This window comes from Cytobacillus eiseniae (assembly GCF_017874625.1).
Lineage (GTDB): Bacteria > Bacillota > Bacilli > Bacillales > Cytobacillaceae > Cytobacillus > Cytobacillus eiseniae.
Map to the genome: position 1 here is coordinate 288,357 of NZ_JAGIKZ010000002.1, position 57,671 is coordinate 346,027.

Annotated in this window: 51 protein-coding genes (2 of these 51 cut by a window edge); 45 read left to right on the forward strand and 6 right to left on the reverse strand. The window is 37.1% G+C overall.

Going from position 1 to position 57,671, the window contains the following annotated elements:
* From J2Z40_RS03595 to J2Z40_RS03755, 33 genes are all read left to right on the forward strand, one after another.
* Nucleotides 1-276, forward strand: partial view of a M16 family metallopeptidase gene (locus tag J2Z40_RS03595; RefSeq protein WP_066393693.1) — the 3' end only. Its footprint begins 960 nt before the window's first position; 276 of the gene's 1,236 nt are visible here — the last part of the coding sequence; the start codon falls outside the window, past its left edge; it ends in the stop codon at nt 274-276.
* Nucleotides 277-379: 103 nt separating this feature from the next.
* On the forward strand, nt 380-622 hold the full coding sequence (locus tag J2Z40_RS03600; protein WP_066393695.1) for a YlmC/YmxH family sporulation protein: 243 nt from the start codon (nt 380-382) through the stop codon (nt 620-622).
* A gap of 190 nt (nt 623-812) precedes the next feature.
* A complete protein-coding gene (gene dpaA, locus J2Z40_RS03605; RefSeq protein ID WP_066393697.1) occupies nt 813-1,709 on the forward strand; it encodes a dipicolinic acid synthetase subunit A in 897 nt (298 codons plus the stop codon).
* Between the two features lie 4 nt (nt 1,710-1,713).
* Complete coding sequence (gene dpaB / locus J2Z40_RS03610) at nt 1,714-2,313, forward strand: dipicolinate synthase subunit B (protein WP_066393700.1); 600 nt, start codon at nt 1,714-1,716, stop codon at nt 2,311-2,313.
* A 145-nt stretch (nt 2,314-2,458) separates the two neighbouring features.
* Complete coding sequence (gene asd / locus J2Z40_RS03615; RefSeq protein ID WP_083953878.1) at nt 2,459-3,505, forward strand: aspartate-semialdehyde dehydrogenase; 1,047 nt, start codon at nt 2,459-2,461, stop codon at nt 3,503-3,505.
* Nucleotides 3,506-3,671: 166 nt separating this feature from the next.
* Nucleotides 3,672-4,919, forward strand: a complete 1,248-nt coding sequence (dapG, locus tag J2Z40_RS03620; protein ID WP_066393702.1) for an aspartate kinase — start codon at nt 3,672-3,674, stop codon at nt 4,917-4,919.
* Nucleotides 4,920-4,945: 26 nt separating this feature from the next.
* Complete coding sequence (gene dapA / locus J2Z40_RS03625; protein WP_066393705.1) at nt 4,946-5,827, forward strand: 4-hydroxy-tetrahydrodipicolinate synthase; 882 nt, start codon at nt 4,946-4,948, stop codon at nt 5,825-5,827.
* Nucleotides 5,828-6,287: 460 nt separating this feature from the next.
* A complete protein-coding gene (locus tag J2Z40_RS03630; RefSeq protein ID WP_066393711.1) occupies nt 6,288-7,955 on the forward strand; it encodes a ribonuclease J in 1,668 nt (555 codons plus the stop codon).
* A gap of 83 nt (nt 7,956-8,038) precedes the next feature.
* Nucleotides 8,039-8,791 carry a ClpP family protease gene (locus J2Z40_RS03635; protein ID WP_066393713.1) on the forward strand — a complete coding sequence of 251 codons (753 nt, stop codon included), beginning with the start codon at nt 8,039-8,041 and terminating at the stop codon, nt 8,789-8,791.
* Nucleotides 8,788-9,000, forward strand: a complete 213-nt coding sequence (locus J2Z40_RS03640; protein WP_066393715.1) for a YlzJ-like family protein — start codon at nt 8,788-8,790, stop codon at nt 8,998-9,000. Before J2Z40_RS03635 ends, J2Z40_RS03640 begins: the two co-directional genes overlap by 4 nt.
* 147 nt (nt 9,001-9,147) lie before the next feature.
* On the forward strand, nt 9,148-11,478 hold the full coding sequence (locus J2Z40_RS03645) for a DNA translocase FtsK (protein ID WP_066393717.1): 2,331 nt from the start codon (nt 9,148-9,150) through the stop codon (nt 11,476-11,478).
* A 694-nt stretch (nt 11,479-12,172) separates the two neighbouring features.
* Nucleotides 12,173-12,904 carry a GntR family transcriptional regulator gene (locus tag J2Z40_RS03650; RefSeq protein WP_066393719.1) on the forward strand — a complete coding sequence of 244 codons (732 nt, stop codon included), beginning with the start codon at nt 12,173-12,175 and terminating at the stop codon, nt 12,902-12,904.
* A gap of 73 nt (nt 12,905-12,977) precedes the next feature.
* Nucleotides 12,978-14,084, forward strand: a complete 1,107-nt coding sequence (locus tag J2Z40_RS03655; protein WP_066393726.1) for a BMP family lipoprotein — start codon at nt 12,978-12,980, stop codon at nt 14,082-14,084.
* A gap of 288 nt (nt 14,085-14,372) precedes the next feature.
* On the forward strand, nt 14,373-15,896 hold the full coding sequence (locus tag J2Z40_RS03660) for an ABC transporter ATP-binding protein (RefSeq protein WP_066393727.1): 1,524 nt from the start codon (nt 14,373-14,375) through the stop codon (nt 15,894-15,896).
* A gap of 4 nt (nt 15,897-15,900) precedes the next feature.
* A complete protein-coding gene (locus J2Z40_RS03665) occupies nt 15,901-16,947 on the forward strand; it encodes an ABC transporter permease (RefSeq protein WP_066393729.1) in 1,047 nt (348 codons plus the stop codon).
* Nucleotides 16,948-17,907, forward strand: a complete 960-nt coding sequence (locus J2Z40_RS03670) for an ABC transporter permease subunit (protein ID WP_066393738.1) — start codon at nt 16,948-16,950, stop codon at nt 17,905-17,907.
* 260 nt (nt 17,908-18,167) lie between these two features.
* Nucleotides 18,168-19,445, forward strand: a complete 1,278-nt coding sequence (gene yfmF / locus J2Z40_RS03675; RefSeq protein WP_066393740.1) for an EF-P 5-aminopentanol modification-associated protein YfmF — start codon at nt 18,168-18,170, stop codon at nt 19,443-19,445.
* Nucleotide 19,446: 1 nt separating this feature from the next.
* Nucleotides 19,447-20,727, forward strand: coding sequence for an EF-P 5-aminopentanol modification-associated protein YfmH (gene yfmH, locus J2Z40_RS03680; protein WP_066393742.1), 1,281 nt, complete (start codon nt 19,447-19,449; stop codon nt 20,725-20,727).
* A gap of 124 nt (nt 20,728-20,851) precedes the next feature.
* The gene (ymfI, locus tag J2Z40_RS03685) at nt 20,852-21,574 is read left to right on the forward strand and encodes an elongation factor P 5-aminopentanone reductase (RefSeq protein ID WP_066393743.1); all 723 of its coding nucleotides are present in this window, start codon (nt 20,852-20,854) and stop codon (nt 21,572-21,574) included.
* Nucleotides 21,575-21,677: 103 nt separating this feature from the next.
* Nucleotides 21,678-21,938, forward strand: a complete 261-nt coding sequence (locus J2Z40_RS03690; protein ID WP_066393744.1) for a DUF3243 domain-containing protein — start codon at nt 21,678-21,680, stop codon at nt 21,936-21,938.
* 448 nt (nt 21,939-22,386) lie between these two features.
* Complete coding sequence (locus J2Z40_RS03695) at nt 22,387-23,178, forward strand: DUF3388 domain-containing protein (protein ID WP_066393746.1); 792 nt, start codon at nt 22,387-22,389, stop codon at nt 23,176-23,178.
* Between the two features lie 22 nt (nt 23,179-23,200).
* A complete protein-coding gene (locus tag J2Z40_RS03700; protein WP_066393748.1) occupies nt 23,201-24,103 on the forward strand; it encodes a helix-turn-helix domain-containing protein in 903 nt (300 codons plus the stop codon).
* Nucleotides 24,104-24,153: 50 nt separating this feature from the next.
* On the forward strand, nt 24,154-24,732 hold the full coding sequence (gene pgsA / locus J2Z40_RS03705) for a CDP-diacylglycerol--glycerol-3-phosphate 3-phosphatidyltransferase (protein WP_066393750.1): 579 nt from the start codon (nt 24,154-24,156) through the stop codon (nt 24,730-24,732).
* Nucleotides 24,733-24,840: 108 nt separating this feature from the next.
* The gene (locus tag J2Z40_RS03710; protein ID WP_066393752.1) at nt 24,841-26,094 is read left to right on the forward strand and encodes a competence/damage-inducible protein A; all 1,254 of its coding nucleotides are present in this window, start codon (nt 24,841-24,843) and stop codon (nt 26,092-26,094) included.
* Between the two features lie 222 nt (nt 26,095-26,316).
* Nucleotides 26,317-27,357 (forward strand): recombinase RecA, encoded by a 1,041-nt coding sequence (recA, locus tag J2Z40_RS03715; RefSeq protein WP_066393754.1) that lies wholly within the window; start codon nt 26,317-26,319, stop codon nt 27,355-27,357.
* 426 nt (nt 27,358-27,783) lie between these two features.
* Nucleotides 27,784-29,349 carry a ribonuclease Y gene (rny, locus tag J2Z40_RS03720; protein WP_066393755.1) on the forward strand — a complete coding sequence of 522 codons (1,566 nt, stop codon included), beginning with the start codon at nt 27,784-27,786 and terminating at the stop codon, nt 29,347-29,349.
* A 454-nt stretch (nt 29,350-29,803) separates the two neighbouring features.
* Nucleotides 29,804-30,601, forward strand: coding sequence for a TIGR00282 family metallophosphoesterase (locus tag J2Z40_RS03725; protein WP_066393758.1), 798 nt, complete (start codon nt 29,804-29,806; stop codon nt 30,599-30,601).
* Between the two features lie 495 nt (nt 30,602-31,096).
* The gene (gene spoVS / locus J2Z40_RS03730; RefSeq protein WP_009791522.1) at nt 31,097-31,357 is read left to right on the forward strand and encodes a stage V sporulation protein SpoVS; all 261 of its coding nucleotides are present in this window, start codon (nt 31,097-31,099) and stop codon (nt 31,355-31,357) included.
* A 269-nt stretch (nt 31,358-31,626) separates the two neighbouring features.
* Nucleotides 31,627-32,559, forward strand: a complete 933-nt coding sequence (locus tag J2Z40_RS03735; RefSeq protein WP_066393760.1) for a dipeptidase — start codon at nt 31,627-31,629, stop codon at nt 32,557-32,559.
* Between the two features lie 269 nt (nt 32,560-32,828).
* A complete protein-coding gene (locus J2Z40_RS03740; protein ID WP_066393761.1) occupies nt 32,829-34,565 on the forward strand; it encodes a 2-oxoacid:acceptor oxidoreductase subunit alpha in 1,737 nt (578 codons plus the stop codon).
* A complete protein-coding gene (locus J2Z40_RS03745; protein WP_066393762.1) occupies nt 34,566-35,432 on the forward strand; it encodes a 2-oxoacid:ferredoxin oxidoreductase subunit beta in 867 nt (288 codons plus the stop codon). It begins immediately after the preceding gene.
* A gap of 523 nt (nt 35,433-35,955) precedes the next feature.
* On the forward strand, nt 35,956-37,500 hold the full coding sequence (gene miaB / locus J2Z40_RS03750) for a tRNA (N6-isopentenyl adenosine(37)-C2)-methylthiotransferase MiaB (protein ID WP_066393763.1): 1,545 nt from the start codon (nt 35,956-35,958) through the stop codon (nt 37,498-37,500).
* Nucleotide 37,501: 1 nt separating this feature from the next.
* A complete protein-coding gene (locus J2Z40_RS03755) occupies nt 37,502-37,936 on the forward strand; it encodes a YlbF/YmcA family competence regulator (RefSeq protein WP_066393765.1) in 435 nt (144 codons plus the stop codon).
* A gap of 105 nt (nt 37,937-38,041) precedes the next feature.
* Here J2Z40_RS03755 and J2Z40_RS03760 read toward each other — a convergent pair whose 3' ends face one another.
* The 3 genes from J2Z40_RS03760 to J2Z40_RS03770 are packed head-to-tail and all read right to left on the reverse strand — an operon-like array spanning nt 38,042 to nt 39,175.
* The gene (locus J2Z40_RS03760; protein ID WP_066393766.1) at nt 38,042-38,386 is read right to left on the reverse strand and encodes a hypothetical protein; all 345 of its coding nucleotides are present in this window, start codon (nt 38,384-38,386) and stop codon (nt 38,042-38,044) included.
* 59 nt (nt 38,387-38,445) lie between these two features.
* Nucleotides 38,446-38,745, reverse strand: a complete 300-nt coding sequence (locus J2Z40_RS03765) for a hypothetical protein (protein ID WP_066393769.1) — start codon at nt 38,743-38,745, stop codon at nt 38,446-38,448.
* A 34-nt stretch (nt 38,746-38,779) separates the two neighbouring features.
* Nucleotides 38,780-39,175, reverse strand: coding sequence for a hypothetical protein (locus tag J2Z40_RS03770; protein ID WP_066393772.1), 396 nt, complete (start codon nt 39,173-39,175; stop codon nt 38,780-38,782).
* Nucleotides 39,176-39,441: 266 nt separating this feature from the next.
* On the opposite strand from J2Z40_RS03770, the gene J2Z40_RS03775 reads away from it, so the two are divergent.
* The 4 genes from J2Z40_RS03775 (at nt 39,442) to mutL (ending at nt 45,562) form a co-directional block, all read left to right on the forward strand.
* Complete coding sequence (locus J2Z40_RS03775; protein ID WP_066393775.1) at nt 39,442-39,984, forward strand: outer spore coat protein CotE; 543 nt, start codon at nt 39,442-39,444, stop codon at nt 39,982-39,984.
* Nucleotides 39,985-40,253: 269 nt separating this feature from the next.
* Entirely contained in the window at nt 40,254-40,880 is a 627-nt protein-coding gene (locus tag J2Z40_RS03780) for a LysE family translocator (protein WP_066393777.1), read from the forward strand.
* Between the two features lie 180 nt (nt 40,881-41,060).
* Nucleotides 41,061-43,658 (forward strand): DNA mismatch repair protein MutS, encoded by a 2,598-nt coding sequence (gene mutS / locus J2Z40_RS03785; RefSeq protein WP_066393783.1) that lies wholly within the window; start codon nt 41,061-41,063, stop codon nt 43,656-43,658.
* A 29-nt stretch (nt 43,659-43,687) separates the two neighbouring features.
* On the forward strand, nt 43,688-45,562 hold the full coding sequence (mutL, locus tag J2Z40_RS03790) for a DNA mismatch repair endonuclease MutL (RefSeq protein WP_066393785.1): 1,875 nt from the start codon (nt 43,688-43,690) through the stop codon (nt 45,560-45,562).
* A gap of 181 nt (nt 45,563-45,743) precedes the next feature.
* On the opposite strand, the gene J2Z40_RS03795 is transcribed toward mutL, so the two are convergent.
* Nucleotides 45,744-45,974, reverse strand: a complete 231-nt coding sequence (locus J2Z40_RS03795; protein ID WP_066393787.1) for a hypothetical protein — start codon at nt 45,972-45,974, stop codon at nt 45,744-45,746.
* 1,091 nt (nt 45,975-47,065) lie between these two features.
* A complete protein-coding gene (gene mreBH / locus J2Z40_RS03800; protein WP_066399242.1) occupies nt 47,066-48,073 on the reverse strand; it encodes a rod-share determining protein MreBH in 1,008 nt (335 codons plus the stop codon).
* 362 nt (nt 48,074-48,435) lie between these two features.
* Here mreBH and miaA point away from each other — a divergent pair, with 362 nt between their 5' ends.
* The 4 genes from miaA to spoVK all read left to right on the forward strand — a co-directional run bounded on the left by miaA (nt 48,436) and on the right by spoVK (nt 52,699).
* Nucleotides 48,436-49,398, forward strand: a complete 963-nt coding sequence (miaA, locus tag J2Z40_RS03805; protein WP_066393792.1) for a tRNA (adenosine(37)-N6)-dimethylallyltransferase MiaA — start codon at nt 48,436-48,438, stop codon at nt 49,396-49,398.
* A 29-nt stretch (nt 49,399-49,427) separates the two neighbouring features.
* Nucleotides 49,428-49,658, forward strand: coding sequence for an RNA chaperone Hfq (gene hfq, locus J2Z40_RS03810; RefSeq protein WP_053475754.1), 231 nt, complete (start codon nt 49,428-49,430; stop codon nt 49,656-49,658).
* A 349-nt stretch (nt 49,659-50,007) separates the two neighbouring features.
* Nucleotides 50,008-51,270, forward strand: a complete 1,263-nt coding sequence (locus J2Z40_RS03815) for a CPBP family intramembrane glutamic endopeptidase (RefSeq protein WP_066393796.1) — start codon at nt 50,008-50,010, stop codon at nt 51,268-51,270.
* A gap of 481 nt (nt 51,271-51,751) precedes the next feature.
* Nucleotides 51,752-52,699, forward strand: coding sequence for a stage V sporulation protein K (spoVK, locus tag J2Z40_RS03820; protein WP_066393799.1), 948 nt, complete (start codon nt 51,752-51,754; stop codon nt 52,697-52,699).
* Between the two features lie 231 nt (nt 52,700-52,930).
* Here spoVK and J2Z40_RS03825 read toward each other — a convergent pair whose 3' ends face one another.
* A complete protein-coding gene (locus J2Z40_RS03825; RefSeq protein ID WP_066393803.1) occupies nt 52,931-53,533 on the reverse strand; it encodes a trimeric intracellular cation channel family protein in 603 nt (200 codons plus the stop codon).
* A 222-nt stretch (nt 53,534-53,755) separates the two neighbouring features.
* Here J2Z40_RS03825 and hflX point away from each other — a divergent pair, with 222 nt between their 5' ends.
* From hflX to glnA, 4 genes are all read left to right on the forward strand, one after another.
* Nucleotides 53,756-55,012: a GTPase HflX gene (gene hflX / locus J2Z40_RS03830; RefSeq protein ID WP_066393807.1), complete on the forward strand. Its 1,257-nt coding sequence runs from the start codon at nt 53,756-53,758 to the stop codon at nt 55,010-55,012.
* Between the two features lie 13 nt (nt 55,013-55,025).
* On the forward strand, nt 55,026-56,297 hold the full coding sequence (locus J2Z40_RS03835; RefSeq protein WP_066393809.1) for a methionine gamma-lyase family protein: 1,272 nt from the start codon (nt 55,026-55,028) through the stop codon (nt 56,295-56,297).
* A 660-nt stretch (nt 56,298-56,957) separates the two neighbouring features.
* Nucleotides 56,958-57,353, forward strand: coding sequence for a MerR family transcriptional regulator (locus J2Z40_RS03840; RefSeq protein ID WP_066393811.1), 396 nt, complete (start codon nt 56,958-56,960; stop codon nt 57,351-57,353).
* A 29-nt stretch (nt 57,354-57,382) separates the two neighbouring features.
* Nucleotides 57,383-57,671: the start of a type I glutamate--ammonia ligase gene (glnA, locus tag J2Z40_RS03845; RefSeq protein ID WP_066393812.1), read on the forward strand. It continues 1,046 nt past the right edge of the window; 289 of the gene's 1,335 nt are visible here — the first part of the coding sequence; its start codon is at nt 57,383-57,385; the stop codon falls past the right edge of the window.

Consider the following 57,671-nt stretch of genomic DNA (forward strand, 5'->3'; position numbering starts at 1 on the left):
TTGAAACAAGAAGGAATTACTTCGAAAGAATTAACGAATTGCAAAGAACAGCTTAAAGGAAGCCTTATGTTAAGCTTAGAAAGTACAAATAGTAGAATGAGCCGCAATGGCAAAAATGAATTATTGCTTGGTCGCCATCGATCATTAGATGAAATTATTGAGCAAATTGATGCTGTAACGAAGAATGGTGTCGATGAAATGGCAAACACCATATTTACTGATGATTATTCGGTTGCATTAATTAGCCCAAGTGGTGAATTACCAAAAAATATATAAACCTTAAAAAACAGTCTGTTCATTGAACAGACTGTTTTTTAGTAGTCTAAACTGGCATCTTGTTCGATAAGTTAATAAAGAGAAGAATGAAGGGGGGAGTAAAATGAGGTTAAGTGAGCTAAGTGGAAAAGAAATAGTAGATGTCAAAAAAGCAGAAAGATTAGGGGTGCTTGGTCAAACTGATCTCGAAATTGATGAAAAAAATGGACAAATAAAAGCGTTGGTTATCCCATCACTGAAATGGTTTGGCTTGAAAAGACAAGGGGATGAAATACGTGTTCCATGGACGCATATAAAAAAGATTGGGAATGATATGATTATTTTAGATATAACGGAAGAGGAGTAGCAATAATCAATCCAACTCCGAACTTTGAAGAGCAGATCAGCATAGCTGGTTTGCTTTTTTTAATTGATTCCTCTATTTTCTTTTATTCTTTGATGGAAAACTCACAGATTTTTGTTTGCATACATAAGATGTTGAAGTAGTTCAAAATAGATCATTCCTGTACGAATCTTTAGAAGAAGGTGAGGGTTTCATGCTAACAGGGATACAGATTGCAGTAATTGGCGGAGATGCAAGGCAACTTGAAATCATTCGCAAATTAACAGACCTTGATGCAAAACTTTCTTTGATTGGCTTTGAACAATTAGACCATGCTTTTACAGGAGCCGTCAAAGAAAAAATAGATGAAGTAGATTTTTCAAGTAAAGATGCCATTATATTACCAGTACCTGGAACAGGTCCAGATGGTCAAATTGAAACAATTTTTTCAAATGAAAAGGTGTATTTACGAAAGGAAATGCTAATTGAAACACCAGCACATTGTACAGTTTATTCAGGAATTAGCAATGCGTATCTAGACAATATTACCAAACTGGCAAATCGCCGTCTTGTACAATTATTTTCAAGGGATGATGTAGCTATTTATAATTCTATTCCAACGGTTGAAGGAACCATTATGATGGCCATACAGCATACTGATTTTACAATCCATGGGGCAAATATTGCGGTTCTAGGACTAGGAAGAGTAGGGATGAGTGTTGCTAGAACATTCCAAGCACTTGGAGCAAAAGTAAAGGTCGGTGCGAGAAAGAGTGAGCATATTGCCAGAATTACGGAGATGGGACTTACTCCCTTTTATTTAAATGACTTAGAAAATGAAGTGAAGGATACGGATATTTGTATTAATACAATTCCTCATTTAATTGTAACAGCATCAGTCATTTCGAAAATGCCAGTCCACACATTGATCATTGATCTAGCTTCAAAACCTGGTGGCACGGATTTTAGGTATGCAGAAAAAAGAGGGGTTAAAGCTTTGCTGGCACCTGGTCTTCCAGGGATTGTTGCACCAAAAACAGCAGGGCAAATCTTGGCGAATGTTCTAACACAATTAATTAAGGATGATATGAATAGCGAAGGAGGAATTTGATCAAATGAGTTTAAAAGGGAAGCGTATCGGTTTTGGTCTGACAGGTTCACATTGTACGTATGATGCAGTATTTCCTGAAATCGAGAAACTAGTACACGCAGGAGCAGAAGTACTGCCAGTCGTTACTTTTACAGTGAAAAATACGGAAACTAGATTTGGCAAGGGTGAAGATTGGATTCAAAGGATTGAGGACTTAACAGGAAATAAAGTAATTGATTCAATTGTAAAGGCAGAGCCACTAGGCCCAAAAATCCCTTTGGATTGTATGGTTATCGCGCCATTAACAGGTAGTTCAATGAGTAAGTTTGCGAATGCGATGACAGACTCACCTGTATTAATGGCAGCCAAAGCCACTTTACGTAACCAAAAGCCTGTTGTGTTAGGAATATCAACAAATGATGCACTAGGGCTTAATGGAGTTAATTTAATGAGGCTAATGGCAACGAAGAATATTTATTTTATTCCATATGGTCAGGATGACCCAGAGAAAAAGCCAAATTCAATGGTTGCAAGAATGAGCCAATTATCTGAAACGATTGAAATGGCGATTGAAGGAAAACAATTGCAGCCGGTTATTGTGGAAAGGTATAAGGACGGAAATTAGCCCCTGTTTATTCTAGCAAAAAGTTTATTACTTTAAAGAGCGAATATGTTAAAATGAATGTTATTATAAGAAAATTCTTTCATCATATTTCCAGCTATCTTTTTGCTAGAAAACGAGAATTCATTGTGGAAAAGGGGAGCTTAAATTGCAGAAAAAAGGATACCATATAGCCGTACTTGGAGCAACTGGTGCAGTTGGGCAGCAAATGCTAAAAACACTCGAAATAAAGGACTTTCCAATTTCAAAACTAACCTTATTATCTTCGGCACGATCAGCAGGAAAGAAGGTACAATTTAAGGGGATTGAGCATACGGTAGAAGAGGTTAATCCTGAAAGCTTTGCTGGTGTTGATATTGCGTTGTTCAGTGCTGGGGGTAGTGTTTCTAAAGAATATGCAGAGCACGCCAAAAGACATGGAGCAATTGTTGTTGATAACACGAGTGCTTTTCGTATGGATAAAAATGTTCCACTTGTCGTTCCTGAGGTAAATGAGCAAGATCTTTTTAATCATCAAGGGATAATCGCGAATCCGAATTGTTCAACAATCCAGATGGTCGTTGCACTCGAACCTATTAGACAAACTTACGGTCTAAGTAAGGTCATTGTTTCAACGTATCAAGCTGTTTCTGGATCAGGTACTGCAGCTGTTGAAGAACTATATGAACAAACTAAAGCGATCATTCATAATGAAGAATATACCCCAGAAATTTTACCTGTGAAAGGGGATAAGAAGCATTATCAAATTGCCTTTAACGCGATCCCACAAATCGATCTGTTTATGGAGAACGGTTATACGTTTGAAGAAATGAAAATGATCAATGAAACAAAGAAGATTATGAATCTGCCTAATCTGCATGTGGCAGCTACATGTGTCCGTTTGCCAGTACCGACTGGTCATTCAGAATCCATCTATTTTGAAGTGGATAAGGCAGATATAACACCGCAAAATATAAAAGATTTATTGGCAGATGCACCTGGGGTTGAATTGCAAGATGACCCTCTGAATCAAGTGTATCCAATGCCAGCTAATTGTGTGGACAAAAGTGAAGTTTTTATTGGCAGAATTCGTAAAGACCTAGACGAGGTGAGAGGATTTCATATGTGGGTTGTCTCAGATAATCTCCTTAAGGGTGCAGCATGGAATTCTGTTCAAATTGCAGAAAGCCTCATTAAATTAGGTATTGTCAAGTGAAAATGACGAACCATCATAAATGAATATAAAGTAAACAATCAGCCTAAGCTTTGTTGTTATGTTACAAATTGCCTCTATTCTTCGTTCTAATTCATTGTACTTGCTAAGTTAGGCTTCCTTTTAGAGCCAGTGACTTTTACAAAAGAGACATCTCAGAGGTGTAACAATGAAAATAATTGTCCAAAAGTTTGGAGGCACATCTGTACGTACGCAAGAAAGCCGTGCATATGCTTTAAAACATATAAAAAAGGCATTAGCCGACGGATATAAGCTCGTTATTGTTGTTTCTGCTATGGGAAGAACAGGAGATCCATATGCAACGGATACATTGCTATCACTCGTAAATACAGATAATATGTTAATTAATAAAAGAGAAAATGATCTTCTATTATCTTGTGGTGAAATCATTTCTAGTATTGTGTTTACAAATATGTTAGTAGAGAATGGGATTAAAGCAACTGCATTAACAGGAGCGCAAGCAGGATTTAGAACGAATAATGATCATACAAATGCAAAAATAATTGATATGAAGTGTGATAGACTACTTAAAGAATTAGAAGATAGAGATTGTGTTGTGGTTGCTGGTTTTCAAGGTGCTGCAAAAAATGGGGATATAACAACAATTGGCAGAGGCGGAAGTGATACTTCTGCTGCTGCATTAGGTGTTGCGCTAAATGCGGAATGGATCGACATATTCACAGATGTTGATGGAATAATGACTGCTGATCCGCGTATTGCAGAAAATGCCCGTCCTCTTTCAGTTGTCACATATACAGAGGTATGTAATATGGCCTATCAGGGAGCGAAGGTCATCCATCCAAGAGCAGTTGAAATGGCTATGCAAGCTAAGGTGCCAATGCGAATCCGATCTAATTATTCAGATAGTCTAGGAACTCTAGTGACAGCCTTAACAAAGGAAAAGCATGGGATTGACATTAAGGAGCGGTTAGTAACTGGAATTGCGCATCTTTCACATGTTACTCAAATTAAGGTAGTTGCGAAAAAGAATCAATATAATTTACAAGCTGAAGTTTTTCAGGCGATGGCAAATGAAAGCATTAGTGTAGATTTTATTAATATTTATCCAAATGGAGTGAATTACACAGTAACAAAAGAGATGACTGATAAGGCACTTTCCATTCTTAAACAGCTCGGCCATCATCCAATGGTGGAAGTTGAATGTGCGAAAGTATCAATTGTTGGTGCTGGAATGCAAGGTGTACCAGGAGTGGCATCTAAAATAGTCACTGCTCTATCTGAACAAGGGATTCGAATTTTACAATCAGCAGATAGTCATACGACGATATGGGTGCTTGTTAAGCAGGACGATTTAGTTAAAGCCGTTAATGCACTGCATGATGCTTTTGAGCTTGATAAAGAAATTGGTTTTGAAAGTAAGTTAAAAAGAACATGATTTTTGTTGTATAAGGGAGTGTAAGAATGATATTTTTTGGGCGAGTTTCAACAGCAATGGTTACACCATTTGATATAAAAGGACATATTGATTTTCCAAAAACAACGCAGCTTATTAATCATCTAATTGATAATGGAACAGAGTCCATCGTTGTAGCGGGAACGACTGGTGAATCACCAACATTATCTAAGGAAGAAAAGCTTGCATTATTTCAGCATGTGATAAAGGTTGTGAACAAGCGAGTACCTGTCATCGCTGGTACAGGCAGCAATGATACGTATGCATCGATTGAACTTACGAAAAAGGCAGAACAACTTGGTGTAGATGCCATTATGGTTGTTGCTCCTTATTATAGTAAACCGAATCAAGAAGGACTATATCAGCATTTTAAAGCAATTGCGGAAAATACAAAGCTTCCTGTCATGGTTTATAATATTCCAGGCAGAGCAGCAATCAACATTGCACCTGAAACGATTATCCGTCTTTCTAAAATTGAAAACATTGTTGCTGTTAAAGAAGCAAGTGGTGATCTAAATGCGATGGCAAAAATTATTGCAGGAACAGATCCTGAATTCTTACTTTATAGTGGGGATGATGGATTAACGGTACCTGTCTTGGCAATTGGAGGAGATGGAGTCGTCTCGGTGGCTTCTCACGTAATAGGGAATGAAATGCAAACGATGATTCAAGCATTTCTAAATGGAGAAAATAAAAAGGCGGCAGCACTTCACCGACAGCTTCTTCCATTAATGGAAGGGCTCTTTAAGGCACCAAGCCCAGTTCCTGTTAAAACAGCACTTCAATTAAAAGGGCTTAATGTAGGATCGGTTCGACTGCCATTAGTGCCATTAACGGAAAAGGAAAGAAATGACTTGATTGCCTTATTTAAGACAAACGCTCTTTCCTAAAAGATTGTTGTTTTTAAATCAATTGTTAGAATGAATGGTTTACTAATAGGTTGGTTGATTGGAACGGAAGGTGCGAGACTCCTGCGGGATGCGTAGGACAGCTGAGACCCCGCAGGAGCGTGAGCGACGAGGAGGCTCAGCGCCTACCCCGCGGAAAGGGAGCAACCTGGAGTGGAAATCAACCTTTACCAAAATTATGTGTAAAATAGCAACAATGTTTTCGAAACAGTAAAACAAAATCAATAAAATGCTTCAAGCTGATCAGGTGCATGCTTCTGATCAGCTTTTTACATTTAGAAAGAAGTTGTTTGGCGACGAATTAGCTTATTAACGCATAGCAGGTTTGTTACTCAACAGGTTTATACCATTCACTTTTGTTATTTTATTTGTTTCCTCCTTCAAGTATAATATTGGTAACTGATCTAAGGTCGGACTAAGAAATTGTGGGAGGAAGTTTACATTGAACAGACAAAAGAATCAGAGCATCAAGATTATGGTGTTAGGTGGAGTAAATGAATTCGGAAAAAATATGTATCTAGTTGAGATAGATGAAGATATTTTTGTATTAGACGCGGGATTGATGCTTCCAGAAAATGAAATGCTCGGAATTGATATTGTCATACCTGATATTACTTATCTCATTCACAATAAGGAGAGGGTCCAAGGGATCTTTTTGACTCATGGACATGAAGATCATATTGGAGCACTCTCATATATTGTAAGAGAACTTAATGTGCCTATTTACGGAACGAGACTAACAATTGCAATAGCAAAAGCAAAGGTAAAGCAGCAGGGATATAAAGGAAAGCCGAATTTTATAGAAATTTCTACTGATTCCTTTTTGGAATTTCAGTCAGCACAGGTTTCGTTTTATCATACGACACATAGCATTCCTGATAGTGTCGGCATTTGTATCCATACAACGGAAGGAAATATTGTGTACACAGGTGATTTTAAATTTGATCAGGCAGCAACAAACTTTTATCGGACGGACATTCAAAAAATAGCTCAGATTGGTGGAGAAGGCGTTCTCTGTCTTTTATCAGATAGCACAGAGGCGGAGAAACCGGGCTATACTCAATCTGAATCAAAGGTAGTCAAACAAGTGATCGATTCATTTGTTCATGCACCTGGTAGAATAATTGCCGCTTCCTTTGCATCAGACCTAATAAGAATTCAACATATTTTCGATGCTGCAAAGGAGAGTCAGCGAAAAGTAGCCATCATTGGCAATTTCACACAAACAGCTGTTGATATTGCCATTCAGTATGAGTATTTACATATTGCTGATGATATATTAATTCCGTTTGGAGACATTCATACATATCCTGATGATGAAATTGTCTTATTGACAACAGGTATTCAAGGAGAGCCAATTGAAGTACTCCAGAAAATGGCGAAACAAACACATAAGCAAGTAACAATAAAAAAAGGGGACACAGTCCTTTTAGCGGCATCGCCACTTCGAGGAAGTGAAGTAATCATTTCAAGAACAATTGATATGCTCTACCGTGCAGGGGCAAATGTAATTTCTGGAAAAGGTACCTTTAACACATCAAGCCATGGAAGCCAAGAAGAGTTAAAGTTTATGATTAATTTAATGAAGCCATCTTTCTTTATTCCAGTGCATGGTGAATACAGGATGCTAAAGGCGCATGCTAAAATTGCGAAAGAATGTGGGTTAAAAGATAATCAAATCGTTATCCCTGAAAAAGGAGATGTGCTGGAGATTGCGGAAGGAAGCATTCGTCCAGCCGGAAGAATCCCTTCTGGCAATGTATTAATAGATGGCAGTGGGGTGGGAGATGTAGGAAATATCGTCTTAAGAGATAGAAAGCTTCTTTCACAGGATGGGATTCTCTTAGTCGTTGTGACGCTGAATAAAAAGGAAAAAAAGATTTCTGCGGGACCAGAAATTATTTCTAGAGGGTTTGTTTATGTGAGAGAATCTGAGGAACTGCTAGTAGAGGCGACGAACAGAGTCCGAGAAATAGTAGTGAAAAGCATTTCTAAAGATTCGTTTGATTGGAATGGGATTAAACAAGAAATGAGAGATGAATTGAATCAATATTTTTATGAGAAAACAAAACGCAGACCAATGATTTTACCTATTATTATGGAAGTTTAATCTTTCCTGAGAATTAAATGCCCTTCAACGACCATACTAAAATTATATGGCTTCTATTTATTAGTTTGAAGGGAGAAGATAGAATGGGAAAAAATGAAAAAAGGCAAAATGAATCACAAAATGATGGACAAGATCAACCAAAAGAAGAACAATCTTCAAGTTTAATTGATAAAATTCAACAGCTAGGACAAACGAATGTTCCACAGTTGTCTCAAGATTCCAAGATTCACTGTTTGACGATTGTAGGTCAAATTGAGGGGCATATGCAGCTTCCGCCACAAAATAAAACGACGAAATATGAGCATCTTATTCCGCAAATTGTAGCTATTGAGCAAAATCCAAAAATAGAAGGATTATTAGTCATTTTGAATACAGTTGGTGGCGATGTTGAGGCAGGATTAGCCATTTCTGAAATGCTTTCTTCATTATCAAAACCGACTGTTTCAATTGTACTTGGTGGAGGTCATTCAATTGGTGTGCCAATTGCCGTTTCCTGTGATTATTCCTTTATAGCAGAAACAGCGACAATGACGATCCATCCAATCAGACTAACAGGGCTTGTAATCGGTGTTCCTGCTACATTTGAATATTTAGATAAAATGCAGGAACGAGTCATTAATTTTGTGACAAAGCATTCAAATGTATCAGAAGAACAATTTAAAGAGCTTATGTTTGCGAAAGGGAATTTAACAAGGGATATTGGAACAAACGTAGTTGGTCCAGATGCAGTTGAATATGGGTTAATTGATGGAGTCGGAGGCATTGGACCAGCAATTAAAAAGCTGAATGAATTGATTGATATAAATAAAGAAAGTGAAGAGGGGATTGTGCAATGATTTTGTATACATCGATGCCCCACGAGCTTATTTTTCCAACAGAAATGAATGAATATGATAAGCAAAAAGTTGTTTCTTATGAAGGCACCTCTCTTCTAGTAGAAATGACTGAAGGAAATAATTGTACAGTTTTGCGGGTAATGAGCAGTGATCCAGCCGATTTCATGAATGAAAAATTTTCTCCAGGTGCAAAAATAACTTTAACATAACAGAGTCTAGGTGCGTTATGGTATAATAGAGAGTAACTTCAGAGCAGCCAAAATTGGCTGCTTTCTTCTTTCGTTTATCAAAAAATGCATGATTCTTATGATTTTTGTTTAATATGGAAATAAGTAGAAAATAAATTAGGTGATTAGATGGCCAAGAAAAAAAGAAGGCAAACACGGAAAAAAGAAAATTTAAAGAAAACGATTCAATATGAGCTCGTTGCATTAGTTCTTATTGCATTAGCCGCCATTGCAATCGCAAAACTAGGAGCAGTTGGAAAAGCGACGGTCCTGTTTTTCCGTTTCTTTATGGGGGAATGGTATATTATCAGTCTATTGGGGCTGGTCCTATTTGCTGGTTATCTAATGTGGAAGCGAGTGATCCCTTATTTATTACATACGAAATTAGTCGGGGTCTATCTAATTCTATGTTCGATGCTATTACTTAGTCACGTGAAATTATTTCAATTATTATTAAATGGGGGGAAGTTTCAGGATCCTAGTGTGATAGCGAATACATGGGAATTGTTTTGGATGGAAGTGAATGGGGAAACGAGTACGACCGATTTAGGTGGTGGAATGGTTGGAGCCATTCTTTTTGCGCTTTTCTATTTTTTATTTGATGAACCAGGTACAAAGATCGTTGCGTTCATGCTAATTATTATTGGAATTATTTTACTTACTGGTAAAACATTAGGCGATGGACTAAGAAAAACGGGGACCGTTCTTTGGAACTTTATCGTAAAACAGTGGGAAGCTTTTCTTGTTGATATGAAAAACTGGAATGATTCACGTAAGGACAGAAAAGTGGAGAGACAAGCCCAAACTGTAGATAAAAAGAAGGTTGAAAAGGCAGAGCCTGAGCCAACGATTACGATAAACAGTGCAAAAGAAAGGGAAGAGGAAATTTCCCCAGAGCCAATTATTTCTAGCTTTACTCAAAATGCTGATAGGATGAGTGTAAAGGAAGAACGATCCATAAGTGATACAGAAAATGAACAGGAAGAACCGATGGAACTTTCTCCTCCGATCACTTTTACAGAAATTGAAAACAAGGATTATGAACTGCCGCCATTTAGGCTGTTAAAGCTGCCAAAACAAACAGATCAAAGTGGGGAATATGAATTGATTCATGCGAATGCAGCTAAGCTCGAAAGAACGTTTCAGAGCTTTGGTGTGAAGGCTAGAGTCACACAAGTACATTTAGGACCTGCTGTTACAAAGTATGAGGTTCACCCAGATGTAGGGGTAAAGGTGAGCAAGATTGTCAGCCTTCATGATGATTTAGCATTGGCTTTAGCAGCGAAGGATATCCGAATTGAAGCACCAATTCCAGGGAAATCAGCAATTGGGATTGAAGTGCCAAACTCAGAAGTGGCTGTAGTTTCGCTGAGAGAAGTCATTGAATCAAAGCAACATGATAAACCCGATGCAAAGTTACTAATAGGACTTGGTCGTGATATTACAGGAGAATCTGTTTTAGCAGAGCTAAATAAAATGCCACATCTACTAGTTGCTGGTGCGACTGGAAGTGGAAAGAGTGTATGTATAAACGGTATCATTACTAGTATTCTTATGAGAGCTAAACCGCATGAAGTGAAAATGATGATGATTGATCCAAAAATGGTTGAGTTAAATGTATACAATGGTATTCCACATCTACTTGCACCTGTTGTAACAGACGCTAAGAAAGCATCACAAGCATTAAAAAAAGTAGTGAGTGAAATGGAGAGAAGATACGAATTATTCTCCCATACTGGTACAAGAAATATTGAAGGGTACAATGAATTTGTTAGAAGGCAAAATATGGAGGAGGAAGCAACCCAGCCTCTATTGCCCTATATCGTCGTCATTGTGGACGAGCTTGCTGATTTAATGATGGTTGCCTCATCAGATGTGGAGGATGCAATTACAAGACTTGCCCAAATGGCAAGGGCAGCAGGCATTCATTTGATTATTGCCACACAGCGACCATCAGTAGACGTTATTACTGGAGTAATTAAAGCAAATATTCCATCAAGAATTGCTTTTGCCGTTTCATCAGCAACCGATTCACGAACGATTTTAGACATGGGAGGAGCCGATAAATTATTAGGTAGAGGGGACATGCTCTTTTTACCTGTCGGTGCATCAAAGCCTGTTCGTGTTCAAGGTGCTTTTCTATCAGATGATGAAGTTGAAGAGGTCGTCAATTTTGTAATTGAACAGCAAAAAGCGCAATACCAAGAAGAAATGATCCCTGATGATATCCCAGAAACGACAGCGGAAGTAGAGGATGATTTATATGGTGAGGCTGTAGAGCTTATATTAGAGATGCAAACGGCCTCCGTATCCATGCTGCAGCGAAGATTTCGAATTGGGTATACACGAGCAGCTAGGCTGATTGATGAAATGGAAGCAAGAGGAATTGTTGGCCCGTATGAGGGAAGTAAGCCACGTGCAGTCTTGCAAGGTAAGCCTTCAGATGAAGCTAGCTCATGAATGAATTGGTGATTAGTGAATCAGTGGGGATATTCGTTCCCACTGATTTTTTTGATTTTATAGGAAATTATATATTAAAATATTGTGGATAACTTTGCAACATGTTCGGCGTCCAGCTCCAGCGCCTACCCCCTCGAGGTCACAAGCCAATCCTCTAAAGATCGGTAAAAGACACCTTTCCGAGCGGCTCGTCTTGTGCTATGCCTGAGGGTGGTCAAGGCGCTTGCGCATTTGTTCTTATTTTCATATGTGCTGAGACGAATAGGAAACATGACCAATATAGAAGTCTGTAGGTAGATTCAGCAGATAGCTTTGATTAAGGGCTACGAAAAAATGCCTATTCGTATCTGTTATTCTTATCGGTCACTCTTTAGGTTATACTATTTACTTGCTAGAAATTGGTATGTGAAAAAAATTATAGACCCTTGTGAAAGGGCATACTATTTTTTAAGGAAAAGAATGTTTCTCAACAATCATTTGCTGCTGCAGATAGGTTGACAACGTTTTCAACCATTCCATTATTTTAAGCATGTTGGTGAAATTTGCCAGCATGAAATAAGTAAGTTTTTTCGTGTGATTTTAAAAATACTATTTCATTCTTGGGTAAAAAGTGTTATAGTATTTTCGATTAGTAGGAATGATTGAACATCAGAGGTCTGATGTCTGCTTTAGAAAATTGGTTGGAGGAACTTGCATGTCTATTAAGTCAGATAACCGGCATTTATATTTACAAGTAATTGACCATTTAAAGCAAGATATCGAAAAAGGAAATTACAAAGAAAGAGAGAAGCTTCCTTCTGAATTTGATCTTGCTAAACAGCTTGGGGTAAGCCGAGCTACACTCCGAGAAGCTCTTCGTATTCTTGAAGAAGAAAACGTTATCATTCGTCGTCATGGAGTGGGTACCTTTGTAAATGCAAAGCCGCTGTTTACTTCAGGAATTGAACAGCTGAGCAGTGTTACTGATATGATATTACAAGCAGGAATGAAACCCGGGACTATTTTCATGAGCTCATCAACAACAGGACCAACAGAAGAGGATATTCGCCGTTTCTCATGTTCCATGGATGAAGAGATTGTCGTAATTGAAAGAGTAAGGACGGCAAATGGGGAGCCTGTCGTATATTGTATTGACAAAGTACCTGATAGAATCCTTGCAGATACGTTTTCACATGAGCAAGAATCAATTTTTAATATTTTAGAAATTGAAGCGAGCCGTAAGATTACGTATGCTGTTACGACTATTGAGCCAATTGGCTATCATGACAAAGTTTCTCCTATTCTGGAATGCGATCCAGAAACAGCTTTGCTTGTTTTAAAGCAAATGCATTTCGATGAAATGGATGAACCGATTCTGTATTCAGTCAATTACTTTAGAGCCGATAAATTTAGCTTCCAGGTTCTTAGAAAGAGAATTAATTTCTAAGGCAAGGATCAAAAAAATTCGGAACTATAAGTTTTCTACTTTCAGAATTAAAAACTATTAGGGGGTACATATTTTGAAAAAACGTAAATTTGGTTTAGTTTTGTCCCTAGCACTAGCTGCTGGAACAATTCTAGGTGCTTGCGGAAATAATGATGATAAAGAAGAAGGCACTGCAACTGAGGGAGAAAAAGAAAGCGCATTCTCAGTAGCAATGGTTACAGATGTTGGTGGAGTTGATGATAAATCATTCAACCAATCAGCATGGGAAGGGATTAAAGCATTCGGTGCTGATAATGGACTTGATCAAGGTAAAGGCGGATATGACTACCTTCAGTCTAAATCAGATGCAGATTATGCAACAAACCTTAACAAGCTTGCTCGTGAAGATTTCTCACTAATTTTTGGAATTGGCTTTAAATTAAAAGCAGATGTTGAAACAATTTCAAAACAACAAACAGATGTTCATTTTGGGATCATTGATGACGTTGTTGAGCAACCAAACGTTGTAAGCGTATTATTTAAAGAGCAAGAAGCTGCATTCCTTGCTGGAGTAGCTGCTGCTAAAACAACAAAAACAAATCATATTGGCTTTATCGGTGGAATGGAAAGCCCAGTTATCGAGCGTTTCGAAGCAGGCTTCCTTGCAGGTATCCAAGCTGTAAATCCTGATATCAAAGTAGATGTACATTATACTGGCGCATTTGACAAAGCGGACCTTGGTAAAGCAACTGCTGCACAAATGTACTCTTCAGGCGCAGATGTAATTTTCCATGCTGCTGGTGGTACTGGTAATGGCTTATTTACAGAAGCAAAAGACCTTAAGAAAAAAGATCCAGCTAGAGAAATTTGGGCAATCGGTGTTGACTCTGATCAATCTGCAGAAGGTATTGTTGAAATTGACGGCAAAGAACATAATGTAATCATTACATCTGCAATGAAAGGTGTTTCTCACGCTGTTCAAGATATTTCTAAAAAGTCAATGGATGGAAACTTCCCTGGCGGAGAAACAATTGTTTATGGTTTAGCTGAAGACGGTGTGAGCTTAGCACCAATTAACGATGAAGTAACTACAAAAGCTGACATCGAAACGGCTGTAAAAGAATGGACAGAAAAAATCAAGAATGGTGACATTACTGTTCCTGGTACAATCGATGAGTTAGCTAATTTCAAAGCAGAATAATCAAATTTGAAATAAAAATGAAAATGGAATAAGCGGGTTGCAGGATGGACCCCTTATTCCTTTTTTAAACAAATATCAAAGTGACAACATAATAAGAGTCTGTTAATCTATCAGCCTTGATAACTTAATTGAAGTGTTGAAATTATTCAACCTTTCACTTAGGTTTTATCAAATACAGACCTGTATATGTTAAAAATATTATAGAGTTCATCTATAACTTATTTTTTGAAAATTAAAAGTCTGACCTCTTACTACTAAAAATGTCCTTACGATTAAAGGAGTGAAAAAATGGAATATGTAATTGAGATGCTAGGTATCCGTAAAGAATTCCCTGGCATTGTAGCGAATGATAATATTACATTACAGTTGGAAAAAGGGGAAATCCATGCTTTGCTCGGTGAAAATGGGGCAGGTAAATCGACACTTATGAACGTCCTTTTCGGATTATATCAGCCAGAAAAGGGTGAGATCCGTGTAAAAGGGAAGTCTGTGAAAATCACAAACCCGAATATTGCAAATGACCTTGGAATTGGAATGGTACATCAGCATTTTATGCTTGTTGATCCATTTACTGTAACAGAAAACATCATTTTAGGGAATGAAGTGACAAAAGGCGGGAAGATCGATTTAAAGACAGCTGAGAAAAAGGTAGCGGAAATATCCGAAAAATATGGACTGGCTGTTGATCCAAAAGCGAAAATTCAAGATATTTCTGTTGGGATGCAGCAGCGTGTTGAGATTTTAAAAACGCTTTATCGAGGAGCAGAGATTTTAATCTTCGATGAACCAACAGCTGTTCTCACTCCGCAGGAAATTCATGAGTTGATTCAAATTATGAAGACACTGATAAAAGAAGGAAAATCCATTATATTAATTACCCATAAGTTAAAGGAAATTATGGAAGTGTGTGATCGTGTAACCGTTATCCGCAAAGGTGTTGGGATTGGAACGGTTAATGTTAGTGAAACGAATCCAAATGAGTTAGCTAGCTTAATGGTCGGTCGTGAAGTTACTTTTAAAACGGAAAAAATAGGTGCTAATCCGAAACAGGATGTTTTGGAAATTAATGACCTAAAAGTGAAAGATTCTCGTGGGCTGCCAGCTATTAATGGGTTAAACCTTACAGTTAAAGCTGGAGAAATCGTTGGTATTGCAGGGGTTGACGGCAACGGACAAACCGAGTTAATAGAGGCGATTACAGGCTTGAGAAAGACTGAGAGCGGTTCAATTCAATTAAATGGAAAGGAAATCCGTAATTTTTCGCCACGTAAAGTGACAGAATCTGGTGTCAGTCATATTCCGCAGGATCGTCATAAGCATGGACTTGTTCTAGACTTTCCTATTGGTGAAAATATGGTTCTTCAGACCTATTACCAAAAGCCTTTTTCAAAAGGTGGAATTTTGAATTATAAAGAAATTTACAAAAAGGCAAAAGGCTTAATTGCTGAATATGATGTGCGGACTCCTAGCGAATTTACACCTGCGAGAGCTTTATCAGGTGGGAATCAGCAGAAGGCAATTATCGGTCGTGAAGTGGATCGTAATCCAGATTTACTAATTGCAGCACAGCCTACACGCGGACTTGATGTAGGGGCAATCGAATTTATTCATAAACGCTTAATTGAGCAGCGAGATAATGGAAAAGCGGTTCTACTATTATCATTTGAACTTGATGAAATTATGAATGTTAGTGATCGTATTGCAGTTATTTATGAGGGGCAAATCGTTGCTATCGTTGATCCGAAAGAGACGACTGAACAGGAATTAGGATTATTAATGGCCGGTTCTACACGGAAGGAAGCAGGTGAGTAAGTAGATGTCTAGTCGAATGAAAAATATTATTGTGCCGGTTTTAGCCGTTCTATTGGGAATCATTGTTGGTACGATCATCATGTTAGTAACAGGCTATGATGCCGGTGCAGCATTTATTGCACTTTGGGATGGTGCATTTGGTGATATTTATTACACTGGGGAAACAATTCGTCAAATTACACCATATATTCTTGCAGGTCTTGCAGTTGGATTTGCCTTTAAAACGGGGCTTTTCAATATTGGGGTAGAAGGCCAATTACTTGTTGGCTGGCTTGCCGCTGTATGGGTAGGGGTTGCATTTGAACTACCTAAAGTGATTCATTTGCCATTAGCTGTTTTAGCAGCTGCTGTAGCAGGTGCGCTTTGGGCATTTATCCCTGGCTTATTAAAAGCAAAATTTCGTGTTCATGAAGTAATTGTTACAATTATGATGAACTATGTTGCACTTCATGTAGTGAACCATGTGATCCGTACAGTACTTTCTAATAAGAGTGATAGGACTGCTGATATATATGCATCAGCTTCACTCCGCTCGCCATTTCTTGAAGGACTGACAGATTATTCTCGATTACATTGGGGAATCATCGTGGCACTTATCTGTGTAATTATTATGTGGTTTATTCTAGAAAAAACATCTAGAGGCTATGAATTGAAGGCAGTTGGCTTTAATCAGCATGCTTCTGAGTACGCAGGTATGAATGTAAAATCTAACATCATTTTATCGATGGTTATTTCTGGAGCATTCGCTGGTCTTGCTGGAGCAATGGAAGGCTTAGGAACATTTGGCTATCAATCCATTAGTGGTGGATTTACAGGTGTTGGTTTCGACGGGATTGCCGTTGCATTGCTTGGTGGTAATACGCCAATTGGTATTGTTTTAGCTGCGATTCTATTTGGTTCTTTAAAAGTTGGTGCATTGAATATGCCGCTTGAAGCAGGTGTACCAAATGAACTAGTCGATATCATTATTGCATTAATCGTTTTCTTTGTAGCTGCAAGTTATATGATCCGAATCTTTATTGATCGTATTGGCAAAAAGGGGGCGAAGTAAGTGAGTTTAATGGATATTCTATCAATTGTTATCCCTTCAACAATGCTATGGGCAGCACCGCTTATTTTCACAGCACTTGGCGGTACTTTTTCAGAACGGTCTGGTGTTGTTAATATCGGACTAGAAGGATTAATGGTTATTGGTGCATTTACAGCTATCGTTTTTAACCTGACATTTGCGCATGTGTTTGGGGAAATGACTCCTTGGGTATCTTTATTGGCTGCGATGGTAATTGGCGGACTTTTCTCTGTTATCCATGCTGTTGCTTCTATTACATTTAGAGCAGACCAAACGGTTTCGGGGGTTGCGATTAACTTATTAGCAGTCGGGGTCTCTTTATTCCTTGTGAAATTTATCTATGATAAAGGGCAAACAGACATTATTCAAAAAGGCTTTAGTAAAGTAGATATTCCGCTTCTTAGTGATATTCCAATTATAGGGAAAATATTTTTCTCTAACACATACTATACTTCTTATGTGGCAATTATTGTGGCTATTATTGCCTGGTATGTTATTTTCAAAACGCCATTTGGTTTAAGGCTTCGTTCGGTTGGTGAACACCCAATGGCAGCTGATACAATGGGGATTAATGTAACAAGAATTCGTTATATTGCTGTCATTTTATCGGGTGCCTTAGGCGGAATTGGCGGTGGAATTTACGCGCAGTCCATTACATCTGACTTTAGTCATTCGACAATTAGTGGACAAGGATTCATGGCATTAGCAGCGATGATCTTTGGTAAATGGCATCCACTTGGTGCGATGGGTGCGGCTTTATTCTTTGGTTTCGCCCAAAGTTTAAGTATTATTGGTTCAAGCTTGCCGTTCCTAGAGAACATTCCAAATGTATATTTACTAGCTGCGCCATATGTACTGACAATCCTTGCATTAACTGGATTTATCGGCCGTGCTGATGCACCAAAAGCATCTGGCGTCCCGTATATTAAAGGCAGTCGTTAATAAAAATGCTCTCTTTCATATTGAAGGAGGGCATTTTTTCTATGGGCTTTGATTTAAAGCCTATCGAGTTTGTACGGAGCCCCAAGGCGTCTCTACTTTTCTTATCACTTGAAAAGTAGAAATAGGGCAAGTTATAGTTAGAATATGATTTATTTTAAAGGATATTGTAGAAAATAACATTTGGAGAAGATACATACTGTATACATCCTTGCTTGTCAATTTAAGTTTTGTGAATACGTATGACTATGAGGAGGAAAAAGATGGGTATTATTTCAGAATCAGTTCAAGCAATAAACGGCTATAAACTTCATATTGTGAACACAGACAAATATAAGACAAATACGATTGTGTGGAAAATGAAAGCGCCTTTAACAAAAGAAGATGTAACTTTACGAGCGCTTTTGCCATATGTTCTTCAAAGCAATAGTGAGAAGTACCCAACAACTGGGAAACTCCGTTCGTATTTGGATGAGCTTTACGGAGCTAGTTTTTTTGTTGATTTAGCAAAAAAAGGCGAGTTCCACATTATAAGTTTCTCTTTAGAAATGGCGAATGAAAAGTTTTTGACAGATCCTACTCCTTTATTAAAGAAAGGATTTGAGTTTTTAACGGAAATTTTGTTAAAGCCTAACTTAAATAACCATGCCTTTAATAAAGTAACAGTTGAAAATGAGAAAAGAACATTAAAACAAAGAATTCAGTCTGTGTATGATGATAAAATGCGATATTCCAATTATCGTCTTGTTCAAGAAATGTGTAAAGATGAATCCTATTCTTTACATGTTCATGGGGAAATGGAAGCGGTTGAACCGATAACGGCTGAACAATTATATGAGTATTATTTGCAGGCATTAAAAACGGATGAATTAGATCTCTATGTGATCGGTGATGTAAAGGAAGATGAAGTGAAAGCCATTGCAGAGCAGCTTTTGCCATTTGACGACCGCAAGCCGCAAGTGATTGAAGCGTCTGTTAATCATGAAAAGAGAAATGTGCATGAAGTCAAAGAACAGCAGGATGTCAAACAGGGAAAATTAAATATTGGCTACCGGACAAATATCCTTTATGGAGATGATGATTATTACGCTCTGCAAATTTTTAATGGGATTTTCGGTGGATTCTCTCATTCGAAGCTCTTTCTTAATGTAAGGGAAAAAGCGAGTCTAGCCTATTATGTAACAAGTCGCCTTGAAAGCCATAAAGGATTAATGATGGTTATGTCTGGGATTGATAATAAAAATTATGAAGAGGCTGTTCGTATCATTCATGAACAAATGGAAGCAATGATAAAAGGTGACTTTACAGAAGAAGAGATGAACCAAACGAAAGCGGTAATAAAAAATCAACTGCTTGAAACGGTGGATACATCAAGGGGAATGGTTGAAGTACTTTACCATAATGTCGTTTCCCGAAAGGATATCTCCCTTCAAGAATGGATGGACAAAATGGATCAGGTTAAAAAGGAAGATGTAATGGCTGTTGCTAAAAAAGTGAATTTAGATACGATTTACTTTTTAACAGGAAAGGAGGAGCTATAGAATGGAAAAGATCCTATTTGATCAGCTTCAGGAAGAAATGTATTATGAAAAACTGAGCAATGGACTTGATGTGTATGTATTGCCGAAAAAAGGATTTAACAAAACATACGCGACCTTTACAACGAAGTATGGTTCTGTAGATAATCATTTTTCTCCTCCTGGAAAAGAGGAAGTCCAAGTTCCTGATGGCATTGCTCATTTTCTAGAGCATAAGCTATTTGAAAAGGAAGACGGGGATGTTTTTCAGCAGTTCAGTAAGCAAGGGGCTTCAGCAAATGCTTTTACATCTTTTACTAGAACAGCCTATTTATTCTCCAGCACGTCTAATGTGGAAAAGAATCTTGAAACATTAATTGATTTCGTTCAAGAGCCTTATTTTACAGAAAAAACGGTTGAAAAGGAAAAGGGCATCATCGGACAAGAAATTACGATGTATGATGACAATCCAGATTGGCGTCTATATTTTGGACTTATTCAGAATATGTATAAAAATCACCCGGTAAAGATTGATATTGCTGGCACGATAGAGTCAATCTCCCACATAACGAAGGATATGCTTTATGAGTGTTACCATACGTTCTACCATCCGAGTAATATGTTATTATTCATTGTTGGACCAGTGGATCAGCAAGAAATTATGAAACTGGTTAAGGATAACCAAGCTTTGAAGGAATATAAGGAGCTTCCTGAAATCAAACGGATATTTGAAGAAGAACCACAAATAGTTGCGGAGAAAAAACAAGTATTACAAATGAACGTCCAGACTTCCAAATGCTTAGTTGGCATTAAAGCCGTGAATGTAAATCAAACGGGCAAGGAAATGATGAAGACAGAATTAAGCTTAAATGTGATGCTTGATATTTTATTTGGAAAAAGCTCAGATCATTTCAGTACATTGTATAATGATGGACTAATTGATGAGACTTTCTCATTCGATTATACACAGGAGAACGGTTTTGGATTTGCGATGGTCGGAGGAGATACAAGTGATCCAGACCGGCTTGCAGAAGTGTTAAAAGGGATTCTTCTCGGAGCAAAAGGAACAATTACAACTGAAAGTCTTGAGCGGACAAAGAAGAAAAAAATCGGTGCTTTTCTTCGTGCAGTCAATTCACCTGAATATATTGCGAATCAATTTACGAGATATGCCTTCAATGAAATGAATTTATTCGATGTTGTTCCAACACTTGAAAGCATTACGCTTGAGGATATCGAAAAAGCAGCGGGCGAGCTGTTGTCTGAAGAACGCTTCACTGTATGTCAGGTCGTGCCGAAAAGGTAGGAATTTATTTACAAAAAGCAAAACAAGCGATCACTTTGTGGCCACAAGTCGAACGGTCCAGAAGGGGATAGACTTTCCTTTCTAGCCTGTTCGTCTTGTGCTTTTCTTATTGGGGGAATGGTTTGTGAAAAAGTTTATCTTAATTACTGGAGCAAGTGGGGGAATTGGCAGTGCGATTGCGATGAAATTAGCTGAACAAGGATATTCCTTGTATTTGCATTATCATCAAAACAAAAAAGCGATTGAACAGCTTTTAGAAGCTCTTCAATCATTTGGTGGAGAGTACATACCGGTTCAGGCAGATCTTTCTTCAAAAAGAGGAGTTAAAAAAGCAGCAAGTCAAATATTTTCACTTGATGGCATCATTCATAATAGCGGAACAAGTCATTATGGACTTTTATATGATTTGACTGATGATGTGTTAGATCACTTAATTAGTCTTCATGTTAAAGCCCCGCTGCTGCTTACGAAAGAATTATTGCCAAAAATGCTAACAAAGAAAAAGGGAAATATCATAGTCATATCATCGATTTGGGGACAAACGGGTGCAGCTTGTGAGGTTGCCTACTCAACCGTTAAAGGGGCTCAAATTGCGTTTGTAAAAGCATTAAGTAAGGAAGTAGCACTTAATGGAATTCGTGTGAACACAGTCTCTCCAGGAGCTGTACAAACGGCAATGATGGAAGACTTTTCATTTGAGGAGCTTGAGGAGATAAAAAATGAAATCCCAATGGGAAGACTTGCTACACCAGAAGATATCGCTGACTCCGTTTCTTTTCTTCTGTCTGATCAAGCCTCTTATATAACCGGACAAGTATTAGGTGTGAATGGTGGCTGGTATATGTAATTCAATCAATAGATAAAAAGACATGCATATTTTCCCTTCAAGCAATCCACAATAACAATGTACAATGATGTACAACATTGTTTATAAAGGAGGATCATATTTCATGTCTGTACTTGATAATTGGCAACAGTGGAAAGATTTCCTTGGTGATCGTCTCGATCAAGGACAACAGCAAGGAATGAGTAATGACACGGTGAATAATCTTGCTTTTCAAATTGGAGATTATTTAGCTAAACAAGTTGAACCAAAAAATGAGCAAGAGAAAATTCTTGCTGATCTCTGGTCTGTTGCAAGCAAGGATGAGCAGCAGGCGATTGCAAGTATGATGGTTAAGCTTGTGGATGATAATGGGACAAACAAATAAATTAATGGTCTAAAAAAGAGAGGATAATCCTCTCTTTTTTAATTGCTTAGAAAACTATAAAATCACGCATTATGTATAACTTTATGAGTAGTTTAGACTGCGTCCAGCATCGGCCCTATCGCCTATCAAACTTCAGTACTGCTCCGCAATGATTGCGTCAACATCGGTATCACTATCGCTCACCGTATTTCCTTTATCGAGAGGGGCAGTTATCCACTTTATACGGCGGGACCTTAGGCGCCTGCGCATTTGTTCTTGTATTTAGAATATGAGGGACCCCTTTTTGGGCAGGACTATTTTGTGTTGTCTTTGAGACTGATATCCGTATTTTCATTTTTCTCTTTAAAATGGCAAATTTTGCATTGGTTTTCCTTTCATCTTTAAAGGAAATCATTTATGATATAAGTGGCAAAGAAATTCGGTAGGCAACGGGTATAGGAGGTTTTTTATGAGTAAAAAAGAGTGGTATCTAGAATATGAAATTACAAAGAACCGACCAGGGTTGCTTGGTGATATTTCTTCTCTACTTGGAATGCTATCAATAAATATTGTTACAATTAATGGGGTAGAGCAAGGACGAAGAGGATTATTAATATTAGCGAAAGACGATGAACAAATTGTTCGTTTGGAGTCAATTTTACATACAATGGATACAATAAGATTAATAAAACTTCGCGAGCCTAAATTAAGGGATCGTTTGGCTGTTCGTCACGGAAGATACATACAGCAAGATGCTGATGATAAAAAGACTTTCAGGTTTGTAAGAGATGAGCTTGGACTATTAGTTGACTTTATGGCAGAATTATTTAAGCAGGAAGGGCACAAGCTAATAGGGATTAGAGGGATGCCACGTGTAGGGAAAACAGAGTCAATTGTTGCCTCAAGTGTTTGTGCAAATAAACGATGGCTGTTTGTTTCTTCTACGCTTTTAAAACAAACAATCCGCAGTCAGCTAATTCAAGATGAATACAATGAAAATAATTTATTTATCATTGATGGAATTGTTTCATCTCGACGTGCAAATGAGCGCCATTGGCAGCTAGTGCGTGAAATAATGAGTTTACCTGCTACTAAAGTGGTGGAGCATCCCGATATATTTGTTGAAAACACACAGTACTCAATTGACGATTTTGATTATATTATTGAACTTCGCCATGATCCAGAAGAAGAAATTGTTTATGATATCGTTGATAAGAGTAGGATGTTTTCCGAATCTGAATTTGGGGGCTTTGATTTTTAAGTGAGTTGGAAGGTGTTGTAAATTGACAGAGCTGGGTAATCGATTAAAAGAAGCTCGCTTGGCAAAAAACATGAGTCTTGATGATTTGCAAACAGCAACAAAGATTCAAAAACGATATTTAATAGGCATTGAAGAAGGAAATTATAGCATGATGCCTGGAAAGTTTTATGTTAGGGCATTTATTAAGCAATATGCGGAAGCGGTTGGAATTGAACCAGAAGAAATTTTTGAACAGTTTAAGGAGGATATCCCTTCATCTATAAATGATGATATTCCTGAAAAGTTATCAAGAGTACAGTCACGAAAGAATATTGCTACAAGTCCTTCTAAGGTTTTTGACATACTCCCGAAAGTATTAATTGCTATATTAATAATAGGTGTAGTCGTTGTTTTTTATATTTTTTCGCAAAGAGGTAGTGGGGGAGAAAAAACAAAAGATCAACAAGATCCTGTGACCAGTGATCCGGTAAAGATTGAGGAATCTGATAAATTTACCGATGAGCCAGAGGAAGAACCTGAGGAAGAGAAAGTAACTGGAGAAGAAGAGGAGCAAATAGACGAAAATACTGAAGATGAAATAAATACACCAAAACAAGAAATTTCTGTTGTAGAAGCAGAAACAAGCGGAAAAAAGTCCGTATATGAATTGAAGAATACCGAACAGTTTGAATTAAAGGTTGTCTCTACTGGAGCGACATGGGTGAATATTTTAAATGGGAAAGGCACATCCTTTTTCCAAGGCACGTTAAACAATGGTGAAAACCAAACGATCGATTTCTCTAAAGAGATTGAGGCAAGAATTGTCATTGGTAAATCGACAGAAACTGAGATTTATGTAAATGATGAAAAAGTGGAGTATGCGATTCCACCATCCCAGTCTGTTACGCAAAATATTACCATTCGCTTTTTACAGAACAACGAATAGTCATCAAATGATGACTATTTTTCGTGTTATTACATTATTGGAGGTAAATCATGAATCTGCCAAATAAAATTACGGTTTCAAGAATTTGTTTAATCCCAATCTTTTTACTAATTATGCTCGTACCAGTTTCTTGGGGAGATGTTTCATTACTCGGAACAACCCTTCCTGTTACACATCTACTTGGTGCATTGATTTTTATTATTGCTGCTGCAACAGATTGGGTAGACGGACATTTCGCAAGAAAATATAATCTTGTTACGAATCTTGGGAAATTTCTCGATCCACTTGCGGACAAGCTGCTAGTATCTGCAGCGTTAATTGTTTTAGTGGAGCTTGGGTTTGCCCCATCATGGATTGTGATTATTATTATTAGTCGCGAATTTGCTGTAACTGGCCTGCGACTTATTCTAGCAGGCGGCGGGGAAGTGGTTGCAGCGAATCAACTAGGAAAAATAAAAACTTGGGCACAAATCGTTGCAATATCTGCTCTCCTTTTACATAATATTATATTTGAAATGATAGCCGTTCCATTTGATGACATCGCTCTATGGATTGCATTAATATTTACTGTTTGGTCTGGCTGGGATTATTTCGCAAAAAATAAAGGTGCCTTTATTGAATCTAAATAATTTCACCAATCCGATGAAGTTGAATGAATCTTTATTATCTACCCTTTTAAGTTTAGAGCTTTAATGCCATTTAGGCGTAGAATGATCATATACAAATGAGGTGGCATAATGAATGCAGAAATAATTGCTGTAGGCTCTGAGCTATTATTAGGTCAAATTATTAATACGAATGCTCGGTTTTTATCACAGCAGCTTGCCGAATTAGGGGTTAATGTGTTCTATCATACTTGTGTAGGCGATAACCCAGATCGATTAAAGGAAGCAATAGAAATTGCTGAGAAACGTTCAGATATCCTTATTTTCACAGGTGGCTTAGGCCCGACAAAAGATGATTTAACAAAGGAAACAATCGCAAAGCATGTAAATAAACAACTGATTATGAACGAAGAGGCGCTTCATTCGATTAAGCTTTATTTTGAAAGAACAAAGCGGCAAATGACAGAAAACAATAAAAAGCAGGCAATTGTTCTAGAAGATGCGCATATTTTCCCGAATGAGCATGGAATGGCACCTGGTATGCTGCTAGACACAGAGAAAAATAAATATATGCTTCTCCCAGGACCTCCGAAAGAAATGGAGCCAATGTTTTTGAAATATGGCTATCAGGCGATACGGACATTACTGAAAGAGGATGATGTAATTGTTTCTCGGGTTTTAAGGTTTTTTGGCATTGGAGAAGCGATGCTAGAAACTGAAATTGAGGACTTAATTGATGCTCAGAGTAATCCAACGATTGCTCCACTCGCGTCTGATGGAGAAGTAACGTTAAGGTTAACGGCTAAGCATAAGCAAATGGAAACGGCCCTATCTTTATTAGGGGAGACAGAAGAGCAGATTCTCTCACGTGTTGGTGAATACTTCTATGGATATGATGAAACCTCCCTTATGCATGAGTTAATAAAACAAATAAAAGAACAGAAATTAACCATTGCTTGTGCAGAAAGTTTAACAGGCGGAATGTTCCAACAGGAATTTACGGCAGTCCCTGGTGCAGGTGTGCTTCTTAAGGGCGGTGTTGTTTGTTATACAAACGAAGTGAAAGAAACGGTTTTAAAGGTCCGAAGAGAAACAATAGAAGAAATGGGTGTAGTAAGTCGTCAATGTGCACAGGAGCTTGCTGAAAATATTGCTATCTTAATGAACGCAGATATTGGTATTAGTTTTACAGGAGTTGCGGGGCCGGATGAACTTGAGGGGAATCCAGTTGGAACAGTCTATATGGGCTTGTCGATAAAAGGACAACCTACTAGAGTGGAGAAATTAAATCTAGGAGGAACGAGAGAGGCCATTCGAGTAAAAAGTGTCAAATATGGTTGTCACTTTTTAATTAATAGGTTGAAAGGAAATCAGAATGCAGTTTAGTGCATTCTGATTTTTATTAAAGGTAATTATGTAATTTCTATAGAATTGACCAGTTGAAATTAGTTTTTTTCTCTAGTAGTTATTCGTTTTTCTAAAAGTAGAAGTGGGAGAAAAAAGAAGAATAAACGTTCGCTTTTTTGCTCGACAAACTCACAGAAAACCGTTATAGTAAACATAGGCATTGAGACTAAGAAATCCGTTTATTAATAGGAGGAAGAATAAATGAGCGATCGTCAAGCAGCACTAGAGATGGCGTTAAAACAAATAGAAAAACAATTTGGTAAAGGTTCGATCATGAAGCTAGGTGAGCAAACAGACAGACGAGTGTCTACTATTCCAAGTGGATCACTTGCCCTAGATTCAGCACTTGGCGTAGGCGGTTATCCAAGAGGACGTATCATTGAAATTTACGGACCGGAAAGCTCGGGTAAGACGACTGTTGCCCTGCATGCTATTGCTGAAGTACAAGCTAAAGGTGGTCAAGCAGCATTTATTGATGCTGAGCATGCACTGGATCCAGTCTATGCACAAAAGCTTGGCGTTAACATTGATGAGTTGCTTCTTTCACAGCCAGATACTGGTGAACAAGCATTAGAGATTGCTGAAGCACTTGTAAGAAGTGGTGCGGTTGATATTCTAGTTGTTGACTCCGTTGCAGCACTTGTGCCAAAAGCAGAAATTGAAGGAGAAATGGGCGACTCTCATATTGGGTTACAAGCACGTTTAATGTCCCAAGCGCTTCGTAAGCTATCAGGTGCAATCAATAAATCAAAAACAATTGCGATATTCATTAACCAAATTCGTGAAAAAGTAGGCGTTATGTTCGGAAATCCTGAGACAACTCCAGGTGGCCGTGCATTAAAGTTTTACTCAACTATCCGTCTTGAAGTGCGTCGTGCAGAAGCATTAAAGCAAGGTCAAGAAATTGTTGGGAACAGAACAAAAATTAAAGTAGTGAAAAATAAAGTAGCTCCTCCATTCCGTGTGGCAGAAGTAGATATCATGTATGGAGAAGGAATTTCTAAAGAAGGCGAGATCATTGACATTGGTTCTGAGTTGGATATCGTTCAGAAGAGTGGTTCATGGTACTCCTTTAATGATGAGCGTGTGGGCCAAGGCCGTGAAAATGCGAAGTTATTCTTAAAGGAAAATCCTGATGTTTGCCTTGAAATTCAAACGAAAATTCGAGAGCATTATGGGCTTGATGGTGAAAAAACAATTAGTGGAGATGAAGATCAAGAAGAATTCCAACTAATTGATTAATAGTTCAGAGAAAAGGCAAAGCTGCAAAATAGAAGCTTTGCCTTTTTTATAGGGAAAGAATATAAAGCTTGATTCATAGCATTAACGAACTGTAAAAGGTGCTTTTTCGTATAAAAACGATAGCTGAAATCCTCTTCCCTTCAAGAACGAAATGAATGGGAACAAAAAATCAAGCTTGCACATTTCTCCTAACATACGAAATTGAAAAATCGGCTAGGCAAAAGGCGCCAAAATAATAGCAACGTGTACATGAGTAGGCCTTGACAATGAAATTCCACAGCTTTACAATTAAAAATGTATATTTTACATTTTATGATTAAATGAAACGTTGAAAAGCCTTAGTGCTGTATATTGATTGGACAATGTACACGCCAACACTTTAAAAACGTAACACAAAAAAAGTTCATAGCAAGAGGAGGTGAAATGATGGAACTTTTAACAGCAGTCATCATCTCCAGTTTGCTTGGCCTATTCGTTGGTGCGGTTGTTAGTTATTTTGTTTGTAAGTCCATTGCAAAGGCAAAAGTTGCCGGAGCAAAAGATGCTGCAGAGCAGATCTTAGAAGATGCAAAACGTGAAGCAGATGCAATAAAGAAAGAAGCTCTAATCGAGGCAAAGGATGAGATTCATAAGCTTCGAACAGAGGCAGAACGTGAAGTTCGTGATCGAAGAAATGAGTTGCAAAAACAAGAAAATCGTTTGCTACAAAGAGAAGAAAATCTTGATCGTAAAGATGATACCTTAGATAAACGAGAAACACTATTAGAGAAGAGGGACGATTCTCTTAACAAAAGACAACAGCATATTGAAGAGATGGAAAGCAAAGTGGACGAGATGGTACGTGCACAACAGACTGAGCTGGAACGCGTCTCGGGCTTATCTCGTGAAGAGGCAAAGTCCATCATTTTGGAGCGAGTCGAGCAGGAAGTGGCTCATGATGTCGCAATAATGATAAAAGAGGGCGAAGTAAGAGCGAAGGAAGAAGCAGATAAGAAAGCGAAGGATATTTTATCATTAGCTATCCAACGATGCGCGGCAGATCATGTGGCAGAAACAACTGTATCTGTTGTAAATCTCCCTAATGATGAAATGAAGGGGCGTATTATTGGTCGAGAAGGTAGAAATATCCGAACACTTGAAACGCTAACTGGAATTGATCTTATTATTGATGATACACCAGAAGCTGTTATTTTATCTGGTTTTGACCCGATTCGCCGTGAAACCGCTCGTCTAGCCTTAGACAAGCTTGTACAGGATGGACGTATTCACCCTGCACGAATTGAGGAAATGGTTGATAAAGCTCGTCGTGAGGTTGATGAACATATCCGTGAAATTGGTGAGCAAACTACTTTTGAAGTAGGTGTTCATGGTCTTCACCCAGATTTAATCAAAATTCTTGGCCGCTTGAAATTCCGGACAAGCTACGGACAAAATGTCCTTAAGCATTCAATGGAAGTTGCACAGCTTTCAGGATTATTAGCAGCAGAACTTGGTCAAGATGAAGTGCTAGCAAGACGTGCGGGACTATTGCATGATATTGGGAAGGCAATTGACCATGAAGTGGAAGGAAGCCATGTTGAAATTGGAGTAGAGCTTGCTACTAAGTATAAAGAGCATCCAATTGTGATTAATAGTATTGCTTCCCATCATGGTGACACTGAACCAACATCAATTATAGCTGTTCTTGTTGCTGCAGCAGATGCATTATCAGCAGCACGCCCAGGAGCAAGAAGAGAGACACTTGAGAATTATATTCGCCGTCTAGAGAAACTGGAAGAGATATCCGAATCTTATGATGGTGTGGAGAAATCATTTGCCATTCAGGCAGGTCGTGAAATCCGGATTTTAGTAAAGCCTGAGCAAATTGATGATCTAGAAGCTCATCGATTAGCAAGAGATATCCGTAAAAAGATTGAAGAAGAGCTAGATTATCCTGGACATATTAAAGTGACGGTTATTCGTGAGACAAGAGCCGTAGAATATGCAAAGTAAGGCGATGCACAATGCATCGCTTTCTTTTTTGTTTGGCTCTGTTATTATTTCCTGTTGATTATCGTGTATGTATGAGAAATTATAGACGGAGGATTTCCTCCCAATATGTAAAGAGAAAGCTGAAGAAGCAAAATATAAGCGGAATAATTCCGGTTAAAGTAAAAAAGAAAGTTTAAAAAGTGAATATAAGCGGAGAAATTCCGGTTAACTGCTCTAAATAAGACAAAATCTATCAATTTGGATCATATAAGCGGAAAAACTCCCCTTATTTTTAAGGAAATAGAGGTATTTCCCAATTTAGCCGGAATTTCTCCGTTTATTTTTCAAAAATAGTAAAAATCAACATTCGTATTAACAGAGCTTTTTAAAAAAATTTGATAGGATAGATGAACTTGAGTGAAAAAGGTTCAGTTGTGATAAACTGAAAAGAGGATTTTATAGAGAGGGCGATTGGATGAATATATTATTTGTAGGGGACGTAGTTGGCTCCCAGGGGCGTGATATGATAAAGGAATATGTTCCCAAGCTAAAAGAAAAGTATCGCCCACAGATAACAGTGATTAATGGTGAAAATGCTGCAGGTGGAAAAGGGATTACAGAAAAAATCTATCGAGGGTTTTTGGAATCGGGTGCACAGGCAGTTACCCTTGGAAATCATACATGGGATAACAAGGAGATCTTTGAGTTTATTGATCGTGCAAAGTATTTAGTGAGGCCAGCAAACTTTCCAGAGGGGAATCCAGGGAAGGGCATCGTATATCTTAAGTATAATACCGAAGAAGTTGCGATTATAAGCTTACAAGGCAGAACTTTTATGCCGGTTATCGATTGTCCATTCAAAAAGGCGGATGAATTGATTGAGGAAGCGAAAAAAAGAACGTCGATCATATTTGTAGACTTTCATGCAGAAGCAACGAGTGAAAAGCAAGCGATGGGCTGGTATTTAGATGGAAAAGTGACAGCTGTGATTGGAACACATACACATGTGCAAACCGCAGATAACCGAATATTACCTGGAGGGACTGCATTTTTAACAGATGTAGGTATGACAGGCCCATATGATGGGATATTAGGGGTTGAAAAAGAGGCGGTGCTGAGAAGATTTCTAACAAGTCTGCCGGTCCGTTTTGAAGTACCAAAAGAAGGACGAAAGCAATTAAGCGCAGTATTAATTGACCTTGATAATCAGACAGGGAAAGCAAGGAAAATAGAACGAATTTTAATCAATGATGATCATCCTTTTTATTCTTAAATAAAATAAAGACTGTATCCTATGCATATAAGGCAAAGGACACAGTCTTTTTTTATTAGACTGTTTTCACAAATATCGCTGCTAATTTACAAATAATTAGTAAAAGGTGATTTCCTCTACAGGATGCTCGCTGGATCCGTAACATGGTACGCTTGAGCAATCACTCCTGCTCAGGTCTCATCTGTCCCACAGGGGTGATTAAACTGCTGTGGAAAGCTCTTCCTCACGTATAAGCTTATACGTGAGGAAGGGAAATCTAAACGAGTTACTATTTCTCAATTGGACGACCTGATTATTTTGTCCAAGCCGGAATAAGTGATTTAACTGCTGAATATAGTAACAATGGAATGATTTATACCTGACGTGTTCCCTGCCAAAGAAAAGCTTCGAAACTTTTTCTTTTTCTTTCAATTTTGTGAAAGTTAAAGGAGGAACTAACTAGATAAAATGTAGGATATGGACATGCGGGAGGGGTAAAACAAGGAGGAGCTAGGAATGGAAATTTTAAAAGTTTCAGCAAAATCTAATCCTAATTCTGTAGCAGGTGCGCTTGCAGGTGTTCTGCGAGAAAGAGGCGGCGCTGAAATTCAAGCAATTGGCGCAGGTGCATTAAACCAGGCGGTAAAAGCAGTAGCGATTGCAAGAGGATTCGTGGCGCCTAGCGGAGTGGATTTGATTTGTATCCCAGCATTTACAGATATTAAGATTGATGGAGAAGAGCGTACGGCAATCAAACTGATTGTTGAGCCAAGATAATTCCATCAAAGCAGCCCTGTGACTTTATAACATAGCAAGAATAGAGATAATGAGAGCAAAAAAATTAGACGCCTGTTTGCAATAACCGCAAGCAGGTTCTTTTTATGAGATTGTAGTATGTTGAAAAACGATAATTATCCTTAGTTAAGAAGGAGTAAACTTCCTATCAAAGTTCAGAATCTCATCCCCCTTTTTTACCAAAAAGGGATGTTCGCTTTTAGTCTTTCATAGTCATTAGGATGATTATTTGATGAAAGGTGGATTAATCTATGAACATATTTGATGCCCATTGCGATGTCCTCTACAAGCTGTTTTTAGATTCAAGACTTCCATTCAAAGATTCAAAGTCGCTTCAGGTCAATCTAGATGGTCTAAATGCCGCTGGAGTGAAGGTCCAATGCTTTGCGATTTATATCCCTGAGTCTGTGCATCCAGACATGCGCTTTCATGCAGCATTATACATGATAGAATTATTTTTTGAACGTGTCATCAAGACGAATCCTCAACTGAAAATGATTACAGATTACAAGGATATTAAGCAATTGGGAGCAGATGATATAGGGGCCATATTGACTTTAGAAGGCTGTGATGCCATTGGCCAAGATTTATTGAAATTAAAAACACTTCTGCGCCTCGGTGTTACATCTGTTGGTTTAACATGGAATCATAGCAATGCCGTAGCAGACGGTGTGCTAGAGGAAAGAGGGGCTGGTTTATCTACTTTTGGAAAAAAGGTTGTTCATCTATTGAATGAATCTGCTATTTGGTGTGATGTATCCCATTTATCGGAGCGCGGTTTTTGGGATGTGATAGAGTTAAGTGACTATCCAATTGCCTCCCATTCTAATTGCTATTCACTATGTCCGCATCCAAGAAATTTAAGCAATGATCAAATTAAATCATTAATAGAGAGAAACGGAGTCATCGGAATAACCTTTTATCCGGAATACTTAACGGCAAGGAAAATCGCAACAGTGACGGATATACTAAGACATTTAGAATATGTTTGCTCACTAGGTGGAGAAAATCATGTAGGATTTGGTTCGGATTTTGACGGGATGGGTGATAAGCTGCCGATGGGCATAGCTAGTGTGGAAGATTACGATCTTTTAATAAATGAACTAATAAAATATTATTCTAGTAAACAAATTGAGAATTTTTTGTTTAAAAATTTTATTGAAAGATACCCCCAAAAAAGCTAGTAGTTCCTTCTGTTATTATCATAATAAATAGTGTGAAAAAATGATAAATCTATAATATTTGCATTAATATTAAAATATTCATATTTTCGACAATAATTATTCCGAAAGGGTTGATTTTTTTAAGACTTAGGTCTAGAATTGAAAGCGTTTAGTACCCATTCAAAATCCTTCATTCACTTACTTTAATAAGGTTTCTGAAGCGAGTGCTACACTAAATTAATTGAATCGTTTTTACATATTTTTCTAACGTATCTAAAGGGGTGTAAGACATGATCAATCAACTTTCATGGAAAGTTGGAGGGCAACAAGGGGAAGGTATTGAAAGTACTGGAGAAATCTTCTCTATTGCATTAAATCGATTAGGCTACTACTTGTACGGTTATCGTCACTTTTCATCTCGTATTAAAGGTGGACATACGAATAATAAAATTCGTGTGAGCACAACTCAAGTTCGTTCGATCTCTGACGATCTTGATATTTTGGTAGCATTCGATCAAGAAACAATTGATTTAAATTACAAAGAGCTACATGAAAAAGGAATTATTATTGCAGATTCAAAATTCAACCCTAAAAAACCGGAAGACACACAAGCGTCAATGTTTGCAGTGCCTTTTACTGAGCGTGCGACTGAACTGGGCACTTCTCTAATGAAAAACATGGTAGCTGTTGGGGCAACTTGTGCGGTTTTGAATTTAAATATTAAAGTGTTTGAAGATGTTGTTGAGGAAATTTTCGGACGTAAAGGAAAGCAAGTTGTTGATAAAAATATGGAAGCCATTCAAGCAGGCTTTGATGTGATGAAAGAACAACTTAGTGACAAAGTAGAGCTAATGGAACTTGAAAAAGCGGATGGCAATAAGCGGATGTTCATGATCGGAAATGATGCTATTGCTCTTGGAGCATTAGCAGGCGGTTGCCGATTCATGGCTGCCTATCCAATTACACCAGCATCAGATATTATGGAGTACTTAATTAAGAAGCTACCTCCAGTTGGTGGAGCGGTTATTCAAACAGAGGATGAAATTGCTGCAGTAACAATGACAATCGGCGCTAACTATGGCGGCGTACGTGCGTTAACTGCATCATCTGGTCCTGGACTTTCATTAAAAATGGAGGCCATTGGTTTATCAGGGATTACAGAAACACCATTAGTTATTGTTGATACACAGCGTGGGGGTCCATCAACAGGGCTGCCGACAAAGCAAGAGCAATCAGATTTAATGGCAATGATTTATGGTACACATGGGGAAATTCCGAAGATTGTTATGGCACCAAGTACCGTTCAAGAAGCATTCTATGATACAGCAGAAGCATTTAACCTTGCTGAGGAATATCAATGCCCTGTTATCATTTTATCGGATTTACAATTATCATTAGGTAAACAAACAGTAGAGCCTCTTGATTATAGTAAAGTTGAAATTCGTCGTGGAAAGCTTGTAACTGAAGAGTTACCAGAAATTGAAAATAAAGGATACTTTAAGCGTTATGAAGTAACCGAGGATGGCGTATCACCACGTACAATTCCTGGAACGAAAAATGGCATTCACCATGTGACAGGTGTGGAGCATGATGAAACAGGCAAGCCATCTGAATCTGCTTTAAACCGTAATGCACAGATGGACAAGCGATTCCGTAAAATTGAAAACTTGAAATTTGATACGCCAGTATATAAGAATGCTCCACATGAAGAAGCGGACCTTTTAATCGTTGGCTTTAACTCAACACGCGGAGCAATTGAGGAAGCGATGGCTCGACTTGAAAAGGATGGTTTAAAGGTAAACCATGCACATATTCGCTTAATCTATCCATTCCCGTCTAATGAATTATTGCCGCTTGTTCAATCTGCGAAGAAGATTGTAGTCGTAGAAAACAATGCAACAGGGCAATTGGCAAATATGATGTTGATGAATGTCGGTCATGCTGAAAAAGTGACAAAAATGCTTAAGTACGACGGAAATCCATTCTTGCCGCATGAAATTCATACAAGATGCAAGGAGTTGGTATAAATGGCAACATTTAAAGATTTTCGAAATAGTGTAAAGCCTAACTGGTGCCCAGGATGTGGAGATTTCTCTGTACAGGCAGCGATCCAGCGTGCAGCTGCAAATGTTGGACTAGAGCCTGAAAACTTAGCAGTTATTTCAGGTATTGGCTGCTCAGGACGTATTTCAGGTTATATTAATTCATATGGATTGCATGGAATTCATGGTCGTTCACTGCCAATTGCAACAGGTGTTAAAATGGCAAACCGTGATTTAACAGTTATTGCTTCTGGTGGAGATGGAGATGGATATGCAATCGGAATGAGTCATACAATCCATGCCATTCGCCGTAATGTGAATATCACTTATATCGTAATGGATAACCAAATCTATGGTTTAACAAAAGGACAAACATCACCAAGATCAGCAACAGGCTTTAAAACAAAATCAACGCCTGAAGGTTCCATTGAACAAGCAATTGCCCCGATGGAAATGGCATTAACTGCTGGAGCAACATTTGTTGCACAAAGCTTCTCTACTGATCTAAAGGATTTAACAGCATTAATTGAAGCAGGAATTAACCATGATGGCTTCTCTTTAATCAATGTTTTCAGTCCTTGTGTGACGTACAATAAAATCAACACATATGATTGGTTTAAAGAAAATTTAACCAAGCTAAGTGATATCGAAGGATATAACCCACATGATAAAGGAATGGCTATGCAAACATTAATGAATCATAATGGGTTAGTAACAGGTCTTATTTATCAAGATACTGAGCGCAAATCTTACCAAGAGTTATTAAATGGCTACTCAGAATCACCGCTTGTAGATGCAGATCTTACATTAGACCAAGTACATTTCGATAAACTTGTTGATGAATTTATGTAATAATTGTGAAATACCTGGGTGGATTCCTGGGTATTTCTTTTTTTATCGCTAGAGATGTAAGTGAAAGTGATAAAAATCACGTTCAAATCATTGAAATTCATATAATATTATTATCTATGAAAAGAATACATAGCAGTAGATTTAAAGTAAGTTGAAAAACTGCCTGAGCTGTTGCCCCTTGGGAGGATTTCTATTGTTTTCAATTCATAAAAGCTTTATACTATAGTAATGTGTGCAGGTATTCACTTTGTTCTTACAATAATAATTTAACATGCTTTAATTAGCAGTAAGATTTCCACAACATTCTTTAAGTATCGAATGAAGACATATTGGTGGATCTGCTGTTCATAAAAGCTCAAGTGTAGGAAAAGAACGAAGTATTCCACGTTATGTTTGGACTGCAAAGAACCAATAGCGTGGGATGAAAAACTTCACAAATTGACATTTCACTTATATTTAGATGAATGAACAATGGATAGATTTTTTCTCAAAATATTCATAGAGAAAGGGGACTAACAAAAAAATGAATGAACAACAACGGCTTGAAGGCCAGCAAGTACAAAAGGCAAATTCAACTGAGAATAAGGCTGAAAAAGATTATAGCAAGTACTTTGAAGCAGTGTATACGCCACCGTCCTTAAAGGAAGCAAAAAAGCGTGGAAAAGAAGATGTTAAGTACCATAATGATTTTGATATCCCAGAAGAGTTTCATGAGATGGGGAGAGGCCGTAAATTTTATATCCGCACATTTGGCTGTCAAATGAATGAGCATGATACGGAAGTAATGGCTGGAATATTCCTAAATCTTGGATACGAGCCAACCGATTCGGTTGAAGATGCAAATGTCATTTTGTTAAATACATGTGCTGTTCGTGAAAATGCTGAGAATAAAGTGTTTGGTGAGCTTGGCCACTTAAAGCATTTGAAAAAAGAAAAGCCAGATCTGCTTCTAGGTGTATGTGGCTGTATGTCTCAAGAGGAATCAGTTGTTAACAAAATCCTAAAAACATATGATCAAGTAGATATTATTTTCGGTACTCATAATATTCACCGTCTTCCTAACATCTTACATGAAGCATATATGTCAAAAGAAATGGTTGTTGAAGTTTGGTCTAAAGAAGGGGATGTAATTGAAAACCTTCCGAAAGTACGTAAAGGGAATATCAAAGCTTGGGTTAATATCATGTATGGCTGTGACAAGTTCTGTACGTACTGTATTGTGCCATATACACGTGGTAAGGAACGAAGCCGTCGTCCAGAAGATATTATTCAGGAAGTGAGACAGCTTGCTGCTCAAGGATATCAAGAAATTACTCTTCTTGGCCAAAATGTGAATGCATATGGAAAAGATCTTGAAGGCATGAGCTATGGCTTAGGTGATCTTATGGATGAAATCCGTAAAATAGATATTCCGCGTATCCGATTTACAACGAGCCACCCACGTGATTTTGATGATTATCTAATTGAAGTACTAGCAAAAGGTGGAAACCTTGTTGAGCATATTCATCTGCCCGTTCAATCTGGTTCAAATGAAGTGCTAAAAATCATGGCTCGTAAGTATACAAGAGAACATTACTTAGAGTTAATCCGCAAAATTAAAGCAGCTATTCCTAATGCTACTTTTACAACAGACATTATTGTTGGGTATCCGAATGAAACGGAAGAACAATTCGAAGAAACAATGTCCCTTTACCGTGAAGTCGGATATGAAGCGGCTTATACATTTATTTATTCTCCAAGGGAAGGAACACCTGCTGCTGCGATGCAGGATAATGTCCCATTAGAAGTTAAAAAGAACCGTTTGCAGCGCTTGAATGCTCTTGTTAATGAGCTTTCAGCAGAAGCAATGAAAAAGTATCAAGATGAGATAGTTGAAGTCTTGGTAGAGGGTGAAAGTAAGAACAATCCAGATGTCTTAGCAGGATATACAAGAAAAAATAAACTAGTAAACTTTAAAGGACCAAAATCTGCCATTGGTAAAATTGTTAAAGTAAAAGTAACCGGTACGAAAACTTGGTCATTAAACGGAGATATGATTGAAGAACTAGATATGGTTGAGGTGGAGTAAAATGGCAAAGTATACAAAAGATGATATCGTAGCACGTGCAAAAGATCTTGCAAGAATGATCGCTGAAACAGAAGAAGTGGACTTCTTTAAACGTGCTGAAGCACAAATTAATGAAAACGAAAAAATTCGTTCAACAATTTCAAATATTAAAGGATTACAAAAACAAGCAGTAAACCTTCAGCATTTTGGAAAAAAAGAAGCATTGAAGAAAACAGAAGATAAAATTGAAACATTGCAAAATGAATTGGATGCAATCCCAGTCGTTCAAGAATTTAAGCAATCTCAGCTGGAAGTAAATGAATTGCTTCAAATTGTTGCTAATGCAATTTCAAATACGGTAACTGATGAAGTGATTGCTTCAACTGGTGGAGATATTTTAAGTGGAGAAACTGGTTCACAAATGAAAAATAGTGATTGTGCCAACCATCACGAATAATATATACGAACTGAAAAACCCCCTGCTGATTATTCAATCAGTTCAGGGGGTTTTTATCTATTATAAAAAAGGAGGTTTAATCAGCCTATGGGTGGGTTGTGGAGGCTAATTATTTCTTAATAATTCTACTGCGCGAAGAAACTCTTTTCGGTATTCTTGCTGATCGATTAATGCTGCATTAAGGGTGGAGAGAAGGGATGCATTTAAGTTTGTCATCCCTTTTTCACCACCTTCTTTGCCCAAATAATTAAGAAGGAAGGTATATACAAGAAGCAAAGTCGAATAATTGTCAACATACGTTAAATTAATCGCCCGTCCACCCATTCCACCAGCAGCATGGTTATTAATGGATGGAATTCCTGCTTCTGCTGCCATTTCAAGTAATTCTTCTGGGACGCCGAGCTGTTTAAGCACCTCAGGGTCTAACTTTGGTTTACTTTTCTCTAGCAAATTCGCTACCTCCCTTCTTATTGGACAAATAGATTAAAATATAATTGTTGACCCCATCATTATGAGTGGTTGCTTTCAACTTGGTTAGAATTGTTCAATGAAATGGCATGTGAATCTCCACCATTTGCTACGTTAAATTGAGCAGAAAGAATCGGAATATTAATTAGGGATGCATTTGCAGCGAATCCGCCAAGTGATACTGGTACTTGTACAGGAAGGTTGACTTGTGGGCTATTTCCTTGTGCTGCGAAAGTAAAAGCTTTATATGCATCTCCATTGCTGCTAACACCATTGACTGCATGCTGATCTGGTTCAACAACATCAGGACGAATATCTTCGTAACATCTATTTGATAACATTATTTTCACCTCCTCTAAAGTACTGAAGCAGTGCTTACTGCCTATTTGAAGAGTTCTTATTCGGTAAATCGGATAGATCTAGGTCAAGTAAGGAAACACCATTTAATGAAAGTTTAATCTTTTGATTATCGTCAGATGTTTCAAAAACAGGGATCATCTTACTTAGAGCTGGAATAATATTTTGGACTCCATTGTTTCCTAAGGAAGTTTGGTTGAAAAGTCCATTGAGATTTTTTAATGGGTTTAACGAGTCGGTAAAATTACCAGTCATTGTGTTTGTCGTAAAGTTTCCAAGTTTATTAGTAACGAGTCCATTTAATGACTCTGCTAAGTTTTTTGATATTTTTTCTGCAAATTCTTTTGCATTCTCTCCTGTTAATTCTTCGCCATTTACATTAATCTTAAAATCTGAGTGATCAAAGTTTGCCATCCTGCTCACCTCCTTATCGATAATTTATTATATTGATGAAATAGCCAAGCTGTATCCGCATTTGTATTAGGACAAACATATATTTTTCAATTCACCCCGATTTCAAGAAAAATACCTTGCCTCAATGTAAGTAGGCACCTTCATCAAGAAAAAGCATACTATGAACTATGCCAATACTTTTACCTAACATTCATCAATAAATATCGCACACTAGTCTAATATCCCGCATAGGATGAATTGAAAATGAATGAGGAGGTTCGCTCGCAATGGGAGAATACAGAGAGATAATTACAAAGGCTGTCGTTGCAAAAGGACGAAAGTTTACACAGTCCAATCATACGATTTGCCCTAAACATCATCCAACTAGCATACTTGGCTGCTGGATCATAAACCATACGTACGAGGCGAAAAAGGTCGGAAAATCAGTAGAAGTCTGCGGCTACTATGACATTAACGTTTGGTATTCCTTTGATAATAATACAAAAACAGAGGTAGTTACTGAGCGTGTTGATTATAAAGATGTCATTAAATTAAAATACCGCGATCCAGACTGTCTTGATGATCATGAAGTAGTCGCACGTGTCCTGCAACAGCCAAACTGCTGTGAATGCGTCATTTCACCGAATGGCAATAAAATAATTGTTCATGTCGAAAGAGAATTTCTAGTAGAAGTAATCGGCGAAACGAAGGTATGCGTAGCCATTCACCATGACAAATGCGATTGTGATGATGATTGGGGACTTGATGTAGATGATGAAGAATTCGAGGATTTAAATCCAGATTTCTTAGTATGTGATGAAGAAGAGTAATAACTAGGAGGTTTACTTCCTAGTTTTTTCTTTTTTTAACGTTCCTTTTTAAAGGCTCTTTCTGAAAGATTGTTGCTTTTGAATCAAATGGTTGACCTACTAAATCAGTTGATTGGAGTATATGTGATTGGAAATCATCCTTTCCCATTTAGGTGTAATTTAGCAACAATGTTTGCGAAATTAGCTCTTTTTTAAAATTTCTGTTTATCATTCATCTTTTATCATATATAATAATTGAAATTTCAATTATTTTAAAAGGGGTGGGATGAATGGAAAACTATTTGCTTTTTGTATTTATGTCCTTTTTGCTCATTATTTTGCCTGGTCCGGATACGGCAGTTATTACGAAAAATACAATTGTAAAGAAGAAAGCAGCAGGTATACAAACGACTTTTGGAACGCTAACCGCTCTATTTATTCATACACTAGCTGCAGTGTTTGGCTTATCTGCTCTTATAGTCAAATCAGCATTCCTTTTCACTATCCTAAAATATGTAGGTGCGGTTTATTTGATTTATCTTGGCTGTAAATCTATCCTATATATTATGAAAAAACAGCCGGTAACAGATCAAGCCCCTAATCAAGTGAATAAATACGCAAATGAATCAAACTTTAAGCAAGGGTTTTTAACAAATTTACTAAATCCAAAAGTAGCAGTATTCTTTTTAACTTTTTTGCCACAATTTGCAGGAACAGGGGAGCATGCATTTATAGAATTTTTAGCGCTTGGTTTAACTTATACTATATTAACAATGATCTGGTTTTTCGTTTATATTTACTTAATCAACTTTGTCAGTCATTTTATGAAAAAGCCTTCTACAATGAAAGTAATGGAAGGATTTACTGGAGGTGTATTAATTTTATTTGGGGTAAAATTAGCTTTGGAAAAAAATTAGTTATAGATAGAATTGTAGAAAGCTGATCGCTAGCAATAGTTAATTCAAGAATGTAGCTTGCTTAAAGTAAGCTACATTTCTTTTTTGTCTAGCTAAAGCTGAAAAAGAGAATATGATATAATAAGAGGTAACAATGATAAATACAAATTTAAATTGAAGAATGAAATGTTGGAGGATACAATGTCATATACGCCAATGATACAGCAATATTTGAAAGTGAAGGCAGAGTATAAGGATGCCTTTTTATTTTTTCGTCTTGGTGATTTTTACGAGATGTTTTTTGATGATGCGATTAAAGCATCACAGGAGTTAGAAATTACATTAACAAGCAGAGAAGGCGGTTCGGAAGACCGTATACCGATGTGTGGGGTTCCCCATCATTCTGCACGCCAATATATTGAGCAATTAGTTGAACGTGGCTTTAAAGTGGCAATTTGTGAACAGACGGAAGACCCGAAGCAGGCAAAAGGTGTTGTTAGAAGGGAAGTTGTTCAACTTATTACACCTGGCACAATGATGGAAGGCAAAGCGCTTCAAGAGAAAGAAAATAACTATATTTCTACCATTACTCATTTTTCTGATAACACGTATGGCTTTGCATATAATGATCTGTCTACTGGCGAAACAAAGGTTACTATGATTCATACAGGTTTTGAGGAAGCACTAAATGAGCTTTCATTATCAGGTGCAAAGGAAATCATTATTGCAGCTGATTTCAATGAAGAGTTACAGCGGAAATTGAAAGAACGCACAGTCTTAACCTTTTCTGTTGAAGAAGATTGCTCCGTTAAAGAAGGCTATGAGCCGCTATTAGCAGAGATTGATCAAGAAAAGCTGCGTATTACAGCTGCGAGACTATTTAATTATTTATATCGGACACAAAAAAGAAGCTTAGATCATTTGCAAAAGGTTTCAATCTATCAGACACATCAATATATGAAAATTGATTATTTCTCCAAACGAAACCTGGAGCTGACAGAAACCATCCGTTCAAAAGGAAAAAAAGGCTCCCTTCTATGGTTGCTTGATGAAACAAAAACAGCGATGGGTGGAAGATTATTAAAGCAATGGATTGATCGGCCGCTCGTAGATGAGCTTGAAATTATTAGACGACAAACATTAGTTGAAACCTTGATTTCTTCCTTTTTTGAACGGGAGGAATTAAGAGAAAAACTGAAAGAGGTCTATGACTTAGAGCGACTCGCAGGAAGAGTCGCATTTGGGAATGTGAATGCTCGAGATTTAGTCCAGCTTAGACGCTCATTGCTTCAAATTCCATTTTTAAAGGAATTGTTAAAGAAGCTACCACATAAGGAGGCAGAGAAGCTTTCTGATCGATTAGACGCATGTGAAGAAGTCGTTGACCTTCTTGAACAGGCAATTGTCGATAACCCGCCATTAGTCATTAAGGACGGAAATATGATTAAGGATGGATATAACGAAGTCCTAGACCGATATCGTGATGCAACTAGAAATGGGAAGACATGGATTGCTCAGCTTGAGAAACAAGAACGGGAAAAAACGGGCATTAAATCGTTAAAGGTCGGATATAACCGTGTATTTGGTTATTATATTGAAGTAACAAGGGCGAACTTGCATCTTCTAGAAGAAGGAAGATACGAGAGAAAACAAACATTAACAAATGCCGAACGTTTTATTACACCTGAACTAAAGGAAAAGGAAGCACTTATTCTCCAGGCAGAAGAAAAAAGTATGGAGCTTGAATATGAGTTATTTACTGCGGTTCGTGAGCATGTAAAGGAATTTATTCCAAGACTGCAGGCTTTAGCAAAATTGGTGAGTGAGCTTGATGTCTTGCAGTGCTTTGCAACAGTCAGTGAAGGTCGGCACTATGTGAAACCAAACTTTTCAACAGACCGTCGAATTGTAATAAAAGATGGACGTCATCCAGTCGTTGAAAAGGTCATGAATGCGCAGGAATATGTTCCAAATGATTGTTATATGGACGCAGATAGAGAAATGCTGCTCATTACTGGCCCGAATATGTCAGGGAAAAGCACGTATATGAGACAAATTGCCTTAACAGCGATTTTAGCGCAAATTGGCTGTTACGTTCCAGCATCAGAAGCTGAACTGCCAATATTTGATCAAGTATTTACACGTATAGGTGCGGCAGATGACCTTATTTCTGGCCAGAGTACCTTCATGGTCGAAATGCTTGAGGCCCGAAATGCGATTGTTCATTCAACGAAAAACAGCTTAATTCTCTTTGATGAAATCGGTCGTGGCACATCCACATATGACGGCATGGCATTAGCACAGGCAATGATTGAATATATTCATGATCATATTGGAGCAAAAACGTTGTTTTCTACCCATTATCATGAATTAACCGTGTTAGAAGATGCCCTTCATATGGTGAAGAATATCCATGTGCGTGCCGTTGAACAAAATGGCAAAGTTGTCTTTCTTCATAAAATTAAAGAAGGTGCAGCAGACAAAAGCTATGGAATTCATGTCGCACAGCTAGCTGAATTGCCAAAGGTACTTATTCAAAGAGCGAGTGAAATCTTAGCTGGACTTGAACAAAAGGATGAAGGGCAGCCGATTCAAAAAGCGGCAGAATCGACTCCGAAAATAGCTGAACCGGATGCACAGCTTTCTTTCTTCAATGAACCAGTAGAAACAAAAGCTACAACTTTCCGTTCAAAAGAAAAGCATGTATTGGAAAAAATAAAAGAGCTGGATATATTAGATATGACGCCAATGCAAGCAATGAATATTTTATATGATCTTCATAAAAAAATAAAAAGCTAATACTAGCTATATCATGTGAGGTGTAGGCAATGACAAAAATCATCCAGCTTGATGATGCCCTTTCGAATAAAATAGCTGCTGGGGAAGTAGTTGAAAGGCCTGCATCTGTTGTTAAAGAACTAGTAGAAAATGCGATTGATGCAGGCAGTACAGTGATTGAAATTGAGACAGAAGAAGCTGGTCTTGCAAAAATTCGTATTATTGACAATGGGGATGGCATTGAGGAAGATGATGTACTGACCGCCTTTCAGCGTCATGCAACTAGCAAAATTAAAGATGAAACAGATCTTTTTCGTATACGTACACTTGGATTCCGTGGTGAAGCATTGCCGAGTATTGCCTCTGTTTCAAGAATCGATATGAAAACGTCCACAGGAGATATTGGTACTCGCATTCAAGTAGAAGGTGGCAAGGTTCAAGAAATAGAAAGGGCACCTGCAAGAAAAGGAACAGATTTAACGGTGTCAGATCTCTTTTTCAATACACCTGCAAGGCTAAAATATATGAAAACGATCCATACAGAACTTGGGAATATTACAGATGTTGTCAATCGTTTGGCACTAGCGCATCCAGAGGTATCTATTCGGCTTATTCATAATGACCGAAAACTATTGCATACGAATGGAAATGGCGATGTCCGCCAAGTGTTAGCAGCTATTTATGGCTTAAATATTGTTAAAAAAATGGTGCCAATTGAAGCACAATCTTTAGATTTTCGTATAAATGGCTATGCGGCATTACCAGAAATCACGAGGGCCTCCAGAAATTATATATCAACGATGATCAATGGCCGATTCATTAAAAATTATCCGCTGGCAAAAGCGATTCAGGAAGGCTATCATACACTGCTGCCAATTGGCCGTTACCCTATTGCCTTATTAAATATTGAAATGGATCCATTATTAGTGGATGTGAATGTACATCCTTCTAAAATGGAAGTGCGACTAAGTAAGGAGCAGGAATTAAATATTCTAGTAACTGAAGCGTTTAAGAACGCATTTAAGTCACAACAATTAATTCCAACAGGCTTTACAGAACCGAAAGCAGTTAAACCGAGAGAGGAACAAACATTTTTAAATTTGGATCATATGCCAAATGCTCGACCGATTCAAGAAACAAATATTGAAGAATTCAAACCAGCTTATATTGTGGAAAATATTGCAGAAGCTATGCCGCAGAAAGACGTTTTCTCCATCCAATCGAATGTTTTTCATGAAGAAAAAGGGATGAGCGTTCCTTCATATGAAGCAAATAGGGAAGCGATAACTAAAGAAGAAGATAGCGACATTCATTTTCAATCATCTGAGCAGCCTTTAGCATCTAGGGTTCCCCCTCTATATCCAATAGGACAAATGCACGGGACCTATATATTTGCTCAAAATGAAAAAGGACTATATATCATTGACCAGCATGCAGCTCAAGAACGGATTAAATACGAATATTTCAAAGAAAAAGTAGGACAAGTTGAAAGTGAGCTCCAAGAAATGCTCATTCCGCTTACTTTTGAATACTCAACTGATGAATTTATCAAAATTGATGAATACAAGCACGAACTAGAAAAAGTTGGTGTATTCTTAGAGCCGTTCGGTCATAACAGCTATATTATTCGCTCCCATCCCCAATGGCTTCCAAAAGGAGAAGAGCAAGAAATTATTGAAGATATGATTGAGCAGCTGCTTTCTATGAAGCGAGTTGATATTAAAAAACTGCGGGAAGAAGCGGCCATTATGATGAGCTGTAAGGCATCGATTAAAGCCAATCATCATTTAAGAAATGATGAAATCCAAGCATTGCTTGATGAACTAAGACAAACGACCGATCCATTTACATGCCCACACGGACGTCCAATCATTATTCAGTATTCGATTTATGAGATGGAGAAGATGTTTAAGCGGGTGATGTAGGATAAAGCAATGGAGAACCTTTGACGAGGTTTTCTGTTGCTTTTTTTATCATTTAGGAAAATATAAACTCGCACGTTGTGTAAAATTTTATGAGTAGTTTAGTCTACGTCCAGCTTCGGCTCCTGCTCATTTGTTATTTGTAGGATGATTCAAAAAATGATACCTTTGTCAGGTATCACAATTAGTCAAAGTATTTATTGTGATTATTACTTTGTTTATTTTTTGAATAGCTGCTAAATAAGTATTCTCTGTTTTTATCTGAATAATATTCACTTATTGGTTGTAATAGCCAGACAAATGCACCACCAATTGCAATGCCTATTTTCCAGTAACCGAGAACAAATGATGTGATAGATGCTATGGGGAGAGTAATTAGAATGCCAATTAATACATTTTTAAGATTATTTTTCATATTATCACCCTAAACATTTATTTTATTTTACTACGTTAGGGTCTATAAGAAGGTTTCAAAAAAATAACAAAAATAGGAGTGATTTTACTGTAAATATAAAAATCAGCTGAAAAAATAAGCAGTTTAGCACGGATTAAGTTATACCTAGGCATTATTGCAGTTATTAGAGTCACAATGATTGTTTTTTTAGCTGACAACTCAAACTCTTAAGGTTACCCTAAAGAGTTTGGTGGATAGGAATAAGCTAATAGTTGATTAGCTTTATATGTTTTTATTTGGCTTCTCAATGTATTTTTGGAATCCATAATTCAACAGAGAAAGGAAATAGTAAAGGACAAAAATTTTAGTTGAAGTGAATTTCTTGAATTTGAAATGTCCAATTTTTTGGAAAATCGGGCATAGCAAATAAGCAAAAATAAAGTCAATAACAAGATTTGAAATAGCATATAACGAAAATTTTCCAAAAGTTAAATGAAATATCCATAAATTAATTGTAAAAAACGGACCCAAGATAAAAGCTAATGCGTCAAATACCATATATTTGTAACCGCCCTTTACTTTCCACCAATTAAATATTGGACTTAACATTTCAATAATAAGTAGAAGAAAAGAGCAAAAAAATGTGACAGGTAAATACCTTTTAAAAGATTGTTTTGGCAGAAAGATTATAACAATTACCCATAAACAAATCGCATTAAATATTCTAAAAAAATTGGCAGGCATATTATTCACCTCGATTTTTTTTTAGTGTGTGAAATTTTAGAGGGATTATACATAAGTAAACACTAGACTGTGTGATAATTATTCAATGGAAGAGGATGCGTGAATTAAGTAGAAGGAGAGATAATAACAAATTATAGTTCAATTGAGAAATGACTGTAAGATTCGCATGTGCTAATAAATAGAAGAGATAATATTAAAATGAATTTCACGAAAGATAGAAGATGATAATAATATTATGTAAACTGTATAGAAATATCACAGCTGACTTTAATAACAAATTCAAGTATATAATAATATTATTATGTTAACTAATAAAAAGAGAAGAACAATGTTCATCTTGAACATTGTTCTTCTCAAGAATATCTATTTTATTTTACTGCTGTTTGCAACTTTCCAATATATTTTAAAGCTTTGCCCGTTCCAATAGCAACTGATTCTAATGGGCTAGGGGCTAGATGGACAGGGACAAAAATTTCATTTGAAATCCATTCCTGTAATCCATTAATTAGGGCGCCGCCTCCAGATAATATGACACCTCTATCAACGATATCCCCACTAAGTTCTGCTGGACAATCTTCCAAAGTTGCACGGATTGCTTCAAGGATATGCAGCAATGATTCTTTCATTGCATCACGAATTTTATAGGAAGATAAGGTGATTGTTTTCGGTAGTCCAGTTACAAGATCCCGTCCGCGAACCTCCATTGTTATTTCGTCATGGTCAACAAGTGCGTAACCAAGTTCAACTTTCACTTGCTCAGCTGTTCTTTCTCCAATAAGGACATTGAATTCTTTTCGAACATAATGAATAATGTCATCATCCAACTTATCCCCGCCAATACGAACGGAATGACAAGAAACAACGCCTCCATAGGAAATAATTGCGACTTCTGTAGAGCCGCCTCCGATATCTACAACTACATTGGCGACAGGTTCATCAACTGGTAAGTTAGCGCCAATAGCGGCTGCAACAGGTTCTTCGATTAAATGTACCTGTTTTGCCCCGGCATTTTTAACGGCATCATGAATGGCTCTTCTCTCTACACTTGTTGATCCTGAAGGCGTACATATGATGACATTTGGTTTTCTAATAGAAAAACCAGCTTTCTTTGTTGCTTTCGTCATTACATAACGCAGCATTTCTGTAGTTGTGTCATAATCAGCGATAACCCCATCTTTTAACGGACGAATCGCAACAATTTTTCCAGGGGTTTTTCCAATCATTTGTTTTGCTTCGATTCCAACTGCTAACACTTTTTTCGTTATTGTATCCATTGCTACTACAGATGGCTCATTATATGTAATTCCTTTATTTTTACAATAGACTAATATATTGGCAGTTCCAAGGTCAATCCCGATTTCATAAGTTGCTAACATAATTTTCCCACCTAATTCTTTCATTTTCATTAAAACCTTCTCATACGGTATCATGTTTTTTGGGGGTTCTTATGGATTGTTATCGAAACGTTAATGAAATGTAATGAAAGAAGAAAAATTATCCATAAACAAATGACTATTGTCGGATGAATAGGATGAGGTAAATCTGTTAATAATGCTTAGATGTTAGGAAGCCACTATTTGTCGTACATTCATACGATATAGGAAGTTATGTGACACAAAAATAGAAGAGGGTTAAAACAGGAAAGTATGATTACTTTGTGTTACGATTATAGAAAATATCCAAATTCATCTAATGATGAAAAGGATATTATCGTTGTAGTAAAGGCAGTGTGAACAAATTGAAAGAGAAAGATAAGCTTTTAGTGCTAATTGGTCCAACAGCAGTAGGCAAGACGAAATTAAGTATTGAATTGGCCAAACGATTTAACGGAGAGATAATCAGCGGGGATTCAATGCAAATCTATCGGGGAATGGATATTGGTACAGCTAAAATAAAGCAAGAAGAAATGGATGGGGTTCCCCACCATTTAATTGATATCAAAAATCCAGATGAACCTTTTTCTGTTGCTGAATTTCAACAATTAGTAAGAGAGAAAATAGCAGAAATTACGAGTAGAAATAAGCTGCCAATGATTGTTGGCGGTACAGGTTTATACATCCAATCCGTTATTTATGATTATCAATTTTCTGATGCACCTTCTGATGATTCCTTTAGAAGGGTGCTGGAGGAAAAAGCAAAAATAGATGGCAATGAGAAGCTTCACCAAGAATTAATGGAAGTGGATCCAGAAAGTGCCAGTAAAATTCACCCGAATAATATCCGTAGGGTCATTCGTGCTCTAGAAGTCATTCATTGTACAGGAAAAACAGTTAGTGACTATCAGGAGAGACAAGTGCCAGATTTATTGTATCAAACAGTGATCATTGGTTTAACAATGGAACGAGAAATACTTTATGGCAGGATAAATCAGAGGGTAGATCTTATGGTTCAGGAAGGACTTCTTCCGGAAGTGGAGAATTTGTTTCATCAAGGAGTAAAGGACTGTCAATCGATTCAAGCAATCGGCTATAAAGAAATTTATCAATACTTAAATCATCGTTCTTCTTTAGAAGATGCGATCGAGCAATTAAAGCAGAATTCACGCAGGTATGCTAAAAGACAGCTCACATGGTTCCGAAATAAAATGAATGTCGATTGGTTTGAGATGACAGCAACAATCAATTCAGCAAATGTAGAAAAAAAACTTAATGAAATTTCAACACATATTGAAGGAAAGCTACAAATAAAATCGAATACATAGTATTAGAGATAAAAGAGGAGGATATAAGGATGAAAACTTCTATCAATATTCAAGACCAATTTTTAAATCAGCTTCGCAAGGATAACACAAATGTCACTGTATTTTTATTAAATGGATTCCAGATTCGCGGACAAATTAAAGGCTTTGATAATTTTACAGTACTTTTTGAATCTGAAGGGAAGCAGCAGCTCGTATACAAACACGCCATTTCAACATTTGCTCCTCAACGTAATGTTCAACTCGATATGGATAATCAATAATTCATTATATATAGACATACAAAACCCGTTTCTTATTCGAAACGGGTTATTTTCATTATTTCATTCTGTAATAGATGTGTATATTTTGTGAATAATTAATAAGTAATATTGATATATATCTGAAAATTTCGTAACCTTAATACGTAAATTAGAAAATTATGGATTTCCCCATGTTATAAAAATTAATACTATGTATTTAATCCTCACACGATAATAAAAAAATGAAAAGATCTCTAGGACTATCAATATTTTAGATTCCTCGTATTTTCTATCTTCTTTGTTAGTAAATTTAAATTGGCTATGAACTTATAGAATCTCAGCATTTTGCGTTAAGGTGGTCTTTAAGAAAATGAAAGTATTTTCTCGGTGGACGATTAATAAAAACCTTGCTTTATTTATTATCCTAACAGTAGGATTGCTATTTATTGGTAGTGTTTGTACTGCTATTATTGCAAACAAGTACTTCCAGTCACCATATTTTATGGAATATGAATCTTTGCTACTAGCTGGTTTATTTTTGTTATTTTCTGTGTTTTTATACTTTAAAGGAAAATACGTATATATTTATACAATATTTATTTACTTATTTTTCTTTTCATCTCAAATACTTATGATTTTGGGTTTACTACATAATTCAAATTTTTTTATGTATACTTTGAGTGCAATATATCTTTTAGTTTCAATTCTGTTTATAATCCATATAAAAAATATTGATATCTTTCGAACATATCATGTTACTAAATTATCAAATCTAATAATTTCAATCATTTTAATATTTGTATTTGAAATAAGTGTTACACTATTCATCTTTCTTCGTTCAGATCTCATTCAAAAATTAATTTTCTCCATTCCAAGTGACATTATCTATGTTATACCTTGGAATCTACTTACTAGTACTATAAGTTTATGTGGTTGTTTATTAATAATTAGATACATAATGAAAATGAGAATTAAAGATTTATTTAGGGAAATTGGGATTTTTTCTATAAGAGATTTTAAAATTGGATTTATAGTTATTATAATTATTATTGTACTTCTTCAGATCGAAGGGGTTTTTATCAACTTATTTTTTGAGTATCCTTATTCGGCAAAATATGTTACAAGTAATTCTTGGAAAGAATCATTGACCTTCTTTTTAGATTTTTTGGGAGTTGGGATGCACGAAGAAATTATTTATAGGGGATTCTTATTTTATACCGTTTATTGCGCTATTGATAAAAACAAACAGTCATTATTTAACTTAATCATGGTTATCATCCTATCCCAAGCGCTTTTTAGTGTAAGCCATCTTCCAAGAATGTTAATATTATTTGATTTTTATTCGATATTAGATATTATATTGGGGTTACTCCAATATTTTGCTTTCGGTATTTTTTTTCTGATTTGTTATATTAGGACTAAGAGTATCTATGCAGTTATATTTATACATACACTTTATAATTACGGAGGTACACAATATAGTGTAGAATTCTTAGGATTCCTTGCTTCACATGCACCTTTTACAATCTTCTTTGTAATCACATTACTTTTATTCTGGGACCATATTCCAAGAGTGAGGAATAGGAAAACACGCAAAACTACTTATAGCAATGAGACGCAAACGCAGACATAATAATAGAATGAAAAATTTCATCTTTGTGGAGAAGAGAGGAGAAGACTCCTCTTTTCTTTATTCGCCTTATTCCAGTACTTTAGTCAACTGTGTCCTAGTAGGCGTGTCGTTTTTACACCTTTCCGTTTAGTTATCCGTAAATGCATTAAGATCATCTTTGCTTTCATAAGTTTCACGATTGCCATCTATTCTACAATTGTCTCCATTTGTTACGATTTTGCCTTTTCAAAAAGTTAGTAACTTAGACTAGTCGCTTTATCAATGTCTCCATTTACAAAATCAATCTTCCCACAAATTAAGATTCCATATTAAGCGTGGTTTTTTGTATGATTTCAGCAAAATCTTTAATGAAGTTCGCAGGGCTTGAATACATATAGATATAGTATTGTTTCTAAGAATCAATCCGTATTGGGGATATAGGCATTTGTCACAAAAAATACTTCTAGGCGTATACTGTTTTGAGAACGTGAGGTGAAAGCTTTTGGACCAGCCGATGCGATTGAAAAATAATGGTCAGATAAGCATTGTTTTTAATTCACAGAATCGAAAAATATTGACAAAGGAATTGCCAGAGCCACTACAAGTGTCTGATGAAATTCCACCAGAGCATACGGCACTCAAAGATATTGAAGAAGAGCTTAGTACTCTTGTTGGAATGGAAGAAATGAAAAAGCTGATTAAGGAAGTTTATGCATGGATATATGTAAATAAAAAGCGGGAAGAAGCTGGACTCAAGGCAGGCAAACAGTCTCTCCATATGATGTTTAAAGGAAATCCTGGCACAGGGAAGACGACGGTTGCGCGATTAATTGGGAAGCTTTTTCAGAGAATGAATGTATTATCAAAGGGTCATTTAATCGAAGCAGAGCGTGCAGACCTTGTTGGGGAATACATCGGACATACCGCGCAGAAAACACGTGATTTAATTAAAAAGGCAATTGGTGGCATCCTATTTATAGATGAAGCGTATTCGTTAGGCAGAGGTGGGGAGAAGGATTTTGGCAAAGAAGCGATTGATACGCTTGTCAAGCATATGGAAGATAAGCAGCATGAGTTCATCCTTATCCTTGCAGGCTACTCCAGAGAGATGGACTATTTCCTTACTTTAAATCCTGGACTGCATTCACGATTCCCACTCGTTGTTGATTTTCCTGATTACTCCATTGTTCAATTGATGGAAATAGGTGAAAAGATGATGAAGGAACGGGAATATGTTTTCAGCCATGAAGCAGAGAAAAAGCTTCGGGAACATCTTTTTTGGGTGAAAACACAATTGAATCCTATAAGCTTTTCGAATGGCAGATATGTTCGTAACGTAATTGAAAAATCAATAAGAGCACAGGCGATGAGGCTTCTCATGCAAAATACGTATGATCGACATGAACTAGTTACAATTAGAAGCAATGATTTAGTATTTGAAGAAGAGTAAGAAACAAAAGTGCAGGCGTCTAAGGTCTCGACGTACAAATTGGATAACTGCCCCTCTCGATAAGGAAACACCGTGAGCGTGAGCTAACCGTGTTTGACGCAATCGTTGCGGGGCAGTACTGAAGTTTGATAGGCGATCGGCGTAGACTAAACTACTCATAAAGTTATACACAACGTGCGATTTTATAGTTTCCTAGACAGAAAAAAAGGATTCCTGTACTTGGAATCCTTTTTACGTACTTAATTTTCGAATAGGTAGCTTCCATTTAAATGTATAGGAAAGTACTCTTAGACTAGTAATAATAATAAATAAAGCATAAAGTTCAAGAGGTGAAATTGCTATTTTAAGTCCAATAGCTAGACCACTTAGAATGGCCCATGCTGCATATATTTCGGAATTAAGGACAAGCGGCTTTCTTTTTGCTAGAAGATCACGAACAATTCCTCCACCACTTCCAGTTAATACAGCAGCAACGATAATTGCACTAAGCGGATGATTCATTTGTGAGGCATAGAGAGCTCCTTGAATGGCGAATGCAGACAGACCAATGGCGTCAAAAAAATTGCCCCATCTCTGCCAATGTTTTAATAAATTTTGTGGAAAAAGAAAAACTGCAGTAATTGACAGTAAAGCAATCTGAAAAAATAAGCCTTGTTCCCATAACGCAGAAATCGGAACACCTATTAGTAGATTACGAATAGCTCCTCCACCAAAAGCGGTCACAATTCCTAGAATATAAACGCCTAAAATATCATACTCTTCTTCCATTGCCACAATCGCTCCGCTAATGGCAAATGCTACAGTTCCGATCATACTTAATACTTCCCAAGTCATTTATGTTCTCCTCAAATGATGTGAAATTCGGTTATTAATAGAACAAGTATAAATTATCTCTATGAAAACATAATTTAATACATAACAAACAATATGATTTTATCAAAGATTGGAAGATTTACAATCCTTTTCTGAAATATAGTTGTTCAATATGAAAATTAGAGTTCATTTGTGATTTTTGTTATGATGTACAATAGAATAACGAGGAAAGAGGGTTATTGATTGGAAATTAAGACAGAACTTGAGAAAGTAATTCTTGTTGGTTGTCAAACGAATGTGGACGATCAGCGTTTTGGCTATTCGATGGATGAACTTGGTTCTTTAACAGAAACAGCTAAGGGGGAAGTTCTAGCTACTATTAGTCAGAAAAGGGAGCGCATCCATCCAGCTACATATATTGGAAAAGGAAAAGTGGCGGAATTAGTTGCATTGCATGAGGAGATGGAGGCAGACATTATCATCTTCAATGATGAATTATCGCCTAGCCAAGTTCGCAACCTTTCCAAGGAACTTGATGTAAGGATCATTGATCGCACACAATTGATTCTTGATATATTTGCCGGGAGGGCACGTTCGAAAGAGGGGAAATTACAAGTTGAACTTGCTCAACTTCAATATTTGCTGCCTCGTCTGATGGGGCAAGGGGTTCAAATGTCAAGACTAGGTGCAGGGATTGGGACAAGAGGACCAGGTGAAACAAAGTTGGAATCTGATCGTCGCCATATTCGGAGCCGTATTAATGATATCAAAACCCAGCTTTCTGTCATTGTGAAACATAGGGATCGGTATCGTGAAAGAAGAAAGAAGAATAAAGCATTTCAGATTGCCCTTGTTGGTTACACTAATGCGGGAAAATCGACTTTGTTCAATCGCTTAACTGAAGCGGAATCATTTGAAGAGAATCAATTATTTGCCACACTTGATCCTATGACAAGAAAAGTCATCTTGCCAAGCGGCTTTTTGACCTTATTAACAGATACTGTTGGTTTTATTCAAGACTTGCCAACAACACTTATTGCAGCATTCCGTTCTACATTAGAGGAAGTGAAAGAGGCAGATCTATTACTGCATCTTGTTGATAGCTCCAGTCCAGATTATTATCAGCATGAGCAAACGGTGAATCAATTACTTGAGGATTTAGGAAATGAGCAGATTCCACAAATAACGGTGTATAATAAAAAAGATCAAATGCATCCAGATTTTATTCCGATCGCGAAGACAAAGGCCATTCAAATTAGTGCTTTTGATGATCATGACCGCAACCAATTAAAACAAGTCATCGAAGAAATGGTGCTTGAAATGATGAGTTCTTACCATGTAGATGTTCCTTCAACAGAAGGAAAACTCCTTTCTCAATTGAAGAATGAAACGATTTTACGTGAGTTAGTCTTTGATGAGGAGAAACAATTATATGTGTGCAAAGGATACTATTTAGAGGATCATCAAATAGCTGGTCAATTAAGTAAATATAAGAGATAGATAGGAGAACATCATGTTTCAACATTTAACCTATGGGGAAAAGCTGCAGCCGATTGTTGAAGAGGTTGAGCAGCAAATTGCGACAATTACTAAACAGATTGAACAAAGAATCGATAGGAATCAATTTCGTGTCTTAAATAGTTTCCAAAAGTACAGAGTAAGTGATTCTCATTTCAATCCTACAACAGGGTATGGATATGATGACATGGGCAGAGACACCCTTGAAAGGATCTATGCAGATGTTTTTGGGGGAGAATCAGCTCTTGTTAGGCCACAGATTATTTCTGGCACACATGCGATATCTATTTGCTTATTTGGCATGCTACGCCCAGGTGATGAATTGCTTTATATGACTGGAAAGCCATATGATACACTTGAAGAAATTGTCGGTATACGTGGAAATGGGAATGGCTCGTTAAAAGAATTTGGTATTTCGTATAATAGTGTTTCATTAACTGATGATGGAGCAATTGATTACAATGCCGTGGCAGCGTATATTAAACCAAATACGAAGATGATTGGAATTCAAAGGTCCAAAGGTTATGCAACAAGACCATCCTTCACGATTGAACAAATCAAAGAAATGATCCATTTTGTGAAAGAGATCAAATCAGATGTGATCGTTTTTGTTGATAATTGTTATGGTGAATTTGTTGAAGAAATGGAACCATGCCATGTTGGAGCTGATTTAATGGCAGGTTCTCTCATAAAGAATCCTGGAGGGGGACTTGCTAAAACAGGTGGATATATTGTAGGGAAGACGGAATATGTGGAAGCATGTTCATACCGTATGACCTCACCTGGAATAGGTGCTGAGGCGGGTGCGTCATTATATAGTCTCCAAGAAATGTATCAAGGATTTTTCTTAGCTCCACATACAGTGGGACAAGCACTTAAAGGCGCTGTATTTACTGCAGCTATACTTGAAAGGTTAGGAATGAATTCATCACCAAAATGGGATGTGGATCGAACAGATCTTATCCAATCCGTTCAATTTGATGATCGAGAGAAAATGATTGCTTTTTGCCAAGCCATCCAATTTGCAGCACCGATTAACTCACATGTAACCCCATATCCAAGCGCAATGCCAGGTTATAATGATGAAGTCATTATGGCAGCTGGAGCTTTTATACAAGGTGCAAGCATTGAACTATCAGCAGACGGACCGCTTCGACCGCCGTATGTGGCGTATGTTCAGGGGGGACTTACTTATTCGCATGTGAAAATTGCTATTTGCCATGCATTGAATGGACTGTTAGAAAAGGGCTTCATTCAAATCAATTAATTAGTTAGTGAAAAGGAGAAACAGATTCTTTTCAACATCGTAAACACAATTCAATCAAAACAGCATTAGAATAATTCAAGGTAGTTTTAAACAATAATGTTTCACAGAAAAACGTAGAGGGTAAGTACCCACTGCGTTTTTTTAATTTAATGGCCAGTTCAACAAGTAAGTTTCTTTAGTTGATGAGATTGTCTTACTCCTAATCGAGTAACAAGCAGAAGTAAAATAACCGGAAAATTTCCGGTTAAATGCTGAATGAAACTCTTTTTAGGGAGAATAAGCGGAAAATTTCCGCTTATGTAATGCGAAAAGCGCTCATTTCTGAACTTTCTGAGTCAATAGGCGGAATTCCTCCGCTTATTTAAGTCTTTTTTATTAATAATGAGGAATTAAGCGGAAAATTTCCGTCTATTTATTATCACGTGTGCTCAACATGCCTCCCTAACCGTTAAATATGGACTTTCAAGCTCCGAAAACATCAGAAGCTTCCATCTTTTGCTGATAATTAGAACAAAGACATTAATATCATTCTAGTTCTGCCGTTATTTAAGCCAGTTTTTATTCCTAGAAAAATCTATGTTAGATTATCTAACATTGATTTGACAAGAAACCTTACATGATTTATAGTTATTTTCATGAAATGATGATAGGGTGAGAAAAGTGACTAGAAAAAATATTCGACGTTCGATGCCGCTTTTTCCAATTGGCCCAGTTATGCAGTTGACTGACCTGACTGCAAGACAAATTCGTTATTATGAGGAGCATCAATTGATTTCTCCAGCTCGATCTGAAGGAAATAGAAGAATGTTTTCGCTAAATGATATTGATAAGCTGCTTGAAATTAAGGATTTAATTGACGAGGGGCTCAATTTAGCTGGGATCAAGCAGTTGTTCTTCATGCAAAATAAAGATGTCCTCGCTGCTGACTTAAAGCCTGAAACGAAAGAACGTAAATTATCTAATGATGAAATTAGAAAGCATCTTAGAAAAGAGCTTGTGCAAGCGGGTAGATTTAATCAGTCAAATCAAGGAAATATTACTCGGCTTTTTCACTAATTCATACCTATCCTGAGGAGGAAATTTGAATGGCTAGATTTACAAGGGAAGATATTAAACGAATTTCAGATGAACAAAATGTAAAGTTTATTCGTCTCCAGTTTACAGATATTTTAGGTACAATTAAAAATGTTGAGATTCCGATTAGTCAGCTTGATAAAGCATTAAATAATAAAATGATGTTTGATGGTTCATCAATCGAAGGGTTTGTTCGAATTGAAGAATCAGATATGTATTTATTTCCTGATTTAGATACTTGGGTTGTTTTCCCATGGACTGCAGAGAAAGGGAAGGTTGCCCGGCTAATTTGTGATATTC

Coding starts and splice junctions, on each gene's coding strand:
- J2Z40_RS03600 (WP_066393695.1), top strand. CDS start 380: ATGAGGTTAAGTGAGCTAAGTGGAAAAGAAATAGTAGATGTCAAAAAA.
- dpaA (WP_066393697.1), top strand. CDS start 813: ATGCTAACAGGGATACAGATTGCAGTAATTGGCGGAGATGCAAGGCAA.
- dpaB (WP_066393700.1), top strand. CDS start 1,714: ATGAGTTTAAAAGGGAAGCGTATCGGTTTTGGTCTGACAGGTTCACAT.
- dapG (WP_066393702.1), top strand. CDS start 3,672: ATGAAAATAATTGTCCAAAAGTTTGGAGGCACATCTGTACGTACGCAA.
- dapA (WP_066393705.1), top strand. CDS start 4,946: ATGATATTTTTTGGGCGAGTTTCAACAGCAATGGTTACACCATTTGAT.
- J2Z40_RS03635 (WP_066393713.1), top strand. CDS start 8,039: ATGGGAAAAAATGAAAAAAGGCAAAATGAATCACAAAATGATGGACAA.
- J2Z40_RS03640 (WP_066393715.1), top strand. CDS start 8,788: ATGATTTTGTATACATCGATGCCCCACGAGCTTATTTTTCCAACAGAA.
- J2Z40_RS03645 (WP_066393717.1), top strand. CDS start 9,148: ATGGCCAAGAAAAAAAGAAGGCAAACACGGAAAAAAGAAAATTTAAAG.
- J2Z40_RS03650 (WP_066393719.1), top strand. CDS start 12,173: ATGTCTATTAAGTCAGATAACCGGCATTTATATTTACAAGTAATTGAC.
- J2Z40_RS03660 (WP_066393727.1), top strand. CDS start 14,373: ATGGAATATGTAATTGAGATGCTAGGTATCCGTAAAGAATTCCCTGGC.
- J2Z40_RS03665 (WP_066393729.1), top strand. CDS start 15,901: ATGTCTAGTCGAATGAAAAATATTATTGTGCCGGTTTTAGCCGTTCTA.
- yfmF (WP_066393740.1), top strand. CDS start 18,168: ATGGGTATTATTTCAGAATCAGTTCAAGCAATAAACGGCTATAAACTT.
- yfmH (WP_066393742.1), top strand. CDS start 19,447: ATGGAAAAGATCCTATTTGATCAGCTTCAGGAAGAAATGTATTATGAA.
- J2Z40_RS03690 (WP_066393744.1), top strand. CDS start 21,678: ATGTCTGTACTTGATAATTGGCAACAGTGGAAAGATTTCCTTGGTGAT.
- J2Z40_RS03695 (WP_066393746.1), top strand. CDS start 22,387: ATGAGTAAAAAAGAGTGGTATCTAGAATATGAAATTACAAAGAACCGA.
- pgsA (WP_066393750.1), top strand. CDS start 24,154: ATGAATCTGCCAAATAAAATTACGGTTTCAAGAATTTGTTTAATCCCA.
- J2Z40_RS03710 (WP_066393752.1), top strand. CDS start 24,841: ATGAATGCAGAAATAATTGCTGTAGGCTCTGAGCTATTATTAGGTCAA.
- recA (WP_066393754.1), top strand. CDS start 26,317: ATGAGCGATCGTCAAGCAGCACTAGAGATGGCGTTAAAACAAATAGAA.
- rny (WP_066393755.1), top strand. CDS start 27,784: ATGGAACTTTTAACAGCAGTCATCATCTCCAGTTTGCTTGGCCTATTC.
- J2Z40_RS03725 (WP_066393758.1), top strand. CDS start 29,804: ATGAATATATTATTTGTAGGGGACGTAGTTGGCTCCCAGGGGCGTGAT.
- spoVS (WP_009791522.1), top strand. CDS start 31,097: ATGGAAATTTTAAAAGTTTCAGCAAAATCTAATCCTAATTCTGTAGCA.
- J2Z40_RS03735 (WP_066393760.1), top strand. CDS start 31,627: ATGAACATATTTGATGCCCATTGCGATGTCCTCTACAAGCTGTTTTTA.
- J2Z40_RS03740 (WP_066393761.1), top strand. CDS start 32,829: ATGATCAATCAACTTTCATGGAAAGTTGGAGGGCAACAAGGGGAAGGT.
- J2Z40_RS03745 (WP_066393762.1), top strand. CDS start 34,566: ATGGCAACATTTAAAGATTTTCGAAATAGTGTAAAGCCTAACTGGTGC.
- miaB (WP_066393763.1), top strand. CDS start 35,956: ATGAATGAACAACAACGGCTTGAAGGCCAGCAAGTACAAAAGGCAAAT.
- J2Z40_RS03755 (WP_066393765.1), top strand. CDS start 37,502: ATGGCAAAGTATACAAAAGATGATATCGTAGCACGTGCAAAAGATCTT.
- J2Z40_RS03765 (WP_066393769.1), bottom strand. CDS start 38,745: ATGTTATCAAATAGATGTTACGAAGATATTCGTCCTGATGTTGTTGAA.
- J2Z40_RS03770 (WP_066393772.1), bottom strand. CDS start 39,175: ATGGCAAACTTTGATCACTCAGATTTTAAGATTAATGTAAATGGCGAA.
- J2Z40_RS03775 (WP_066393775.1), top strand. CDS start 39,442: ATGGGAGAATACAGAGAGATAATTACAAAGGCTGTCGTTGCAAAAGGA.
- J2Z40_RS03780 (WP_066393777.1), top strand. CDS start 40,254: ATGGAAAACTATTTGCTTTTTGTATTTATGTCCTTTTTGCTCATTATT.
- mutS (WP_066393783.1), top strand. CDS start 41,061: ATGTCATATACGCCAATGATACAGCAATATTTGAAAGTGAAGGCAGAG.
- mutL (WP_066393785.1), top strand. CDS start 43,688: ATGACAAAAATCATCCAGCTTGATGATGCCCTTTCGAATAAAATAGCT.
- J2Z40_RS03795 (WP_066393787.1), bottom strand. CDS start 45,974: ATGAAAAATAATCTTAAAAATGTATTAATTGGCATTCTAATTACTCTC.
- mreBH (WP_066399242.1), bottom strand. CDS start 48,073: ATGTTAGCAACTTATGAAATCGGGATTGACCTTGGAACTGCCAATATA.
- hfq (WP_053475754.1), top strand. CDS start 49,428: ATGAAAACTTCTATCAATATTCAAGACCAATTTTTAAATCAGCTTCGC.
- J2Z40_RS03815 (WP_066393796.1), top strand. CDS start 50,008: ATGAAAGTATTTTCTCGGTGGACGATTAATAAAAACCTTGCTTTATTT.
- J2Z40_RS03825 (WP_066393803.1), bottom strand. CDS start 53,533: ATGACTTGGGAAGTATTAAGTATGATCGGAACTGTAGCATTTGCCATT.
- J2Z40_RS03835 (WP_066393809.1), top strand. CDS start 55,026: ATGTTTCAACATTTAACCTATGGGGAAAAGCTGCAGCCGATTGTTGAA.